This is a genomic window from Chloroflexota bacterium, from assembly GCA_026710945.1.
GTDB lineage: Bacteria > Chloroflexota > UBA11872 > VXOZ01 > VXOZ01 > VXOZ01.
Genome location: JAPOQA010000016.1, coordinates 1 through 57671, shown reverse-complemented (window position 1 = coordinate 57671; position 57671 = coordinate 1). Strand labels below are relative to the sequence as shown.

The 57671-nt window shown below is 56.4% G+C and carries 49 protein-coding genes and 1 tRNA gene (1 of these 50 running past the window's edge); 30 read left to right on the top strand and 20 right to left on the bottom strand.

What is annotated here, in order from left to right; translation table 11 throughout:
* On the bottom strand, positions 1-365 hold the 5' portion of the coding sequence (locus tag OXE05_02885) for an extracellular solute-binding protein (GenBank protein MCY4436263.1). It extends 871 nt beyond the left edge of the window; 365 of the gene's 1236 nt are visible here — the first part of the coding sequence; the start codon lies at positions 363-365; the stop codon falls past the left edge of the window.
* Positions 366-1425: 1060 nt separating this feature from the next.
* Between OXE05_02885 and OXE05_02880 the strand changes: the two genes are divergently transcribed.
* The 19 genes from OXE05_02880 to OXE05_02790 all read left to right on the top strand — a co-directional run bounded on the left by OXE05_02880 (position 1426) and on the right by OXE05_02790 (position 22779).
* Positions 1426-3249, top strand: a complete 1824-nt coding sequence (locus tag OXE05_02880) for a VanW family protein (GenBank protein ID MCY4436262.1) — start codon at positions 1426-1428, stop codon at positions 3247-3249.
* A gap of 582 nt (positions 3250-3831) precedes the next feature.
* Positions 3832-4509 carry a redox-sensing transcriptional repressor Rex gene (locus OXE05_02875; protein MCY4436261.1) on the top strand — a complete coding sequence of 226 codons (678 nt, stop codon included), beginning with the start codon at positions 3832-3834 and terminating at the stop codon, positions 4507-4509.
* A gap of 115 nt (positions 4510-4624) precedes the next feature.
* Positions 4625-5002 (top strand): NADH-quinone oxidoreductase subunit A, encoded by a 378-nt coding sequence (gene ndhC, locus OXE05_02870; GenBank protein MCY4436260.1) that lies wholly within the window; start codon positions 4625-4627, stop codon positions 5000-5002.
* A gap of 14 nt (positions 5003-5016) precedes the next feature.
* Positions 5017-5550 (top strand): NADH-quinone oxidoreductase subunit B, encoded by a 534-nt coding sequence (locus OXE05_02865; protein MCY4436259.1) that lies wholly within the window; start codon positions 5017-5019, stop codon positions 5548-5550.
* An 8-nt stretch (positions 5551-5558) separates the two neighbouring features.
* A complete protein-coding gene (locus OXE05_02860; GenBank protein ID MCY4436258.1) occupies positions 5559-6032 on the top strand; it encodes an NADH-quinone oxidoreductase subunit C in 474 nt (157 codons plus the stop codon).
* Positions 6033-6071: 39 nt separating this feature from the next.
* Positions 6072-7277, top strand: a complete 1206-nt coding sequence (nuoD, locus tag OXE05_02855; protein ID MCY4436257.1) for an NADH dehydrogenase (quinone) subunit D — start codon at positions 6072-6074, stop codon at positions 7275-7277.
* 61 nt (positions 7278-7338) lie between these two features.
* Positions 7339-9900, top strand: coding sequence for a molybdopterin-dependent oxidoreductase (locus tag OXE05_02850; protein ID MCY4436256.1), 2562 nt, complete (start codon positions 7339-7341; stop codon positions 9898-9900).
* A gap of 15 nt (positions 9901-9915) precedes the next feature.
* Positions 9916-10935: an NADH-quinone oxidoreductase subunit NuoH gene (nuoH, locus tag OXE05_02845; GenBank protein ID MCY4436255.1), complete on the top strand. Its 1020-nt coding sequence runs from the start codon at positions 9916-9918 to the stop codon at positions 10933-10935.
* A gap of 25 nt (positions 10936-10960) precedes the next feature.
* A complete protein-coding gene (locus tag OXE05_02840) occupies positions 10961-11419 on the top strand; it encodes an NADH-quinone oxidoreductase subunit I (protein ID MCY4436254.1) in 459 nt (152 codons plus the stop codon).
* Complete coding sequence (locus OXE05_02835) at positions 11412-12035, top strand: NADH-quinone oxidoreductase subunit J (GenBank protein MCY4436253.1); 624 nt, start codon at positions 11412-11414, stop codon at positions 12033-12035. The genes OXE05_02840 and OXE05_02835 overlap by 8 nt, the downstream gene beginning before the upstream one ends.
* A gap of 20 nt (positions 12036-12055) precedes the next feature.
* Positions 12056-12361, top strand: coding sequence for an NADH-quinone oxidoreductase subunit NuoK (nuoK, locus tag OXE05_02830; protein MCY4436252.1), 306 nt, complete (start codon positions 12056-12058; stop codon positions 12359-12361).
* 15 nt (positions 12362-12376) lie between these two features.
* Positions 12377-14284, top strand: coding sequence for an NADH-quinone oxidoreductase subunit L (nuoL, locus tag OXE05_02825; GenBank protein MCY4436251.1), 1908 nt, complete (start codon positions 12377-12379; stop codon positions 14282-14284).
* A 10-nt stretch (positions 14285-14294) separates the two neighbouring features.
* On the top strand, positions 14295-15797 hold the full coding sequence (locus tag OXE05_02820; protein ID MCY4436250.1) for an NADH-quinone oxidoreductase subunit M: 1503 nt from the start codon (positions 14295-14297) through the stop codon (positions 15795-15797).
* A 46-nt stretch (positions 15798-15843) separates the two neighbouring features.
* Positions 15844-17319, top strand: a complete 1476-nt coding sequence (locus OXE05_02815; GenBank protein ID MCY4436249.1) for an NADH-quinone oxidoreductase subunit N — start codon at positions 15844-15846, stop codon at positions 17317-17319.
* A 106-nt stretch (positions 17320-17425) separates the two neighbouring features.
* Positions 17426-17500 (top strand) — tRNA-Arg (locus OXE05_02810).
* A 97-nt stretch (positions 17501-17597) separates the two neighbouring features.
* On the top strand, positions 17598-18260 hold the full coding sequence (locus OXE05_02805; protein ID MCY4436248.1) for a chloramphenicol phosphotransferase: 663 nt from the start codon (positions 17598-17600) through the stop codon (positions 18258-18260).
* Between the two features lie 69 nt (positions 18261-18329).
* Complete coding sequence (locus OXE05_02800) at positions 18330-19040, top strand: ABC transporter ATP-binding protein (GenBank protein ID MCY4436247.1); 711 nt, start codon at positions 18330-18332, stop codon at positions 19038-19040.
* A 3-nt stretch (positions 19041-19043) separates the two neighbouring features.
* Complete coding sequence (locus OXE05_02795) at positions 19044-21611, top strand: FtsX-like permease family protein (protein MCY4436246.1); 2568 nt, start codon at positions 19044-19046, stop codon at positions 21609-21611.
* Complete coding sequence (locus tag OXE05_02790) at positions 21604-22779, top strand: carotenoid 1,2-hydratase (GenBank protein ID MCY4436245.1); 1176 nt, start codon at positions 21604-21606, stop codon at positions 22777-22779. Before OXE05_02795 ends, OXE05_02790 begins: the two co-directional genes overlap by 8 nt.
* A gap of 28 nt (positions 22780-22807) precedes the next feature.
* Here OXE05_02790 and OXE05_02785 read toward each other — a convergent pair whose 3' ends face one another.
* From OXE05_02785 to OXE05_02770, 4 genes are all read right to left on the bottom strand, one after another.
* The gene (locus tag OXE05_02785; GenBank protein ID MCY4436244.1) at positions 22808-24238 is read right to left on the bottom strand and encodes a replication-associated recombination protein A; all 1431 of its coding nucleotides are present in this window, start codon (positions 24236-24238) and stop codon (positions 22808-22810) included.
* A gap of 85 nt (positions 24239-24323) precedes the next feature.
* Complete coding sequence (locus OXE05_02780; GenBank protein MCY4436243.1) at positions 24324-24824, bottom strand: hypothetical protein; 501 nt, start codon at positions 24822-24824, stop codon at positions 24324-24326.
* Between the two features lie 99 nt (positions 24825-24923).
* Positions 24924-25145: a hypothetical protein gene (locus OXE05_02775; GenBank protein MCY4436242.1), complete on the bottom strand. Its 222-nt coding sequence runs from the start codon at positions 25143-25145 to the stop codon at positions 24924-24926.
* 414 nt (positions 25146-25559) lie between these two features.
* On the bottom strand, positions 25560-26321 hold the full coding sequence (locus tag OXE05_02770) for a TIM barrel protein (GenBank protein ID MCY4436241.1): 762 nt from the start codon (positions 26319-26321) through the stop codon (positions 25560-25562).
* Positions 26322-26693: 372 nt separating this feature from the next.
* Between OXE05_02770 and OXE05_02765 the strand changes: the two genes are divergently transcribed.
* The 9 genes from OXE05_02765 (at position 26694) to OXE05_02725 (ending at position 35775) form a co-directional block, all read left to right on the top strand.
* Positions 26694-27857, top strand: a complete 1164-nt coding sequence (locus tag OXE05_02765) for a glycosyltransferase family 1 protein (protein MCY4436240.1) — start codon at positions 26694-26696, stop codon at positions 27855-27857.
* Entirely contained in the window at positions 27854-29314 is a 1461-nt protein-coding gene (locus OXE05_02760) for a sugar transferase (protein ID MCY4436239.1), read from the top strand. Before OXE05_02765 ends, OXE05_02760 begins: the two co-directional genes overlap by 4 nt.
* A gap of 340 nt (positions 29315-29654) precedes the next feature.
* Positions 29655-30788 (top strand): glycosyltransferase, encoded by a 1134-nt coding sequence (locus tag OXE05_02755; GenBank protein ID MCY4436238.1) that lies wholly within the window; start codon positions 29655-29657, stop codon positions 30786-30788.
* 51 nt (positions 30789-30839) lie between these two features.
* The gene (locus OXE05_02750) at positions 30840-31595 is read left to right on the top strand and encodes a Wzz/FepE/Etk N-terminal domain-containing protein (GenBank protein ID MCY4436237.1); all 756 of its coding nucleotides are present in this window, start codon (positions 30840-30842) and stop codon (positions 31593-31595) included.
* Entirely contained in the window at positions 31596-32288 is a 693-nt protein-coding gene (locus tag OXE05_02745) for a Wzz/FepE/Etk N-terminal domain-containing protein (GenBank protein MCY4436236.1), read from the top strand.
* A gap of 52 nt (positions 32289-32340) precedes the next feature.
* Positions 32341-32997 carry a CpsD/CapB family tyrosine-protein kinase gene (locus OXE05_02740; GenBank protein MCY4436235.1) on the top strand — a complete coding sequence of 219 codons (657 nt, stop codon included), beginning with the start codon at positions 32341-32343 and terminating at the stop codon, positions 32995-32997.
* Positions 32972-34207: a hypothetical protein gene (locus OXE05_02735; protein MCY4436234.1), complete on the top strand. Its 1236-nt coding sequence runs from the start codon at positions 32972-32974 to the stop codon at positions 34205-34207. The genes OXE05_02740 and OXE05_02735 overlap by 26 nt, the downstream gene beginning before the upstream one ends.
* 13 nt (positions 34208-34220) lie before the next feature.
* On the top strand, positions 34221-35195 hold the full coding sequence (locus tag OXE05_02730) for a hypothetical protein (GenBank protein MCY4436233.1): 975 nt from the start codon (positions 34221-34223) through the stop codon (positions 35193-35195).
* 262 nt (positions 35196-35457) lie between these two features.
* Positions 35458-35775 carry a zinc ribbon domain-containing protein gene (locus OXE05_02725; GenBank protein MCY4436232.1) on the top strand — a complete coding sequence of 106 codons (318 nt, stop codon included), beginning with the start codon at positions 35458-35460 and terminating at the stop codon, positions 35773-35775.
* A gap of 191 nt (positions 35776-35966) precedes the next feature.
* Here the strand turns inward: OXE05_02725 and OXE05_02720 are convergent, their stop codons facing one another.
* Positions 35967-37118, bottom strand: coding sequence for an MFS transporter (locus tag OXE05_02720; GenBank protein MCY4436231.1), 1152 nt, complete (start codon positions 37116-37118; stop codon positions 35967-35969).
* A 129-nt stretch (positions 37119-37247) separates the two neighbouring features.
* Entirely contained in the window at positions 37248-38453 is a 1206-nt protein-coding gene (locus OXE05_02715; protein MCY4436230.1) for a 6-phosphofructokinase, read from the bottom strand.
* A 301-nt stretch (positions 38454-38754) separates the two neighbouring features.
* Here OXE05_02715 and OXE05_02710 point away from each other — a divergent pair, with 301 nt between their 5' ends.
* Entirely contained in the window at positions 38755-39525 is a 771-nt protein-coding gene (locus tag OXE05_02710; protein MCY4436229.1) for an SDR family oxidoreductase, read from the top strand.
* Between the two features lie 62 nt (positions 39526-39587).
* Here the strand turns inward: OXE05_02710 and OXE05_02705 are convergent, their stop codons facing one another.
* Together OXE05_02705 and OXE05_02700 are read right to left on the bottom strand one after the other, a co-directional pair.
* Positions 39588-40064, bottom strand: a complete 477-nt coding sequence (locus OXE05_02705) for an MOSC domain-containing protein (protein ID MCY4436228.1) — start codon at positions 40062-40064, stop codon at positions 39588-39590.
* A gap of 1 nt (position 40065) precedes the next feature.
* A complete protein-coding gene (locus tag OXE05_02700) occupies positions 40066-41064 on the bottom strand; it encodes a nucleoside hydrolase (GenBank protein ID MCY4436227.1) in 999 nt (332 codons plus the stop codon).
* Between the two features lie 200 nt (positions 41065-41264).
* Here OXE05_02700 and OXE05_02695 point away from each other — a divergent pair, with 200 nt between their 5' ends.
* Positions 41265-42377 carry an FAD-dependent oxidoreductase gene (locus tag OXE05_02695; protein MCY4436226.1) on the top strand — a complete coding sequence of 371 codons (1113 nt, stop codon included), beginning with the start codon at positions 41265-41267 and terminating at the stop codon, positions 42375-42377.
* A gap of 563 nt (positions 42378-42940) precedes the next feature.
* On the opposite strand, the gene OXE05_02690 is transcribed toward OXE05_02695, so the two are convergent.
* The 11 genes from OXE05_02690 to OXE05_02640 form a co-directional block, all read right to left on the bottom strand.
* Positions 42941-44167 carry a DUF3179 domain-containing protein gene (locus OXE05_02690; GenBank protein ID MCY4436225.1) on the bottom strand — a complete coding sequence of 409 codons (1227 nt, stop codon included), beginning with the start codon at positions 44165-44167 and terminating at the stop codon, positions 42941-42943.
* Between the two features lie 17 nt (positions 44168-44184).
* Positions 44185-44937 carry a Crp/Fnr family transcriptional regulator gene (locus OXE05_02685; protein ID MCY4436224.1) on the bottom strand — a complete coding sequence of 251 codons (753 nt, stop codon included), beginning with the start codon at positions 44935-44937 and terminating at the stop codon, positions 44185-44187.
* A 362-nt stretch (positions 44938-45299) separates the two neighbouring features.
* Positions 45300-46133, bottom strand: a complete 834-nt coding sequence (locus OXE05_02680; GenBank protein MCY4436223.1) for an MBL fold metallo-hydrolase — start codon at positions 46131-46133, stop codon at positions 45300-45302.
* A 124-nt stretch (positions 46134-46257) separates the two neighbouring features.
* Positions 46258-49404, bottom strand: a complete 3147-nt coding sequence (locus tag OXE05_02675) for an AAA family ATPase (GenBank protein ID MCY4436222.1) — start codon at positions 49402-49404, stop codon at positions 46258-46260.
* Positions 49401-50675, bottom strand: a complete 1275-nt coding sequence (locus OXE05_02670) for a DNA repair exonuclease (protein ID MCY4436221.1) — start codon at positions 50673-50675, stop codon at positions 49401-49403. Before OXE05_02670 ends, OXE05_02675 begins: the two co-directional genes overlap by 4 nt.
* Before the next feature lie 103 nt (positions 50676-50778).
* On the bottom strand, positions 50779-51153 hold the full coding sequence (locus OXE05_02665) for a cyclophilin-like fold protein (protein MCY4436220.1): 375 nt from the start codon (positions 51151-51153) through the stop codon (positions 50779-50781).
* Positions 51154-51288: 135 nt separating this feature from the next.
* Positions 51289-52788 (bottom strand): alpha-N-arabinofuranosidase, encoded by a 1500-nt coding sequence (locus OXE05_02660; GenBank protein MCY4436219.1) that lies wholly within the window; start codon positions 52786-52788, stop codon positions 51289-51291.
* A 111-nt stretch (positions 52789-52899) separates the two neighbouring features.
* The gene (locus tag OXE05_02655) at positions 52900-53679 is read right to left on the bottom strand and encodes a TdeIII family type II restriction endonuclease (GenBank protein MCY4436218.1); all 780 of its coding nucleotides are present in this window, start codon (positions 53677-53679) and stop codon (positions 52900-52902) included.
* Between the two features lie 5 nt (positions 53680-53684).
* Positions 53685-54911, bottom strand: coding sequence for a DNA methyltransferase (locus tag OXE05_02650; protein ID MCY4436217.1), 1227 nt, complete (start codon positions 54909-54911; stop codon positions 53685-53687).
* On the bottom strand, positions 54908-56068 hold the full coding sequence (locus tag OXE05_02645; GenBank protein ID MCY4436216.1) for an FAD-binding oxidoreductase: 1161 nt from the start codon (positions 56066-56068) through the stop codon (positions 54908-54910). Before OXE05_02645 ends, OXE05_02650 begins: the two co-directional genes overlap by 4 nt.
* Before the next feature lie 31 nt (positions 56069-56099).
* The coding region (locus OXE05_02640) for an FAD-dependent oxidoreductase (protein MCY4436215.1) at positions 56100-57671 on the bottom strand (1572 nt) is incomplete at its 5' end.

The following is a 57671-nucleotide window of genomic DNA, read 5'->3' as shown; positions in this document are numbered from 1 at the left end:
GAGAATCCGTCCAAGGGTAGCAAGAGGCCCCTGCTGACCAATTCATCTACGGCCCATGTATCCACGTTGACCAAGTCGGCTTCCATCTCCTTCACTATGGCGATTAGGTCAACGGTATCAAGGGTCTTGCCAACGTCTTTGCGCGCAAGAACGTAACCCCCGCGCTCGGGGCCGTTGGGATTCTCTTCATCCCTATTGAGCAATTGCTCGGCCAACCAGGGCAATTCCTCGTCGGATACCCGGGATACCGCCCAAATCAGCGGTCTTTCTTGCGGTACGCTCGGCGCGGAAAACCGAGATTCAAGAAAACCACATCCGGCAGTGAGTGCAGCAGATCCCGCGATCAAGGCACGACGCGTCAGCATAGCTCGCCTCCAAATTCCTGCTGGTTTAGATTGCCGTTCGACACTGCCGCAGAGAAACCAGAGCGCAGAGACCGCATAGAGTTGCAGGCGCAAATCAGAACGGGGATTGCACGCCAAAACCCATTTGATGCAAAGGTCGATTCTAGTGGCATTGCCCCCTGCGCTTCCGCAGTCGCCTACCTTGGTGAGAGGAGCGGTTACTTGGCTCCAGCGACTATCTCTTAGATAGAAACCCCCAGAATCTCCCTTCTGCCTTGACAGCCTTTCAATCTTCGCTACAGCCTCTTTGGCATACCTTGACACGATTACCTGAGAGGCAGCTTAACGCTAGTCATATCTGGCTAACACTTTTGTCACCTGCATTCATGAACTACTGGATAGCTCGGAGCGTAAGTGATTCCCCTGCCGTGTTCGACCCATGCAGGCACATTCGGATGATGTGCAAGGCATGGCTCATTCATTGCGTGAAGTCCTGCCTAAAGTTAAATGGAATGTCGGGTAAGACACTTCTTTTTGATGAGGTGCTATAATAGGTTGGAAAGTGAGGAATCCACGTAGCCTCAATGATGAGGAAAGTCAAAATGACGTGGCAGGTTCGGAATACCTTGCTTTCAATTACGAGCAGCCAGAGAGACCGCACCGCTGGTGATCCCAGCGTACCCCCAAGTCCGCTTGCAGCATTTCCTGCGCTGCAGTTCACCACGTGGCGGTTGATCTCTACGAATATCGCACTCGCGGATTCCCTGGTAAGAGACCAACTCTTCGATCAATTAGGCGCCGGTGGCCTTCTCTCGCCAACTTTCCCACAAACCCCCTTTTCGGTACCTATCAGCTCCAGAATGCTTGGAACTTCTGCACAGAAACTGATAGGTGGAAGACTCTCAGCACAGTCCTTCAGCGAAACACCTCACAATGCTCGGTACAGCGCACTTGAAGCAAATGTGAAGTCGATGCGATACATGCAGTCGGGTAATGTCATACAGTAGCGGTATCATTCACCTTAGTTGTGCATAGGTAGTCATGGACAAAGAGAACCTGAAATCCACTTTGGAGTCCTAGCATGCCGATGCAATCGCGTTACGCATGGAAAGCTAGTTCTCGCAGTATTTCCCGGCGGCTGGTCCTGAAAGTCGCTGCTGTACCCGTTGTGGGCATGGCAACCGGGTCGGCCTATGGCGTGATTCGCTCTCAATTAGGCAGATACGCGTTGCCGGGGACATTCATCGGTTCTGTGGACATTTCCGGAATGTCGGTTGATGAGGCAAGCGCGCAGGTCGAGGCTCAGTGGCAAGACTATCTGCGCAACCCAGTGGTTTTCGGCCATGAAGAAGCCACTTGGGCGCCCTCAGCAACGGAAATTGGACTCATCGTGCAGATCAAGAAGGCAATTCGCACCGCATTCGCATTAGAACGGCGGCGCATGTGGCTGTGGTTCTTGGGATTGAGCTCACGCAACCAGGTAGATCTGCCAATCTTCTTGGATTCTACGGTAGCCTTAGGATTCCTGGGTGCGGTTGCAAGTCATATCGACCGACCGCCCATCAATTCTCTGCTAGAACGCCAGGCCGATCGTGTCCGTGTTGTCCCCGGCGCCGAAGGCAAGCGGCTAGACCGTGAAGCTACGCTTGGCTTGATGAAGCTGCCCACAGACCCGCCGCAGCTCCAGGTAATAGAATTGCCTGTCGTATCACTAACACCACCGATCACCTTACAAATGGCAGAAAGAACAAAGTCAGTCTTTGAAAAGCTCGTTACCCAAGGTTTGCGATTTGAGCTTGACGGAGATGGTTGGGAAGTGCCGGGGAGCATGCTAAAGTCCTGGATACAAATCTATCAAGACCCGGAGCAGGGCCGTTTGGCGATCATGGGTGAGCAGGAGATGCTTCAGAATTGGTTAGCCCGAGTTGCCGTCGAGGCATCTCGGCCTCCCTTGAACGCCCGATTTACCGTCCGGGAGAAGAGTGTGCACCTGGATGTGCCTGCCAAGCAAGGCTATCAGACCGACTCAGATGTCCTCATTGCCACAGCACAGGCCGCCATCGAGCAAGGCGTAACGGCCCTCTACCTCCCCGCTGAGGTACGGGAACCGGCCTATACCGCGGACAACATGCACAATTGGGGCTTCGAGGAAGTCATTGCTGAGGGCACCTCATTGTTCGCCGGTTCGCCGCCTGAGCGCGCCCACAACATTGCCTTGGCAGCGTCGAAGCTTCATGGCTATGTTATCCCGCCTGGAGAAACGTTCTCGTTCCTGAGCGTACTCGGGCCGATCACGCGTGGGGACGGCTACCAGTCCAGCCTGATAATTTTTGGCGATCAGACAGTTCCGGGTGTCGGCGGAGGGGTGTGTCAGGTATCCACCACCATGTTCCGGGCGGCATTCTGGGCCGGACTGCCAATCACGGAACGCAATCAACACTCTTACAGAGTTGGATACTACGAGCGAGACGGGAGCCCGCCGGGCTTCGATGCCGCAGTCTATGACCCGGGTGTCGATCTCAAGTTTGTCAACGATTCGGAACACCCCATCCTCATCCAAACGCATGTTGACAAAGAAGCCATGGAGCTCAAGTTTGTTTTCCACGGTCGCAGTCCGGATCGGTGGGTGCGCATGCTTCCCGCTGTCGCCAAGAACTGGGTAAAACACGGTCCACCCCTGCCGGACAAAGTAGACCCTGATCTCCCGCTGGGCGAACGCTTGCAGGTGGAATGGGCGGTGGACGGCGTAGATGCCGAGATACATCGAGAAATTGTGGTAGCCGGAGATTCCCAGTACGATCAATTTCGCAGCCGCTACCGGCCATGGCGGGAGCGCTGGCTCGTCGGCACGAAGACTGTGCCGCCAGGGGAACAACCGGATTCTGCTCCACAACTGCCGGGATAAGCAAGCAGCCTCACCTCACCTGCGCCTGGATGCGCCACTCGATCCCCGCAGCCATTCACTAAACCAATGGTGAGTAGGTGCGGGGTTTTCCTTTCACCGCACCACAACGGCTATCTACGAGGTCAGCCCTTTTCATCCACACTGGGCTCAGCCAACTCTTCCTTGCAAAGTGCGACTCTCAGTTGCATTACGACTCTTCTAGGCGTAGACGGCCAGTATGAAATCTACTTTGACCTTCACGGCTCTTCCCCCGCCAAGTCGTTGACGTGGGGAGTTTGACGACTCTCCACGACTGGACTTGTAGTAACAGCTGCCGCATTGCCCGTGTGTACGAGCTTACAAAGGGGGCCTTGTATGGGCAAAGTCTTGGGCGCCAAGGTCCCTCATTCATGTACTATCTCGTCGCAGCAAGAGTGAAAGTGGTCGTCATTTGATTCTGACCGAATTGGCAGCACGCCTCATTCAATCAGTTGACGGATTAGTCGGGAGAACATTCGCCCAGGCGCGGCGTAATTTGGTTGCGTGTGCCAGAAGCTTGTGATATGTTTCACGTGGCAAAAGCTTCTGATATGAGGAGCGCCAATGTCTGGGTCGCCGAGGGGAAAAGCGCCGCAAATGGCGATTAGACGCCTCTCTATGTACTATCGTACATTGGCTGCGCTACGGGAACAGGAAGTTGAGAGCATATCCTCTGAACACCTCTCCAATCTGACTGGCTCCACTGCCGCCCAGGTCCGCCGCGATCTCGCCTACTTTGGAAACTTTGGGAGGCGCGGAGTAGGGTACGACGTACAATCGCTGCTCGTGCACATGCAGGAAATCTTGGGAATTGGCGAAGGATGGCCCATGGCGCTTGTCGGTGTCGGCAATCTGGGCTCCGCCCTGCTGGCGTATGATGGGTTTCCACGCCAGGGCTTCCGCATTGTAGAGGCCTTCGACTCTGATCCCCGCCGGGTCGGCACTGTGATCCGCGACATAGTCGTAAAGCCGATGGACGAGATCCGGGAGACCATTCAGGCGCGCAAGATCGTCATGGCGCTTTTAGCCGTGCCGGCAAAAGCCGCACAGTCAGTAACCCAGCAGCTCGTCGATGCCGGCGTGCGCTGCGTGCTCAATTTCGCCCCAATCTCGCTCAAGGTGCCTTCCGACGTTTACTTGGCCAGTGTGGACCTTTCAATCGAAGTAGAGTATCTCTCGTACCTGCTGAGGGAAAGTGTGGCGGAAGACCAAGCATCGGGCAGCACATGTTCAGACGATTAGACCGCGCAACCTGAATTGAGGCGCGCTGGAGTACGGTTGAAAATGGTGAACGATTCGTCCATTATAAGACCGGAGTGCGCTGGCAACAGTCATAGAGTAGGGTAGGGCGTTAGGCATGGAGTATTACGTTGGATACATCCCGTTCTTGGTGCTCTTCGTCGCTGCGTCTGCATTCGGCATCATCGCGCTGGCTCTTGCTTCCGTACTACGACCGAAATTCAAACCGGGACCACTGCGCACAATCCCTTACGAATCCGGGATTGGCCCCAGTGGCTTGGTGGGCGATACGCGCGGTCGTCACGGCGTGCACTTCTACTTGGTGGCAATTGTGTACGTTGTCTTCGACTTGGAGCTTGCGTTTCTCTTCCCATGGGCCGTCATCTTGGCGTCGCTCGGCCTGTTTGGTCTGATTGAAATGGCGATATTTATTGCTATCTTGCTCGTGGGATACGTTTACGCATGGAAGAAAGGAGCGTTCGATTGGGGGTTGTAGAAGATACACTTACCCTGCCGACTGCGCAGACCGCTGGGCAGAAAACCGGCGCTTCCGGCTTTGTACTCGCTTCCGCTGATCAAGTCTTGAACTGGGGACGGGCAAATGCATTGTGGCCTATGACGTTTGGCCTGGCGTGCTGCGCAATTGAGATGATGGCGCTGTTTGCCTCACACTATGATATGGACCGCTTCGGCATGGCACCGCGGGCAACGCCGAGACAGTCCGATGTGATGATTGTGGCAGGCACGGTGACCAAGAAGATGGCGCCCATCATTCGCAACCTTTGGGAACAAATGGCGCGTCCGTGTTGGGTGATTGCCCATGGCAATTGCGCGACGTGTGGAGGTCCGTACCGCTCCTATAGTGTGCTCCAAGGCGTAGACCTTGCGGTTCCTGTTGACATCTACGTGCCCGGTTGTCCGCCGCGGCCGGAGGCGCTGCTTGATGGTCTAATGTTATTGCAGCAAAAGATCAAGCAAGGCGAATGGGCAGGCTCTGAGGAAGCCCTGCTTACCGCCCGTGCCGCTGCGGCGGCCAAGGAGTGAGTGGAGTCGTGAGCATTCCGCCGCCGGTTGCCGCGGAAACTATTCAGGAACGTGTGCAAGCGGTCCTGGACGATAAGGTCATTGCTGCAAATACCCAACGCAATTTTCTGACGATAGAGATTGCGGCGGCGGACCTTCTGGCGGTCGCAACGGTATTGCGGGATGACTTGGAGCTTCGCTTCAATTACTTTGGTGACGTGACGGCGGTACACTGGCCGGGCGAGACGCAGGAATATGAAGTCGTCTACCACCTGCGCTCGATTCCGGACAATCGCAGCATTCGCGTCAAGACGCGCATTGCCGCGAGCGAGTCGATAGAATCTATGGCACAGGTCTGGCCCGGCGCCGACTGGCCGGAGCGTGAAGTCTACGATCTAATGGGCATAAAATTCGAAAACCATCCGGATCTCCGGCGCATCCTAATGGATGAAGACTACGAGTATCACCCACTGCGCAAAGACTTCCCCCGGGAAGGTCTCTGATTGATAGGGCGGCTCCGTAAGGTGTAGTGAGAGCGTCAGATGGCGACTGTCGAAGTTGAACGCATCGCAGGTGAAGGCGATTCAGGACTGATCCTGAATATGGGGCCACAGCATCCCAGTACGCATGGTGTGCTGCGGGTCATTTTGAAGATGGATGGTGAGTACATCGAGGAAGCCGTACCCATCATCGGCTACCTGCATCGCGGCACTGAGAAGATTGCCGAGAGTGAAACGTATACGCAGATTCTCGGCTACACGGACCGCATGGATTACACCGCAGCGGCGTCCAGTAACCTTGGCTGGTTGGTGGCCGTAGAAACGCTTGCGGGTATAGAAGTGCCGGAACGCGCGCAATGGCTGCGCTGCATTGTTGGCGAGTTGGGACGTCTGGCAGGACATCTGGTCTGGATCGGCACCCACGCGCTGGATATCGGCGCCATGTCGGTCTTTCTCTATGCCTTCCGTGCCCGTGAACGCGTGCTCGAACTCTTCGAAGAGCTTTGCGGCGCGCGGATGACCCACAGCGTCATGCGGCCCGGCGGCTTCCTGGAAGAGCCGAGCGAGACCTTCTACGAAAAGCTTGAAAGTTCTCTGGACTACTTCATCAAGGAAATCAATCAATTCGACACGCTGCTCAGCAAGAATGAGCTCTGGCTGGGACGTACTGTGGACGTGGGCGTCATTTCCGCCGATGACGCGATTGCGATGGGGCTTTCCGGCGCTTGCTTGCGCGGCTCGGGGGTGGAGTGGGACATCCGCAAAGCGGAACCCTATGCCGCCTACGATAAGGTGGAGTTTGACGTCCCAATCGGAACCGGCAAAGGCGATGTCTATAGCCGCTATCTGCTGCGCCTTGAGGAGATGCGCCAGAGCGTACGCATCATGCGGCAAGTAATCGATCACTTGCCACCAGGCCCGGTCATGACGGATGACGCGCGCGTCGCCCGACCCGACACGCCCCGCCTCTATACCGATATGGAAGCAATGATCAATCACTTCTGGATGTACATCCACGGCTTCCCGGTGCCACGCGGTGAAACGTACGCAGCTATCGAGGCGCCAAAGGGGGAACTGGCTTTCTATGTTGTCAGCGACGGCAGCGGCAAACCGTACCGTATGCACGTGCGCTCGCCGTCTTTTGCAAATCTGCAGTCGCTGCCGTATCTGGTTAAGGGACGGCTGCTGGCAGACGTGGTTGCGGTAATTGGAAGCATTGACATTGTGCTTGGAGAGATTGATCGTTAGCAACGATTTGCCTAGTGGACGAGTGGTCTCAAAAATTTGCGGTGGGTGAGAAGAGGGAAAGATGCCGGTAACACTGACAGTTGACGGTCAAGAGGTAACGGTACCTGACGGGTCGACGATCCTCGATGCCGCGCGCAAGTCTGGTATCTACATTCCTACTCTATGTTTTGATACCTTCCTCAAGCCGTACGGCGCCTGCCGCATGTGCGTGGTTGAGGTCGAACGGGCCCCTAAGCCGCTCTCTTCCTGCAATACCATGGCCATGGACGGCATGGTGGTGAGCACCAAGACCGACCCGGTGGTGCATGCGCAGCAGGGCATCATGGAGATGACCCTACAGCACCACCCGCTCGACTGCCCGTACTGCGACAAGTCCGGTGTCTGCGACTTGCAGCACACCGCTTATGAGGTGGGCGTATACCGCAGCAAGTTGGGCAGCGACAATCCAAACGAACCGGACCACGAATTCAGCCCGCTAATCGAGTGGGACCCAAACCGCTGCATCTATTGCGGCAAGTGCGTGCGAGTCTGCGATGAAAGAGTCGGAGATAGCGCCCTTACCTTTAATCTGCGCGGCTTCCACAGCTATATCGGCACGCAGTTCGATGAACCGCTGGACTGCGTCGAGTGCGGAGAGTGTATTGAAGTTTGCCCGGTAGGCGCTCTGCTGAGCCGGCCCTTCATGCACAGCGGCCGCGCATGGCAGGTGCACCAGAGCGAGTCTATCTGCAACCACTGCAGCGTCGGCTGCCAGATGCACGTTGAAACGCGCATGGGCGAGGTGCTGCGCACGAAAGCGAATCCGGCGCTCCGCGACCAAACTCCGGTAAACACGCGAGACAGGGGGCCTGGAGACGGCATGCTCTGCACGCGCGGACGCTTTGGCTACGACTACATTCATGATGACGCGCGCGTGACTCAACCGCTGGTGCGCAGAGACGGTCAACTTGAAGCCGCAAGCTGGGACGAAGCGCTCAGTTTGGTCGCGGCGCAAGTCACGGAAGCAAAAGCGCAGAGTGGGCCCGATTCCGTAGCGGCCATTACCTCCGGGCGGCTCTCAGATGAAGAAAACTATCTCGTGTCGCGTCTCATGCGGGACGTCATCGGTACCAACAACGTTGACAGCACTGAGCGCTGGACGTTCATACCCACCCTCAGCGCCTTAGGACCTGCCGCCTTCAACTTCAGTATCGATCAGATGCAGCAAATGGATGCTTTCTTGGTCGTCGGTGGCGACATTATGGAAAGCCATGATGTGCTTGGTATGCGCATGCGGCAGTGGGTACGTGACCAAGGAAAATCGCTTATCCAAGTCAGTAGTTTGCCGAGCAGACAGGACAGTCGCTTCGCAAGCCACGTGCTGCGCGTACGCCCGGGATCGGAAGAGCACCTGGTTCAAGGACTAGCCAGTGATATTTTGCGCCGATCAGAGAACGATAACGCGCCGGAGGAATTGCGTGGCTATACTCTGGAGAGCGCTGCCACAGATACCGGTATCGCTGCGGAGGAGATCGGCCAGGTTGCAGAATTACTCGCGCAGGCTGGCAACGTCGGCATAGTCTGGGCCCTCGGCAATTGGCTAATTGGCAGCGCCGAGAGCTTTGCTCAAGCGGCGGCCAATCTCAAGTTGGCCTTGCCAAGCGCGCATCTCTTCCCCTTGGCTAATAAGGCAAACTCCAGAGGTTTGGTGCAAATGGGCGCGGGAGCGGACATACTGCCGAATTTCCGCAGCGTTGACGACGCCCAGGCTCGCAGTGCGTTGGGCAGGCTGTGGGACGTGGTGCTGCCAGATTCTCAGGGATTAACAGTTGACGATCTCTTGGCCGGCGCCGATGTTGCTGTGCTCTTCGTAATTGGAGAGGATTTAGCGGCGAGCGCCCGCAACCGCAACCAAGCGCAAGCAACTCTTGAGCAAGCAGACTTTGTGGTGGTGCAAGACATCTTCGTAAGTAGCACGGCGGCGGAGCACGCCGACGTCGTTTTGCCTGCCGTCAGCTTTGCGGAAAAGACCGGGACGTACACCAATTTGGAGGGGCGGTCTCAACGAGCCCAAGCGGCAATCCCGCCCGTAGGCGAAGCGAAACCCGATTGGCAGATTTTGACTGAACTTGCGCTACAGCTTGGCGCGCAGTGGACATACCGGAATTCGGACTCGGTTGCGCAGGAAATTGCTGCAGTGTTGGCCGACATCCCCATTACGCACAGCACGCAGGGCTTCGGTTGGCAGGATCTCCCCACGCTCCCCAGCGTGAATGGAGACGGCAAGCTGCTCTTGGTAACCCAAGACCACCTCTTCGTGCCGGGAGTTACCGGACGCTACAGTAGCAACTTGCGCCGGATGGTCGCAGAGCCGATAGCTGAATTGCATCCGGCACAGTTAGACCGCATCGGCGTTCGAGACGGCGAAAAGGTAGACATTCAGGCGAACGGCGCCGATCTGGTAGTTACTGCGAAAGCCAATGACCGATTGGCGGAAGACATTGTCTATGTTCCCGTTGGCTTCCCGGATGCGCCGGTGGGCGCTTTGCTAGGAGCGGAAGCCGCGGTGGCGGTATCAGTGCGAGCCGCAGTTACGTCATCTACAGCGGAGTCGTCGGCATCGACGATGCCGGGGCAGAGGTGAATTAGGAACTGATTCATGACTGAGCTTGTCATTGCCGTAATCTTCAAGTCGATCATCGCGTTCTTGGTTCCGCTGCTGGCCGTGCCGCCCCTGATTTGGGCAGAACGTCGCATCCTGGGCCGCATCCAGTCGCGAGTTGGCCCCAACCGCGTCGGCCCCTTTGGCTTATTCCAAACGCTGGCCGATGCCGTCAAGCTCTTGGGCAAAGAAGACATGATTCCGGCAGGTGCAGATCGTGCGCTCTTCATTCTCGCGCCGTTTCTGCTCTTGGTTCCGTCGTTTATGGCTTGGTCTGTCGTGCCGATTGGCACCGAACTGCACATCTTTGGACGAGTCATCGGCCTCTATCCCACTGATCTTAACGTCGGCGTGCTCTACATCGTGGCGCTAACGTCCGTAGCGGTATACGGCATCGTTATGGCCGGCTGGGCGTCCAATAGCAAGTACGCCTTGTTGGGTAGCCTCCGGTCGAGCGCACAGATGATTAGCTATGAGATTATGCTTGGCTTGGCGCTCGTCGGTGTTGTGGTGCTCGCCGGGTCGCTCTCGTTGCCGGAGATTGTGCGGCAGCAGCAGGTGCCATACGCTATACCGCTGTTTATCGGCGCATTTGTCTTTGTTTGCGCCGCGTTGGCGGAAACCAACCGCGCCCCCTTTGACTTACCGGAAGCGGAAACCGAGCTTGTGTCCGGCTATCACGTAGAGTATTCCGGCGCGCGGTTCATGTTCTTCTTCCTGGCCGAGTACGCAAATATGGTGCTCGTCTCCTTCTTGGTGAGTGCGGTATTCTTGGGTGGAGGATGGCCGGCCCAGTTGCTGGAGCCATATATCGGCCATCTCTTCACAACCTTGCTTGCTGTTGGCATCATGATGAGCAAAGTCCTGCTCTTTCTTTTCTTTTACTTTTGGATCCGCGCCACGTTGCCGCGGTTTCGCTACGATCAAATGATGAACTTTTGCTGGAAAGTGCTTTTGCCGCTGGGACTGGTGAATCTTGCAGTCGCAACGGTGCTAAAACTGACTATTTACGCCTGAATCTAACTTCCGGAAAGGAGACGCAATGAGTTTTCGGATCGACTCGCTGCTGCCAATAGCGAGAGGGCTCAGTGTTACCCTCCGTGAGTTCTTCCGGCAGCCGGTAACAATCCGCTATCCGGAGGAGAAACGGCCCCTCTCTGCGATCTTTCGCGGTGCTGTTGGCATGCGGCGCAGGCCGGACGGTCGGCCGAAGTGCGTGGGCTGCGGCCTTTGCGAGACTGCGTGTCCGAATGAGTGCATTACCATCACGACGGAGTCGAATCCCGCGCAACCTACCGATAAAGTGGTAACGTCATATACGCTTGACGTCGGTCGCTGCCTCTTCTGTGGGCTGTGTGTCGAGGCCTGTCCGGTGGAGGCATTGGAAATGACGAACGCGTACAATTTCTCTACGGATGACCGCAGTACACTCATCTACGACGTTGATCGCCTGATGGACCTGGTGGACAAGCAAGGCAAGGAGGTAGCTACGCTTGAATAGCGAAACCTTGCTTACGTTGATTTTTGCGTACCTTGCAGTAGCGTGCGTGGCGCTTGCCGTGCTCGTGATCATGCTGCGCAATCCGGTCCAATGCGCGCTGGCGCTTGTTGGTGTTGTATTCCATCTTGCGGGAATCTTTATTCTGCTTCGCGCCGAATTTCTTGCCGTAGCACATATTATTATTTACGCGGGCGCCATAATCGTGCTCTTCCTTTTCACCATGATGCTGCTGAATCTCGGTGTGGTCGAGCGTGCGCGTCAGTTCCACGTCCAAGCGCCTCTCGCAATTGTGATTGGCGCAGTTCTTTTTCTGGAGTTCATCGTCCTCACCGGGGCTACTATTACGGTGGGAGCCTCGGGTCCCCACACGCCGGCCTGGGTGGTTGGACAGGGCGGCAACGTGCAAGCCTTGGGGCAAGTGCTCTTCCGCGACTACTTGCTTCCCTTTGAGGTAGCCTCGGTCTTGCTGACTGCTGCCGTAGTCGGCGCGATTGTCTTGGCAAGACAGAAGCCGAGACGACCCCGCTCATCCTCGCAGATGGGTGTGGGGGAGTGGATGGCAGAACGGTACGAGAAGGCAAAACAACGAGAACAAGATCCGGCCAAGCCGCGTTGAGGAGCTAGTCGACCTAAATGATCATCCCGGCCTTGGAGTACTACTTGGTGCTGGGTGCGGCACTCTTTATCATCGGTCTGCTCGGTGTGCTGGTGCGGCGCAATTTACTGATTGTATTTATGTCGATTGAACTCATTTTATTGGGAGCAAACGTCACGTTTGTTGGATTTGCCGTAGCTCTGAACAACATGCTGGGGCAAGCCTTCGTCATATTTTCCTTGACCGTAGCCGCTGCTGAAGCGGCGGTTGGGCTCGCCATAATCGTGGCGTTGTCGCGCCACAGGGATTCGCTCAATGTTGATGAAATTGACACTCTCAAGGGGTAAAGGCGCGCAGAAGCAATGACCGATGTTGCCTGGCTAATTCCGCTCCTGCCATTTGTCGCGTTTGCGATTAATGGCCTCTTTGGACGCACTTACCTAAAGAAACGCACCGGTCTCATAGCCAACGCGGGTGTGCTGGGGGCACTTGTCGTAACCGTGGCCCTCTTCATCACGCACTTGGACCATGCGGAACCGGCGACGGTTTCACTGTGGACGTGGGCCGTTTCCGGCGACTTTGCGTTGGACATCGCATTGCGCGTGGACGCCCTGACGCTCGTCATGCTCTTGGTGGTCACGAGCGTGTCGTTCATGGTTCACGTCTACTCGATTGGCTACATGGCCAGCGACCCCGGTTATTGGCGGTTCTTCACCTATCTGCCGCTATTCGTCTTTGCAATGATCATGCTCGTGATGGCGACAAACTTGCTCGTCCTGTTCGTTTTCTGGGAAGCCGTCGGCTTGTGCTCCTACTTGCTCATTGGCTTTTGGTTCGAACGACAGTCGGCTTCCGCGGCAGCCATCAAGGCCTTCCTAACGAACCGCATTGGCGATGTGGGCTTCCTGATCGGTCTCATTTTGGCATGGCATGTCTTTGGGACGCTGGACTATGACGAGATCTTCGCGCAAGCTCCGGCGATTGCGGCTGCGATGCCGGGCATGCTCACCCTCATATGTCTCTTGCTCTTCGTGGGCGCCATGGGCAAGTCGGCGCAATTTCCGCTGCACGTCTGGCTGCCCGACGCGATGGAAGGTCCGACACCGGTGAGCGCCTTGATCCACGCCGCCACAATGGTGACGGCAGGCGTCTATATGGTAGCCCGCTTCAATCCACTCTACGTGCTGACACCGAACGCAATGATGGTGGTAGCGCTTGTCGGCGCATTCACTGCACTCTTTGCGGCTACGATCGGCTTGGCCCAGAACGACATCAAACGAGTCCTTGCGTTTTCTACGGTTAGCCAGCTCGGACTCATGTTCATGGCTCTCGGCGTGGGGGCCTTCACCGCGGCGATTTTCCACCTGGCTACGCACGCCTTCTTCAAGGGTCTCCTCTTCCTTGGCTCAGGCTCCGTGATTCACGGTACCAATGAGGAACAGGACATGCAGCGTATGGGCGGCCTCTTTGGAAAGATGCCCGTCACTGGAACCACGTACATTATTGGCGGCCTGGCACTGTCCGGTATCATCCCGCTGGCGGGCTTCTGGAGTAAGGACGAATTGCTGGGAGCCACGCTACTTTCCGGTCAACTTGGCTATCTTCTCTTCTTCTTGGGGGCCTCGGCCTCATTCCTGACAGCCGTATACACGTTCCGTATGATCTTCCTTACCTTCTTTGGCAAGACCCGCATGGAGACGGAGCGTCATTCGCATGTTCACGAATCGCCCCGGGTGATGACGATTCCGCTCATCATCCTGGCAGTGGGCGCAATAGGAGCCGGTATTGTTGGCATTCCGCCGGAGCACGGGCTAATTCACAACTACCTCCACGACACGTTCTTGTCGGCTGAGCTTGCCGGATTGGTTCACAAGCCGTCAACGGCGTTTGTGGTTGCGTTGATGGGCGTATCTACACTCATAGCGGTGTTTGGAATCCTCATCGCCTACAGCATCCACATACGTAGATCTCCGTCGCCGGAGGCTGTCGCCGGCGCGACCCCGTTCATTCATGCCCTCCTGGTCAATAAGTACTACCTGGACGACTTCTACGACACGGTCCTGGCGGGCGGAACGAAGGGCGTAGGCTGGCTCTTCGCCTGGTTCGACTTGAACGTCGTGGACGGACTGGTAAATCTCATTGGCTTGATAGTCAACGGCGTTGGCGGCGGCCTCCGCCGCATGCAGACCGGCCGCTTGGAAAACTATGCCTTTAGCGTTGTCCTCGGTACTGCGCTTGTGCTCGCTTTCTACATCATAATGGTGCGCTGAGGAAATCCCTGTGGAGTCATTCCCCATTCTCTCCCTCATTCTCTGGTTGCCGCTCATTGCAGCCGTAATCGTGCTGTTCCTTTCCGATCGCCGCGCGATGTTTGCGGTGTCCCTAGCGGGGGCCCTGCTTTCGCTCGTGCTGAGCGTTTTGGTATGGGCGAGCTTTGCGCCAGGCGCAGGCATGCAATTCCGCGAGACGTTCGATTGGCTGCCTGCCCTTGGCATTCAGTATGCGCTTGGCGTAGACGGCATAAGCCTTCTGATGGTGCTCCTGAATACATTCCTGTTCTTCCTCTGCATCGTCTATGCATGGGCATCGGTTCACGATCGCGTGAAAGAATACCTCTTTACCATGCTCCTCTTGGAAGTGGGCATAACGGGAGTATTTCTGGCGCTGGACTTCGTGCTCTTCTATGTCTTCTGGGAAATCATGCTTATTCCCATGTACGTGCTGATTGGCGTGTGGGGCGGAGAACGCCGGGTCTATGCGACGGTTAAGTTCGTGCTATACACGCTCTTTGGCAGTCTGCTCATGTTGGTTGCTATTCTGGCGCTCTATTTCGTGCACGGTAATACGACAGGCGTATACACGTTCGACATTCTTGAACTCACGCAAGGCACCTATGGTGAACGCTTCCAACTTTGGGCGTTCCTGGCCTTCTTCCTCGCGTTTGCCATCAAGGTACCCATGGTGCCGTTCCACACATGGTTGCCGGATGCCCACGTGGAGGCGCCGACTACCGGCAGCGTCATTCTGGCCGGTATCCTGCTCAAGATGGGTGGCTACGGCTTCATTCGCTTTAGCCTGCCCCTTTTCCCCAGCGCAAGCCAGACAGCACAGACAGCCATCCTCGTGCTCTCCGTCATCGCGATTCTCTATGGCGCATTGGTCGCATTGATGCAGACGGACCTGAAAAAGCTCATTGCCTACTCCTCAGTCAGCCACATGGGTTTTGTGACGCTGGGCATTTTCTCCTTTACGCAGCAGGGCCTCGACGGGGCCATTATGCAGATGTTTAGCCACGGATTGGTGACGGGAGCGCTCTTCCTCTGTGTGGGGCAACTCTACGAGCGCACGCACGACCGGCTCATTGCCAACCTTGGCGGGCTTGCCCATCGGTGGCCGGTCTATGCCGTGCTCTTTCTCTTCTTCTCGCTCGCCTCAATCGGCTTACCGGGACTATCGGGGTTTGTCGGCGAGTTCATGGTGCTGCTCGGGGCCTTCGTGACCGGCACGCGCATCTTCGGTGTGCTGGCCGTGCTTGGCATCATTCTTTCCGCGGCTTACATGCTTTGGATGTATTGGCGGGTGATGCTGGGTTCATTGCAGGAAGCGCATCGCAAGCTGGAGGATCTTACACGACTTGAGACTGCGGTACTCGTCGCTCTTGCGTTGGTAATTGTGTGGGCAGGCGTGCAACCCCAGGGATTCATCGAGCTCTTCACTGCCGACACGAGCGGGATTGTAGAAGCAATTGCAGCATCCGGAGTTACGAGCGCTCTGACAAGATAGCTCCTATTGGCCCGGTCTATCCGGGGCACGAGTGAGGACATAGCTAGTGCAAATAGAAGACCTCATCAGCATCCTGCCCGAAATCATCATCACGGTGGTTGCCGCTTGCGTACTCATGGTGGACGCGTTCGGCGGCCGGCGGACTCATCGCGGCTTGTTGGGTTTGGTTGTGGTTGGGAGTGTAGTCGCGATCCTCGTCACAGTCTTCGTGCGCGCTGACGGTGCAACTGCGTTTAGTGGTACCGTGCTGACAGATGGCTACGCGGTCTTCTTCAAAGTGCTCTTTCTCGCCATTGCCGCTCTCAGCATCGTGCTGGCTTATGCGCAGTCGAAGGACGTTCCGTTTGCAGAGCTTGCGGCGCTCATTCTGTTTGCGACAGTCGGCATGCTTCTGCTGGGCGCAACGGGAGATCTGATCACGCTGTATCTCGGCATTGAGCTCACGTCTATTCCTGTCTACGTACTCGTTGCCATCAAGCGCGATCGTTTCCGCGCGACGGAAGGCGCACTCAAGTATTTCCTGCTCGGCGCATTTGCCTCCGGAGTTATGCTTTATGGTATTGCCTGGCTCTTTGGCCTGACGGGCACAACGAATCTGGCGAATATGGCATTGTACGTGCAGAGCCAAGGTGCGGACAATCCCTGGTTCATGCTAGGACTCGGCCTCCTGCTTGCCGGCTTAGCGTTCAAAGTTGCTGCCGTTCCGTTCCACATGTGGACGCCTGACGCCTACCAAGGGGCGCCCACCCCGTCCACGGCATTCCTGGCGGCCGGCGCCAAAATGGGCGCTATGGCGGGCCTTTTGCGGGTAGTCGTGCACGGACTCGGGCCCTGGCAGGACATGGTAGTGCCCATCGTGATCGCGCTAGCCGTCGCAAGTATGATCGTCGGCAACTTTGTGGCAATCTGGCAGCGCGACGTGAAGCGCTTGCTCGCGTACTCGTCGATTGCGCACACAGGATATATGCTTGTCGCCATCGCGGTAGTGCATGCACAGTCTGAAGCAGGCGGACTCATGCGAGACGCCGTGGCGGCGATTCTGTTCTACGCCGCGGTGTATGCCTTGATGACGCTTGGTGCATTTGCCGTCACTTTTGCTGTGGAACGGCGCACCGGCGGCACGGATATGGAGAACTTCCAAAACCTCGGTCGTTCTTCGCCTTTGCTAGCTGCTGCTATGGTGGTGTTCATGATCTCGCTTACCGGCATCCCACCGGCCGCGGGATTCTTTGGCAAGCTGTACTTGCTGCAAGTAGCCGTTAACGGCGGCTTGATTTGGGTGGCTGTCGTTCTTGTGCTGACAAGCACGGTCTCGGCATACTACTACCTGCGCGTTGTCGTTAACATGTACATGGTTGATGGGCAACCCCGCTTGCTTCCCGTTCCATCTTCCACTGCAATTGGCGCAGTGGTTGCCGTGGGCATTATCGGTACGCTCGTGCTCGGCATCTATCCCGCCGGAGCCATCGAGTGGGCGCAAGCCGCCTTTGAAGAGGTCGGCAAGCTGGCACTGTCGCGCTAGACGACGAGCCTCCTCACTCCCAGATGCCTCTGGTCTGGCCCACCACCGTTTGAGCCTCTTGGCACGTGGCAGCAGCGCATCGTCTGGTATCATAGAAGACACACGAGCCCCCATAGCTCAGTGGATAGAGCACTGGCCTCCGGAGCCAGGAGCGGGCGTTCGAGTCGCCCTGGGGGTACCAAGACATCAATCTAGAGTGCCAGGTACATGCCCGCATTTTCTCTTGACCTAGAAGGCTGACTACCTTCCAGTACCGAGGCGAAACTCGCCTTCTATGCGTGAAAGCGGGGTGCATCGTGAATGCCGCCGATCCAGGGCAAATCATCATCCTGAACGGCGCGCCGCGATCGGGCAAGTCGAGCATCGTCAAGGTGGTCCTGGACACATTCGATGGAGTGTGGATCAACCTTGGCGTAGATTGCTTCAAGCAGCAAACATCCCAGCGCTACAGTCCGGGCATTGGTCTTCGTCCCGGTGGAGAACTGTCAACAACGATCGAACCTCTCGTTCCGGTGCTGTATGCGGCCATGTACGAGTCTATCGCTGCCCACAGCCGGCTGGGCGTAAACGTCGTTGTGGACGTCGGCCATCACGACGCTTATGCGGAGCCACGCGGCATCCTCTTTGCCAGCGCCCGGCGTCTAAGCGGCTTGCCCGTCTTGTTTGTGGGAGTTCGTTGTCCTGTTGACGTGATCGTGGAGCGACGACAAAAGACGTGGGACCCAAGTCGGGGACTGGACGAGCACATTCAACGCTGGCAGCGTGAAGTCCACATTCCGGGTATCTATGACATTGAAGTCGATACTTCACGATGTTCTCCTCAGGAGTGTGCAGGTAAGATTCGACAGTTCCTTGAAGAGCGTCCACGACTCTCGGCATTGGCTCAACTTGCCGAGATGCAACCCGACAACGGCAATCCAGTGTGTGAAGCAGCGAAGTAATCGTCAGGTCAGTGGGCCCCTCCCAAGCTTCACCTTCGCTTCTCCTCCCTAGACGTTCTGTGATAGGAAATGAGCCAGAAACAGAAGAACATCGTCTCACTCCACGAAATCAGCAAGTCCTATTTCGACCAAGGCGAGCAGCGCGTTGTATTGAATAACGTGAGTTTGGAAGTCAGCGGCGGCGAATTCGTCGCCGTCCTGGGAAGCAGCGGCAGCGGCAAGACAACCCTTCTGCACCTCATCGGCGGGATTGATACACCCGATAGCGGTTCCATCACCATTGAAGGAAACGAGCTCACCGCTCTCAGCGATACCGCCCGCACGCGCTTTCGCCGGCGCCACGTTGGCATGGTATTCCAGCTCTTCAATCTGATCCCCACCCTCACCGTATGGGAGAACGTGCTCCTGCCGGCCGAGCTTGAAGGCGCAGTCGACGCCAAGCTCAAAGGCCAGGCAGGGGCATTGCTTGAGCGCGTGGGTCTCGCCGACCGCAAGAATACATTCCCGGACCGTTTGAGCGGCGGCGAGCAGCAACGCGTTGCCATTGTGCGCGCGCTGGCGCACCAGCCGCTCGTCGTGCTTGCCGATGAGCCAACTGGCAATCTCGACGCTGAGAACAGTGCGCGAGTGCTTTCACTCTTGCTCCAACTGACCCAAGAAGCCGGACGCACATTGCTGATGGCCACCCACGACCATGAGATTGCGCGTCAGGCCTCCCGTGTCTGCCGGCTTCACGCCGGTGCGCTCACTCTTCATTCCACCGTGACTTCCGCATTCTAAACCATGAATCTTGCGATGGTCTGCCGTCTCGCCTATCGAGCGATGGAGCGGCGCGTGCTGCAGAGTGCGTTGTTTGTCTTTAGTATTGTGGCCGGCGTCGCGTTGGTGGTGGGCGTTGACGTCGCCGCCGAGTCGTCGCGACGCGCGTTCTCGCTGAGCGTTGCCAGCCTCCAGGGCAGCGCAACCCACGAAATCGTGGGAGGTCCCAGCGGAGTTCCTTCCGCGCTCTATCGCGACTTGCGAGTCGATCTTGGCATACGCACTGCTGCGCCGGTTGTGCAGGGCACTGTTCGCGTGGGCGAGAATGACGCCGCGCTCACGCTGCTGGGCATCGATCCTTTCGCAGAATCTCATTTTCGTCAGTTCCTCGTCGGCGCGTCCACGTCGGACGCTGATAGCGTCGAGAGTCTGGCACTGCTTCGACTCTTGACCGAGGCAAACACCGTACTGGTCTCACAATCCGTAGCTGCACGGCTTGACATTGAACCTGGAGATCAGCTCGAGATCCACACGGCGCAGGGGTGGCGGAGTGTCACCCTTGTGGGCACCATTCGACCTTGGAATGCACTGAGCGAGCAGGCGCTCTCCCATTTAATTGTATCTGACATTGCCACTGCGCAAGACATCGTAGGCAGTCCGGGAGCGCTAACCCGTATCGATCTGATGCTCACCGACCCTCAAACGCTCTCCCGCATTCAAGATTCGTTGCCACCGGGAACTGTCGTGAGGACAGTAGCAAGCAACCGGAACAACCTAGAGCAGCTAAGCGGCAGTTTCACACTCAATCTACAGGCGCTCAGTCTGCTCGCACTCGTCGTCGGCATGTTTCTTGTCTATAACATTATGTCATTCAGCGTTGTACAGCGGCGCGTGCAAATCGGTATGCTGCGCGCGATTGGCGCCACGCGCCGACAGATCTTCGCCACCGTCCTCATCGAGGCGCTCGTCTTCGGCATGCTTGGCACGGTGCTCGGTCTGGCTGTTGGCTATCTGCTGGGTGGACTCTTAGTTGGAGCGGTTGCCCGCACCATCACCGACGTCTACTATCGAGTTGAGGTCCAGGTACTGACGCTCTCCTCGTTCACGGTCGCCAAAGGCGTGATAACGGGGCTAGTTGCGAGCCTGGGCGCGGCACTACTCCCCGCCCTAAATGCCACTCGCATCTCGGCCGCGAGCGCTCTCCGCAGCATCGACGCCGAGCAGGCGACGCGCTATCGCGTTGATATTGCCGCGGCTACCGGTCTTGTCGTATTGGCTGCCGGCTTCATTCTGACCAAGTTGCAGACGCAGAGTCTGTATTTTGGCTTTGGCGCGCTCTTCTTGGTCCTCATGGGCAGCATTCTCTTCACGCCGGCGGCTCTCTTCGTGTGCATGCGCGCTGTGCAGCCCTTATCAGGCCGTCTCTTCGGCACACTTGGGGCTATGGCGCCGCGATCCATCAACCGATCGCTGAGCCGGACCGGTGTTGCGGTGGCGGCATTGGCGTTGGCAGTGAGCGTGATCGTCGGCGTAAGTGTGATGATTACGAGTTTCAGAGGGACGGTAACGACCTGGCTCGACGGCGCATTGACCGCCGATGTCTTCATTTCCGCGCCAACGAGCGGCTTGCTCGAAACAATAAATCTCGATCCAGGGCTGGCGGAGCAACTCCAACGTGTGCCTGGCGTAGCCAGAGTCCTAACGGCGCGCGACGTACCGGTGCTCGCGCCGGACTACCCTGAGCTGCCGCCGGTGAATCTTGTCGCGGTAAGTGAGGACTTGGCCGACCGTTCGCGCCGGTATCTGTGGCTTACAATGCCAAGGGAAGAAGTCTGGGATGCCATGGAAGATGGGGCCATTGTCGTTACGGAGTCGTTCGCCTACCGCCGCGGCATTACACCTGAGAAGAGCACGCTCACGCTCCTCACCGACGCCGGTCCCCAAAGCTTCCCTGTAGTTGGCGTGTACCAGCACTATGGATCCGATCAAGGGATTGTGCTCATGGCAGCGTCCGTCTATCGCAAACTCTATGCCGACCCGTGGGTGTCAACCTTCGCGCTTTTTCTGACGCCCAATGCAGGCAGCGAGAACGTTGAGGAGAGCGTTCGCCTAGTGGTTGCTGAACAAGGTCTGACCGTTCAGAGCACGCGCGAGTTGCGGACTCAAGTCTTCGCGATCTTCGACCGTGCATTCAGCATCACTGCCGCCTTGCGCAGCCTGGCTGCTGTTGTTGCCTTCATCGGCATTCTGAGCGCCCTCATGGCCCTGCAAATGGACCAGAAGCGCACATTCGGCACAATGCGAGCCCTCGGCCTCACGGGGGGACAACTATGGAGGCTTACTCTGCTGGAAACAGGGTTGATGGGACTCGCTGCGGGTCTCTTTGCGCTTCCAATCGGCTTGCTGCTGGCAAAGATGCTCATCGACGTTATAAATGTGCGCGCGTTTGGTTGGACATTTGCATATCTTGTTCCGGCGGGTTCTCTGCTGCAAGCGGTATTCATTGCCATGACAGCGGCTTTGCTGGCGGGAGCATACCCGGCATGGCGCGTTGCCCGTCTCGCTCCGGCAGAGGCAATTCGCAATGATTAGACTTTATGTCAAGAACAAATTGGTTTGGTTTTTCCTTCTAACGGCTGTGCTCGCGCTGCTCGCAATCGTCATAGCGCGAGTTTCAACCAGGCCGGTAGACCCCATTGGCGCAGAGACCGTTTTGCTCCCGCCTAGTCTTGATGCCGACGGCTTCGCGCGTGCCGTGGGACCGTGGCAGTGGGACTTCCCCCGGGACCACGGGCCACATCCGACGTTCCAGACGGAATGGTGGTACTACACGGGAAATCTGACAACCGCCGAAGGTCGACGATTCGGGTACCAATTCACCATTTTCCGCCGAGCCCTGACCCCCACCCTGCGAGACTCGCGCTCTGAATGGAATACGAACCAGGTCTTCATGGCGCACTTTACGGTTAGTGATGTAGTAGACGGCACGTTTTACCAGGAAGAGCGGCTTAGCCGCGGGGCGATCGGCCTTGCCGGCGCAGAGTCACTACCGCGCTTCCACGTTTGGCTGGACGATTGGACGTTGACTGCCGCAGATGATTCTGCAGCGCAAATGACCATCCAAGCCAAGGCGAACGGCTTTGCTATCGACCTGCTGCTCACACCTGCAAAGTCGCCCGCCCTGCATGGCGACAATGGCCTGAGCCAAAAGGGGCCCGAGCCCGGTAATGCAAGCTACTACTATTCCCTGACGCGCATCGAAACGACCGGCACGGTGGCAATAGGCAACGAGGAGTTCGCGGTTAGCGGCATGAGCTGGATGGACCGCGAGTTTGGCACCAGCGCACTGAGCGAGGGGTCCGTAGGCTGGGACTGGTTTGCCGTGCACCTTAACGACGGCCGCGATATCATGGTGGGCCAAATTCGGCGGCAAGACGGCAGTGTTGAGCCCTTATTTGGCGGCTTGCTGGTCATGCCGAACGGGCAGACACGTTACTTGCCATCGGAAGCGTTCACCATCAGGCCGATCGGCAGTTGGCGGAGCAGTCGCAGTGGCGCAACGTATCCTGCTGGATGGGAAATTACGATAGACTTCGATAACAGGCCGTTGCAGCTCTTGCTGGAACCGCTACTCGCAGATCAGGAGGTCTTGAGCAGCGTGACGTACTGGGAAGGCGCCGTGCGCGTAAGCGGAGACGCTGAGGGCTACGGCTATGCAGAACTCACAGGGTATGCTCAGCCCTTGCGAGGCCTATTCTAGACCTCTCGCAATTCCGTGCGATCAAAGTTCAGCCCTCCGGGGTTTGCTCACTTTCCTCGGCATCAGGCATTGCCTGAGCGGTGCGTGCTTGGTGTTCCCGCATTCGGTCGCAAAGCTCTTGCTCAAAACCAACAGTGCCGGGCTCATAGTAGTGTTGGCCCTCTAAAGGCGTAGGCAGGTACACTTCCGCTACCCAATTCTCATCGTATGAGTGGGGGTACCTGTAGTCTTTACCCTGGCCAAAGGCAGCCATCAGCCCTGTTGGCGCATTGCGCAAATGGAGCGGCACGCTGAGGTTTCCTGTCTCCTGAACAGCCTCCCGCGCCGCAGCATACGCCCGCAACGCTGAATTGCTCTTGGGCGCCGTGGCGAGATAGAGCGTAGCCTGAGTGAGTGGGTAGATCCCTTCCGGCATTCCGATGAAGTGGACGGCTTGCTGAGCAGCCACAGCGACGCTGAGCGCATTGGGATCGGCGAGCCCAATGTCTTCCGATGCCAGGATCACTATCCGCCGCGCGACGAAAAGCGGTTCTTCACCACCCTCTAGCATGCGTGCGAGCCAGTAGACGGCTGCATGGGGATCGCTGCCGCGAACGCTCTTGATGTACGCTGAAATGAGATCGTAGTGAAAGTCCCCCTTCTTGTCATGGGGGAGCACCCGCCGCTGCAACGCGCTCGCAATGTCGCCTTCAGTAATAGTAAGCTGGCCGCCGTCGTCCGCCTTGGCAAGCGTAACGGCGAGTTCGAGGGTATCCAGAGCCACGCGGGCGTCGCCATTCGCCATGCGCACAAGATATGCGAGGGCTTCCGGTTGCGCAGCCGCTTGCTGCTTGCCAAGTCCACGGGTCGTGTCCTCTAAGCTCCGAGTCAACAGCGTCATTATCTCACCATCGGTGAGAGGCTCCAGTTTATAGACCCGTGCGCGCGAGAGGAGGGGAGCGTTGACCTCGAATGATGGGTTTTCCGTCGTCGCTCCAATCAGCGTAACCGTGCCGTCCTCTACGAAGGGCAGGATGGCATCCTGCTGGCTCTTGGAAAAGCGGTGAATCTCATCGATAAAGAGGATCGTGCGCTGGCCGGTGAGTTCAAGCCGCGCTTGGGCCTCCTCCACCACTTTGCGCAAGTCGGCGACTCCGGCGCTCACCGCACTGATGCCGGAGATCTTGGCCTTGGCGGTACGGCCGATGATAGCTGCCAAAGAGGTCTTGCCTGATCCCGGCGGCCCCCAAAGAATCATCGATGGGATACGGTCCACCGTGATCGCCTGCCTGAGCACGCCCTTCTCACCGAGGAGGTGAGCCTGCCCCACGTACTCGTCTAACGTCAACGGACGCATGCGCGTGGCCAGGGGCACGGTAGCAGAGCTTGAGCTTGTTCGAGGAGATGCCGTTTCTTTGCCGGTGTTCGCTTCCGCAAAGAGCGACGGGTGAAGATTCTCCTGGGGCGACCGTCGTTTCATTGCTCTTTGCGCCTTCCTCCACGACTCGCTTTTGTGCACAGGGTGGCGTTAGCGGTTAGATGGGAGTAAGGGACCGTTGGTTGGCCTAGCGAACAAATCGCTTCAAGACCGTGCGAAGCGCGTTTTCCTTTTCGGAAGGGATGTACAGCTTCTGCTTTAGGGGGCGCTCTCCCTTCCCTTCAAGGAGGACGGTGCCGTTCTCAAATTCGTAGCGGCGATAGTTTTCCCACTTGTGGGCCTGACCGTTGCTAAGCGAATACCCCTCGGTCGTAAAGATGTAGGCTATGGGCACGATAGCGGCAATTATGACTGCCAACATGATCATCAACTCAGTGCCCGGCAGCATGAATGAGAACTGAATCCCCGAAACGGGTATCTGGTTTACGAAGAGAAGCAAGAGAAGGGGGATTAGCGTGGGGCGAAAAACTAGCACTTTTTCGCGAATGCCAAGACGGATTTTCCCCAAGGGTTTTCCCGGTCGTTTTGGGGCAAATGGCAGGTAGATGCGCAGATATAGCAGCGCCAATAAGAAGCTGGCGAGAGACGTGCCAATAATCTGAGAGAGTGTGGTGCCTTGATCAAACATAATCTAATTGAAGAATTGCGCACCCTGTAATGGGTATCCCGCATGCAGTTGGGGTCTGGGCGGCAAGTCCACATTCCGCCGTGGGGAGAAGCACATCAGTCATCGCAGCACAATAGTCAGAGCTACCAAAATCACCACCATGCCCAAAGAGAGCAAGCCGATCCGCGCCAAGTCTCCTCGAATGTGATCAAGTTCCTGAACGGGCAGGTCGACAATTTGTGATCGCTTGCGGCGAGTAGGCCAAGCCGAACTCGCAGCAGCAGTGGATCCCGGCGATTGCGCGGAATCCAGCGCAACGTCATTCGCTTCAGATGGTCCCATAGAGGACTCTGCGGCCACAGCGGCGGCAGCTTCACTGCCCCTCGCTGCCAGTCCGTCCCCGTCTTGCGGGGGCCGAATGGCGTTTGGCGAACGCGGCTCCCTTGTTGCACTCCGGGAGCGTGCCGGTTTCCGCCGCTGGCTGTTAGATCTTCGTCGCTTTCGCGCCATATTCTCAGGGCTCTCTCTGCAATTAACCGATCTTCATCGACTACTCATGGTCTGCAGGATCTCAGGTATCAAACAAACCGTACGAGCGCGATACCCCGATCCGCATCGCCTCTCAAGCATCCGAGCAGCGACCGCCCACGATCTGAATGAAGCTGGCTGCCCTGCGGAACCAATCCCAATTATACAGGGTCTCAATGGTTTCGGCATGGGATGGGCCCAGAGAATTTACCATATCCGGGCGGATGCCTACCCACCTAGACTGTGGAACGCCGTGCGGTAGTACTGCAGAATTGTAATTGGATCCGAAGAGGCCTGGATTTCCGCACAGAGCCAGCCCTGGTAACCGTCCTCCTGCAAGAGCCCAAAGAGCTCACCGTACGGATAGTCGCTGTAGAGTCGATTGATATGGACGTGCCGTATTTCATCCCGGACGAGAGCATAGCTCTGCGCAATTGAGCCCGATTCCACGTCCTGCGGGTTTGAATTCCAACACAGGGACACGCCAGGGTGGCCTGCGCTATCCATTATGTGACGGATGTTTTTCGGTTCAGCGGTGTCGCGGCCGTGCATTTCCAGCCAGACTTCAACATTCACGTCCTGGGCCGCAGCGCCGACCTCATTGAGCGATTTGCCAATCTGCTCCAGCGTCTGCTCTCTAGGTACTCCGGCCGCCAACTGCAAGCCGTTTGGACGCACCTTTATCCCGGCTGCCCCCAGGTCATGGGCAAGCTGCGCGAATTCCTTGGCGGTCTCGATATTCTCGCGTACTGTCTCCTTATCGACGTCATGAAACTCACACGTGGTTCCCAGTCCGATAATGGTGACTGGTGAATCTGCGAACTGTGACTTAATTTCGCGGCGTTCTTGCACTGAGAGGGTGGGTTCAACGCCGTGGGCATGGGTTGTGCGGAGTTCTACTCCATAGATTTCAACCTCTTCGCAATTTGCAAGCATCGTGGGAATGTCCCAGTCTGCTGCAATGTTGTAGGTCACAATTCCAAGCCGCATAACGCTCTAGCTCCTCAAGACGTGGCGCAATTACCCTGTGCACTCATGCTAGCAGAATTCTTGGTGAAAGACAGTCACTGCCAGAGTTCGCGACGTGTTCAATCTGATTATGGGAATACACCTGGATTGCTTTTGCCATCTCATTACCCTTGGTGCATGACAATCGGTAAGACTTACTTCATGCATACCGCCAGTACTCGTTCGACATGAATCCCTCACTTCAAGTTGGGCGCGAGCCAGATTTCAGAGCTTGCAAATGCTTGAAAACGCTGCAAACGCATTGCAACTTGGAGTGGGCGGGTCGTACTTTCGCACGCTACAATAACACTTGGGCAGAGTGTTTAGCCGAGAACCTGTGAAGCAGTCCGAGGTGTGGCCGTGAAAATTGGGATAAATGCCCTGAAGCTCTACACTTCGCAGGACTATCGCAATGCCGGCATTAGTCACTACATTCGCCAGTTGACCACGCACCTGCTTGATCACGACGGCAAGAATGACTACACCCTCTTTACGAACAATCTCATGCCACAATGGCAGGAGCAAACGCGATATGCCCCCAGAATTGTCACGAGTTGGCTTCCTACCGCTCGGCCGGTGCCGCGGATCCTATGGGAACAAACGCTATTGGCTTGGCACACAACGCGTGGTAAACTAGACTTATTACACTGTCCGCTGAACGTAATCCCAATGGCGGCAGCCTGTCCCACCGTATTGACTATCCACGATCTTGCTTTCTTACGCTATCCCCGGCTCTTTCCTCGGTTCAAACAACGCTATCTGCAGCTGTTCACTCGTATGTCTGCGCGCAATGCGAATGCCGTTATGACGGTCTCTGCAAGCACCCGGGATGATGTGGTGGAGATGCTTGGAGTGCCGAGAGACCGGGTGCATGTGGTGTATCATGCCGCGGACGCCGACTTCTGTTTGCGCTCACAGGATGAGTGCAATACTTTCCGTGCATCAAGAGGGCTAACGTCACGGTATATCCTCTATGTAGGGACATTGGAGCCCCGCAAGAACGTTGACGTGTTGATCCGAGCGTTCGGGAAAGTTCTACGCGAAGAGGGGCTACAACATAAGCTGGTGTTGATAGGTGGAAAAGGCTGGATGACGCAGGCGATTCAGCAAGCGATAGAGGACGCCGGTGTCGGTGATCGTGTGCTCATGCCGGGGTACGTGGCACGGGAGGAATTGCCCCTTTGGTATAGTAGTGCTGATCTCTTTGTCTATCCTTCAACATACGAAGGATTTGGCTATCCCGCGTTGGAAGCGATGGCGTCAGGTACGCCAGTGATAGTTTCAAACACTTCGTCACTGCCTGAGGTCGTAGGTGATGCCGGCGAACTAGTGCCGCCCCGGGACGTAAGCCAACTCGCCGCTGCCATGGCTGGCATTCTTGCTGATAGCGAATTAGCAGGCAAATTGCGATCGCGCGGCCTCGAGCAAGCTACCAAATTCAACTGGGTAGACTCGGTGCATACGTGCTTGGACATTTACCAGTCTCTCGGCTCTCTCGCGCCACCTGGGAGGTCATGATGATTGCCTCAATGGTTTCGCCGCCAAAAGTCAAGCGCAGAAAGCACGTTACCGGAAAGGTGCTCCTTGGATTGCTTGACCTGGCTCTTGCCGCTCTCGCCTTCTACGCCTCCTGGTGGCTACGCTACGAGTTGGAGGTAGGACCGGATCTGAACGAATTTCAATACTTGCCGATTGAATTCTATCTGCCTGTCTTTGGTAGCTACCTAGCCCTCATATTTGTCGCCTTTCAGGTTACGCGTGTCTACCGGCTGCGGCGTTCAACCGGCCTGCTGGGTGAATTAGGGCGGATCATCCTGGGCTCTGCACTGGCCGTCTTTTTCCTCATAGTGATATTTTCCATGTATCAACCCACGGTTTACTCACGGCTTGTCTTTACGTACGTCGGGTTGAGCACCCCGTTGATTATAGGCGTCAGCCGCCTGCTGCTGCGCATAGGGGTCGATATGCTGAGACGTCGCGGCCGCCTGCTCGAGCAGTTAGTCGTCGTTGGCGGAGGCATGCATGGCAAGATGATCATGCAACAAGTGGTTACGCAGCCCAATTTGGGCTACCGGCTCGTTGGTTTCTTGGACGACGGCCACCACTCTCGGGGGGCGCACTTTGGCCGCATCAAGGTATTGGGGCCGGTTGATCGTCTGGCAGACGCGGTGCAGGCCCATGGGGTGGAACGTGTGATTATTGCGTTGCCGGCCACCGAGCATCGACGTATCGCAGACTTAATCGATCAGTGCAAGGTTCAAGGTGTTGGCTTTCACCTCATACCGGACCTCTTTGAGATCCAACTCAACACGGTAGACATAGACTCAATAGGAGGCATCCCCATCATCGGCCTGAAAGATGGTGGGATCGCTGGTTGGGACCTCTTCTTGAAGCGCCTGCTTGATATCGTCGTCTCCACTGCCGTGCTCGTCCTGGGTAGCCCCGTATTCTTCATCATTGCGCTCGCCATAAAACTGGAGTCGTCAGGCCCGGTGATTTACGCGGCAGACCGCGTTGGTCAAGAAGGCAAGCCCTTTAGAATGTACAAGTTTCGCTCGATGCGCGAGGACGCGGACAAGCTGCTCGCTTCACTCGCCGGCCACAATCAGGCCGACGGTCCGCTCTTCAAGATGGCAAATGATCCCCGGCGCACGCGAATAGGCGCTTGGCTGCGCAAACTCTCGCTGGATGAGCTGCCGCAATTCTGGAACATATTGCGAGGCGACATGAGCCTGGTCGGCCCACGTGCTCCGCTAGCCGATGAGGTGGACCAATACGAGGAATGGCAGAAAAAGCGGCTCAGTGTCAGACCCGGTCTTACGGGGCTGTGGCAGGTGAATGGAAGAAGCAACGTCCCTTTCGAAGAGATGGTGATGATGGATATCTACTACATAGAAAACTGGACGATTGGACTGGACATCAATCTGGCAATTCGCACAGTTCCAGCGGTCCTGCGTCGTGACGGCGCCTATTGACTGTCTCTTGCGGCGACGAACGGTTCTGCCAGCACTCCGCAATGGCATACGGTGCCAACGACGTTGGCGCAACATATCCTCTGCAACGTCGAGCACAAAATGCACTTCTCATTGAAGAGGAATTGATGGGTTGGTTGTGTGCAGACCTGTACAGTTGGTTCATTTCAGCAGGCAAGTTGACGTCCTACAATCGCTTTCGTTCAAGCATTGTGCCAAGACTCGATGGGTCCATAAAGAAAAGCTCTTGCTATCAGTTGCCGGCAGCCATTGGCCGCCGCCACTTTAGCCACTAAGCACAGCCCGATTACTCTCTCAGCAGCGAAGAATGCCTCCTACTACAATGCGAATTGCCATTATCCATGACTATCTCAACCAAATGGGGGGAGCTGAAAACGTACTGCTCACGCTTCACGAGATCTTTCCTGAGGCGCCCATTTACACGTCACTCTATCGTCCCGAAGCCATGCCGGCAGCGTTCCGCTCACTCGATATTCGTACGACCTTCTTGCAGAGACTAGGACCACTTACCCGCTATCCCCGTCATCAGAAGCTGCTACCGCTCTATCCGGTCGCCTTTGAGCAACTGGACCTCCGCGAGTACGACATAGTCATCAGTAACAGCAGTGCTTGGTGCAAGGGCGTCATTACTCGTGAAGACACCCGGCACATTTGTTACTGCCTCTCTCCCATGAGGTTTGCCTGGAACACACACGAATACCTCGCCGGAGAGCGATTTGGCTGGTTTGCGCGCAGGATCCTTCCAATGACGCTCACCTGGATTCGCGCCTGGGACGTGGCTGCGAGCGCGCGCGTAGACGACTTTATCGCAATTTCCCGCGTGGTTGCTGCCAGGGTCCAGAAACTCTACAGGCGCGAGTCTACAATTCTCTTTCCTCCCGTCGATACAACGCTCTTTACTCCTTCCGATCAGATTGACGACTACTTTCTGGTGGTTTCACGCTTGGTGCCATACAAAAGGGTGGACCTTGCAGTAAGGGCCTTCAATCGCCTTGGACTACCACTACGAATCATTGGCGATGGACGTGACCGCGGTCGCTTAGAAGCAATGGCACAAGCTAACGTCCAATTCCTTGGCTATGTAGATGATGCGGAGCGAATGCGCCACCTCTCCCGGTGCCGAGCGCTGATCTTCCCCGGCGAAGAGGACTTCGGTCTCGTACCAGTTGAAACCCAAGCTTCCGGTCGTCCGGTCATCGCCTACGCTGCCGGAGGAGCGCTCGACACGGTAATTGAAGGCGAAACAGGTCTTTTCTTTCACACGCAAGAGGTGGGCGCTCTCTGCGATGCCGTGGAGCGTTTCGCGACTATGGATTTCATCGTGGAGCGAATTACCGCTCATGCCACGACCTTCGACAAAAGCGTTTTCAAGGAGAGAATTGAGGCGCTTGTTGAGAGTACACCAGGGCGCCCACATCTTCCTCACGACCCTGGCACTCAGTCTTCGCTGACGTAGCCAAGGAATCTGCTATGATGGGGTGGTATCCAGCAATCACCAACACACCATATGAGCATCCAATCCTATCTCAGAATTCTCGGGGCCAGAAAGAAGCTCATTTTCGCCGTTACGCTCGTGGCCTTCCTCGGCAGTGTGCTCTTAGCCCTGCTCTGGCCAAACGCATATGAGTCTACGGTTCGGGTGCATGTCCAGCCAGTGCCACCACCAGCAGAACAAGGGGCTGGCTTCTATTACTCGCAAGAGTACTATCGTCAGATTATTGCCCAGTACAACATTGAAGACTTTTCTGAGATTGTCCGCGGACGCGCGTTTGCCACAAGCATTTCTGAAGTCGTTGCTGAAAGGTACGGGCTGCAGCTTGCCCCAAAGGTGATCGAAGAATCGCTCACCAGCGATCACAGTCATCGAATTCTGGAGATCACCCTTGTAAGTGGTGAGGCAAGGGTTGCCCAAGCTCTCGCAGATGCCGCCCAGACTGTATTTGAAACAAAATCAGGAGAGTATTCTCCTAGCGTGCAGCAAGGACTTGTGAGAGTAAAGATTGTCGATCCCGCCAGCGATCCGGAGGCAACCTCACTGCTGCGTCTCGGTCTTGATGTTTTCGCTCGCACACTGGTTGCGATTCTCCTCATTACCGGAATCGCATTTGTCTTAGAGGTGGTTGCGAGTGTGTGTCGTTCGCGGGAAGACATTGAGGAAGTGCTTCGCGTTCCGATACTCACAACTATCCCGCCGATCGCCGGGCAGGAAGTGGCGCCTGCGGAGAATTCAGATGGAGAGTCGGTCGAAAACAAGGCACGCTGAATGCTTGAGTTCGCATCGCTACGGCTACAGGACTATACTGGCGTCATTCGACGCCGGTTCTGGATCGTGCTCGTTCTTGCTCTGGTCGCCGTTTTATTCGCCTATCTTTACAGCAGCCGTCAACAGCCGGTGTACCAAGCGGGGGTGAGTGTCTTAGTAACACCAAATGTCATTGACTACTGGACGATTCAAGCCGTAGAGCGGTTGCTCAACACGTATGTAGAGCGTGTGCGCACTTGGGAGGTGGCACAAAGCGTGGTCGATCGCAAAGAACTAGATGACTCGCCTGGCAATGTGCTTGGTGGCCTGCGCATGGTAGTCGTCCCAGCCAGCTACAAGGTGTTCATTCAGGCGGAGAGTTCCTCTGCGCAACAAGCGGTTCATGTCGCAAATGGCTTTGCTGAGGAGCTTGAGCAACTAGCTCAGTCGGAGCAAAGCAGCGGCCCAGGCGGTGACATCTTCTTGCGGGCAAAAGTCCTTGACAGAGCGAGTAGCGCGGCCCAGATAAGCCCGCGTCTGAGATTCAATGTGGCGGTTGCCCTTGTCCTTGGTGCAATTGCCGGCATTGTATTGGCACTGGCGGCTGAATTTCTCGACGCGCGCGTCCGTTTGCGGCAGGAGGCCCAGCAACTGCTCGGTGCGCCCACTCTTGTCTGCATCCCACCTGTATCCGGGTCCGATGCTGAGAGTTAGCAAGCTGCGTAGACGCTTCACCGGCATTTGACTAAATGAGGCAATGATTACAATGGCATTACCCTCAGTGCAACTCCCGACAATTCACCAGGCGAATAGTCCTGCTTCCGAGGCGTTTCGCGCCCTCCGCACGACGATACGTTTTCAAGCAGACGAGCATGCTCAGAAGACACTTTTAGTGACGAGCGCCGGGCCGCAGGAAGGCAAGAGTCTGGTGGCAGCAAACCTCGCGTCATCTTTGGCGCAATTGGGTCTCCGAGTTGTGCTCATCGATGCGAATTTGCGCACGCCCGCCTTGCACACCGCTTTTGGCGTATCTCAAGAACCGGGGCTCGCAGACTACCTTAGTGGCATGGAGAACGCAGCGTACCACCAAGACTGCGGGACAGAAGGGCTGAATTTGCTGCCAGCAGGCGCAGTTCCAGATAATGCCCCTGAACTGCTCGCTTCACAACGCATGGCGGAATTCATTGCGGACCTTGCACGACAGTGCGACCACGTTATTCTAGACACGCCACCGCTTCTCATGGCGGCCGACGCCGCCGCACTGGCTCGTTGCGTTGACGGTGTGCTCCTCGTTGTGCGCGCCAATCAAACGCGGCGCGACCAGGTGCAAAGGGCCAAGACCATGCTGACACAGATCGATGCACACGTCCTGGGTGTAGTGTTTAACGATGACCCCAATGCCAAGAATTCGCTTGTCGGGTAGCTGGCGGCATCGCGCTTTCAGCCTGCTACTTGCGCTTTGGCTGTGCCACATCGGCATTACGCCGGCACTAGCAAGCGTAAACGCTGACCAAAGTGCCACCACTGATCCGCCAAATCAGGCGTTCTTTAGTGAGGTGTCCGGATACGGTGAAGGGTTCGGGTATGTCATTCAGGATGTTCCCGACGGCCCAGAATTCTTCACCCTGTTTCAAGCCCTTGGCGGCGCAGACTCTCTCGGCTATCCCGTGGCCTCTCACTTCACAGACACAACTACGGGAGACATGTATCTGGTTCTGCAACGTGCGGTATTGGTTTGGCATAGCGCTACCGGCCAAACTTCGGTTGCCAACACCTTTGAACTCCTCGACAACGTCGGGCTCGAGTTATGGCTCTTCCACCGTGGCATTCCCCGGGCGATCAAGGACGACGGTGGATCCACATTTGAGGAGTCCCGGGCTATTCGGCTCTCCTGGCTGACCGATCAAGGGATCGCCGATCTCTTTCTGCAAAACCCGCTGGACCCGGGCAATCTTGAAGCCTCTATCGTGCTGTATGGCCTGCCAATGTCACGACCTGAAAAAATCGGCCCATTCGTCGTGCAGCGATTTCAAAGGGCGGCATTCCAACGCTGGGTTGAATCAGTGCCCGGCCAGCCGGTACCTGGCTCCGTGACACGGGTCTTTGCCGGAGACCTCTACAAAGATGCCAATCTCATTCCGATTGAAGCGTTTCGACCGGAGCCAAACCCATTCGATAGGCCGAGCGATGCCTTGCTGGCCCAAATACGTACCCTCCTCGCCGAACAACCGGCTACGGCGCATCTCGTGCCCTATTTGGAACACGTCATAGTCGGATATGCGCCTGATCTGCTGGACACTGCGGCGTTGCGCGTCGGAAACTGGGTCTTGATATACTTGCATCCCGCGCTAAAGGATGCACGTTATGAAGCAGTCGCAGCGGTGCTCGCCCACCTCGCTACCTATCTGGAAGCCCAAACACTCTCTTCAGTTCCCTTTGAACAATCCCGTGATACGTGTCGAGAACTGGTTTCGAACGGCCTGCGTGTTGAGGCAGCGCTTTGGCAGGCGCTCTGGGGCTCTGAGGGCACATATAATGCGAAGTCGTATGAAGAGATATTGAATGGTTACGTGGTGGAGTCTCAACGATCGGCAAGCTGGGCGGACTTTCTTGCAGAGATCCACTGCACGTAGGACATAACTGCGGATGTGGCGAACAGTAGGTCATGGTCGGGTGTTGCGTTTCCTGCAGCGCGCGATCGCCCAAAACTCTCTAGGTCATGCAATTCTGTTTGCCGGCCCACAGTCGGTCGGCAAGCGGACTCTCGCCATCGACCTGACTGCCGCCCTACTCTGCAACGTCCAGCCAAGCGATCCGTGCTGGGAGTGCGTTCAGTGCAAAGGGGTTCTGCGTCAAGAGCACGCCGACCTTCACATGGTGGAGTTGGAAGAAGGCCGCAAATCTATCCGTATGGAGCAAGTTGCGGAACTGCAGCGAGCGGTCGCATTGCGTCCCTTCCAAGCAGCGCAGCGCGTCTCCCTGATCCTCGATGCGCACCTTCTCCAACCTGAAGCAAGTCAGCGCCTGCTCAAGACGCTTGAGGAGCCACCCGCACACAACACCCTTATCCTCACTGCAACATCCACGCAACTCCTGCCACAGACCCTTCTGTCGCGTTGCCAGGTGTGGCGTCTCGCGGGACTCCCTCGTCGAGTTGTGCAGGCTGAATTAGAACAGCGCGGGGTGCCGGAGGAAGACGCCGCATTCCTTGCGGCGGCGAGCATGGGGCGTATGGGGTGGGCAATCCGTGCTAGCGCGCAGCCGGATTTACGTGAGCAAGAGAATCTCATCGTACAATCCCTTGTGCAGACCCTCCAAGCCGACCGGGCATCGAGAACAGAGATCGTGGACCAGCTCATTGATCAAGTATCAGACCTTGAACGCCTGTTCGACCTGTGGTGTGAGTGGTGGCGTTCATTCCTCCTGCTCCAAGTGGGAGACCCGGATGGCACCGCTACTGACAGCCAAGCTCTCGGCAATGTTGCCGACCTCAGCATCTCTTCCCAGGAAATTGTGAGCGCGATCAAGCGGATCGACGAAGCGCGCGAGTGGGTGAGAGCAAACGTAAACGCACGTCTCGCCCTAGAGACGCTCGTGCTGCACCTGCCAGAAGCGCTGTGAGATGCATTACTACGTTCAGCCGTGAGTGGTATACTTGGAACTTGGTAGTTACGTACACTCTTAAGGCTCGGACTGCAATTGCTTCACTGCAATAAGAGGGACGAAAAAGAGAGAGAATTGCCGTAGACTCAAAGTTATGCAGTGTGCAAGTAGTGTGAGACACGAGTGTTCCACCTTTGATTAGACTAGATGGCAGGGGTTCGCCAAAGACTCTCGACTAACAATTGACCTGCCAGAATAATTGTGGAGGGATGTGGTTTCAATGCCGTTGTACGAATATGAATGTGGTGATTGCAGCCATCGCTTTGAACGGCAGCAGCGGTTCAGTGATCCTCCGGTGACAAATTGCCCTGAGTGCGATGGTGCAGTGCGTAAGGTATTCCATCCTGCGAGTGTGATCTTCAAGGGAAGTGGATGGTACGTCACCGATAACCGCACGAACAATGGCAAGAGTGAGAAGAACGGCAGTCCAAAACCCAAGGATGCCCCGGCAAAGGATACTGCCGAGTCGAAAGCAGCGGGCACGGCCAAATCGGATTCTGGTGGAGAATCGAAGTCTGCGCCGGCTAAGAAGGATTGACGCCTTCGTGTCCGTCGTGGACACACTGCTCACAGTTTAGCAAAGCTATAGCGGTTGACTGGAAGGACAGCGTGGCATACAAATGCCACCCTGTCCTTCTTCTATTGCCCTCATGGTTGCAAAGCTGCTGCGCTTGTCGAGTAGCCCACCTACACGTGCAACTGCGTAAATTCATGGGCATTGGAGTTAATTTATGTCATCTTAACAATCGGCTGTCCTTTGAGCCAGTAGGCGAACCCGGCTGAAAACAGGAATGCCACGCCAAAGATCCCAAAGATCAACTGTTCACTACCTAAAAGGGCAATGATGGCTGCTCCCGCAAGGATTGCTATGCCGACGCCTAGGTCGCGCCACACAAAGAGCGACGCGATTGCAAGGTGACGATTGCTGAAAGTGGTGAGGTCGCCGATCATGGCGTTGGTCGCCACCGGCACGGTGCTGTTCAGCAGGCCCATGGCAAGCGCGGCAATTCCCATGGTCAGAACCCCACCGACAAATGTCGGTATGAGCAGACCAAAGCCCGCTACGCCAAAGGAGAGAATGAGAATGTGCTCACGGCCAAGCCAATCGGCAACGAACCCGCCAAGGTAGCTGCCAAAGACGCGCGTGACCCAGTAGCCCGCGGTGATAAGCGCCAGCGCGCCGTGACCTTGGTCGCCGCCAATAATCTGGCTGAAGCTGCCCAGAATGAGGCCGAAAGCGAGTGACGAAAGAAAGAGAAAGAGCGCAGCCAGACCGGTGCGCGGAACGGTTAGCACCTGGAAAATCGGCGCCAGGCGCGGCTTCACGCGTTTTGTGTGCTGGTAGGGCAAGAAGAGGAATGTCGCGACGCCAATTGCCGTAATAGCGGCCGCCACCAGCGGGCCAAACTCAACGTTGGTAACACTCATGAGCGCCCCGAGCAGAAGCACGCCAATCGCTTGCCCGCCGGTTGTCGCCGTGTAAAGCAAACCGCTGGCGCGTCCGTAATGCGTGTCAGCGGTCGCATCCAGGAGTTGCGTTGTGCTTGATATCCACATGGCCGCGGCGCCCCATCCCCACATCCCTGCGGCAATGAGCAAGAGCTCAAAGCGATTCAGGGCGAATGCGGCCACGGCAAAAAGCGAGTACGTCGCCGCTCCCAGCACGGTGCTCCAATACTCTCCCAAGTAGTAGAGGGTATACGCCACCACTGCGCGCCAGACGAGAAACGAGATGTATACCACCGCAAGTACGGTAGAAGCCTGGAAGGCGTTCGTAGCCCCCTTGTCGGTGAGAAAGGGAATCAAGAACTGCTGAAATGCGCTCGCGCCCATGAAGACAAAGAAGAAGCCCGTACTTAGGACAATGACGGTGCGCGGCATTCCCGCCGCCGGCCTCGCTAGAACTCTCAATGCCTTCACGCAGTGGTAACTTTCTTGTTATCGAGATTCGCAAGTTGGCAACACAAAGTGCCATGTAACCAGAGGAGACTTGCGAGGCGTACCCAAAGCCTACGTCTGCTTGGGTACGGTGGGTGCACGCAGCCGCACGTACTCAGGCAACGGCTCACCAATCAATGGGCGGACATATTCTAGGAACTCAGGAGTTACAAAATTGCCTTCATTATTGAGAAAGGCATCAGGGAGCGGTCGCTCTTTGCCCGCAACTTCATCCACGCTAATGAGACCGGTGTTCACTGCGTAGTCCTTGCCGGGCTTGCGCTCCAACGTAACCATCTTGCCGGTCTCACCCCCCACTGCCGCTGCCACTGCCGCTTTGCCGACGCGGAAAGACTCTTCGAGGTCTACAGATGAAGCGAGGGATATGCAAGCGCGCTGCATCGTGCCAGGCTTGTCTGTGCGGCTCTTCAGCCCCAACTCACTCGCCACCAGTTCCGCGAGTAACGTGCTCACGCCGCCGAGTTGTCCTCTGCCGAAGGCATCTCGGTCAACAGCGCGGTCCGAAGCAAAGAGCAAGGCTCCATCCGGTCGACGCAACCCCTCGCACACGGCGACGTGTACATACCCGTATTGGTCGTAAGCGTCTTGCACAGCCTGCAAGAATCGTTCCCGGGTAAGCGGGCGTTCTGGAACGAATAGAAGATGCGGCGGATCTGCTTCCTCCCGCTTTGCCAGCGCAGTGGCGGCTGTTACCCAGCCGGTATTTCTGCCAAATGTCTCCAGGACTTTCACCTGGTCGTGCGTGCGCAGCGCCCAGGAATCGGAACCCCCATCCATGGCGGCCAGCGCCGCAAACCGTGCCACGCTCCCGTAGCCCGGCGTATGGTCAGTGCCCCACAGATCATTGTCGATTGTCTTCGGCACGGCAATTGCATTGATGTCGTAGCCGCTCGTCTCGGCCCACCGGTTGACCGACTGCACCGTGAGCGCCGAGCCATTGCCGCCAATGTAAATGAAGTACCGGACTCCATGTGCCTTCAGCACACCCAGTGCCCTTGCGGCGTCCGACTCCAGCAGGCCGTAGCGACACGAACCCAGGGCAGCCGACGGTGTTTGCCTGATCGCGCTGAGGAGCTTTGTTGAGGCATCGTTCAGGTCTATGAACCGTTCTTGCAGCAAGCCTTCTACGCCGTTACACATGCCGTAAACTCGGTCCACGGCATCACTCTGCAGCGCGGCTTCGAGCACGCCCGCAAGCGTGGTGCTCAGCGTGGCGGTTGATCCGCCTGATTGTCCGACAACTAGGGTTCCACTCATAGTGCTTATGGCAATCGTAGGTTGCAGGATCGAAGCGAGCCTTGATGATGAACGGTTGCCAGGAGTGCGCGCCTACGCCAATGATTTCCATCACAGCGCAGGCCGTCCCGGCAATTTCGCAGCGGTTCGCAGTGTGTGAAGCTTGCTGCTCTCAGTGCATGCTACTGTCTACCGAATCAACCGTCAATTTGGGCTGGCGTCACATCAATCTTGGCAACCTCGTTTCTGACCGGTAGTCGGTATAATTGCATGAGAGCTTTTGCGAAGATTACTGATTTACAGGTAAATAGGGGGTTTTGGCATGAGGTTGCAGGGCAAAGTCGCGCTCATTACGGGGGGCGGGAGCGGTATAGGGGAAGCCATGGCATTGCGCTTTGCCGCCGAGGGCGCAGCCACCGCAATTGTGGACCTAAATCAGAAGGGCGCGGAACGAGTAGTATCCGCCATACAAAAAACGGGAGGGCGGGCGCATGCCATCGCGGCCGATGTTGCAAGCGAGAACGACGTGCGTGCCATGCTCGCTGAAACCCAAGACCGATTCGGCCCGTTGGACATTCTTGTGAACAATGCCGGTATCTACGTGGACAAGGACATCGAAGGCACAACGGAGGACGAATGGGACCGCATCATGAATGTCAACGTCAAGAGCCTCCTTTGGACCTGTAAGTACGCCCTGCCATCCCTGAAAGAAACAAAAGGAGTAATTCTCAACATTGCCTCAATGGTAGGCGTGCACGCGCAACCGCATTCGATTGCCTACTGTGCTTCGAAAGGGGCGGTAATCACATTTACTCGTGCGCTCGCCCTGGATTGTGCCCAATATGGCGTACGGGCGAACTCGCTCTGCCCGTCAAGCGTTGCCACCCCGCTCTTCGAAAGCTTCCTAAATGTGCAGCCCGACCCGGACGAAGCGCGTGCCGGCGTTGCGGCGCGGGCTCCACTGGGCTATATTTCTTCACCGGAGCAAATGGCCGACGCCGCGCTCTTTCTCGTCTCGGATGAATCGTCATACTTTACGGGAACTGAACTCTACGCCGATGGCGGCGGCACCCTCGGATACAAGACAGGGTAGCAACGCTTGTTATTGGGAGGACTATGCTGCCCGTGGGCGGAGCATTTCGTTCCCCGTAGGCGCTATTCGTCGCCACTGGGCAAGATCTCAGCACCAACGCTGATCGTCCCCTCGGTCAATATCTCCGCGCGCAGGCCGCCGCGGTGCATTAGGTGGTTGACAATGTGGGAGTGTCCGCTGGTTTCTGCGAGGATCGCACACGGCTCGCAGAGCAGCAACCCCCGCAGACGCACGTCGCCAACAGTGAACTCCCTGTCGATGAGATGATTGAGCGGCACCCCGGAAACCAACACGTTCCGGCGGGACTTTTCCGGTTCGAGGCGGTACCCATATTCCCGCTCCAGCGCATCGAGGCTTTCGCTCTCGATCAGTGTTAACTCCCGGTGCGGTCCCGCTCTATCCGAATACGTAGCGTTACCAATGAAGTAGCGGTCGCCTTCAATTCCCTTACCGGGCACCACACGCACTTCCTGCTGTGAGACCATTGGTTCCCGGCGGGCCGGGGCGGTATAGATGCTGAGGACTTTCCCTTGGAACATGCTACTCTCCTTGCTCGAAAACTGAGAAATAGTGTGCGAAGAACCGATCGGCGTCGACCGTTTCTGCCACCTGATGGCAACCAGCGGCGTCATCTTTCTGCCAGTGCGTGAAGCCTGCGAGTGGCTGGCTCTCGAGCTCCACTCGTACGTTGCCGAAGGCAAAGGAACAGATTCGGTCGTCGAAGACTGTCGTGGCAGCGAGAGGATCATGGAAGGTGATTTCGTCTCGCCGCTGAAAGAACACCTCGGCAAATGCAGCCACCGGCTGGAGCAACGGTAACTGAAAACGATCGCGCACGTCTGTGGCGGACATGGTGACCTGCCGTGTAACGTCGAGACCGTGCGAACGATGGTTGGCGGCTGAACTCTGGTAGACTATCGCCGCTGCGTGAGGATCGCACGAGGCGTTCCACTCCACCGGCGCTCGTCCCGCCGCGCGTCCAAAGAACTGTCCGCACATGAGCGCAAGGCCTTTTAGCATTCCGGGTATCTCTGGGTCTGCGCGGAAGAGCAGTCCGACATTGGTCAGTGGGCCGACGGCAAGCAATGTGACTTCACCCGGGTGCGCTCGCACAGTTTGGCGCAGGAACTCGATTGCAGCGCCTTGTGGGAAGTCCTTGTCATGCGGCCAATCGCCCAACACATCCGCCTGCTGCGCCTTGGGCTGCCTCTGCTCGATCAGCAAGGGACTCTCTGCTCCAGGATAGATGGGAACATCCTTGCCTGCTGTCCGGCACAGGGCGCTGGCCAACATGGCGCGCCTGGTTGATTCACCGCTTACGGTGGTGATGCCAAGTAACTCGCACGTAGGCTGAGCCAGCAGGTAGGCCAGACACACTGCGTCGTCTATGTCGGTGCCGATGTCGGTATCGAACAGCACTTTTTCCGGCATATATGGGACCTCTGGGTAGGCTCCGTCGCGCTCAGACCGCCGTGCCTGCTGCATCGCGGCATGTTCGATTATGCCACAGTCGAACTTCAGGGATAGGACCACATTCATGCCGAGGGGTACAGTTCGCCAAGGCCGCGAGAGTCCCAAGTCTCGTGCCGGGCCGCACACTGCCCAATCTTGGGCCAGGGGCTACACAACAGACGCGGAAGGTTGGCTTCACGTGAGTAACACGATAGTACGGGTAGAGTAGAATGAAAGGCCAGAGAGCGCATCATGTTTTGAGAATTGCTTAGGGGAAGGGCAACAAGATGAGAGCATACGACGTCGCCGTCATCGGCGCCGGCATTATCGGGCTCATGATTGCGCGCGAATTGCGCGCTGCCGGGCTGACAGTGGCGCTCCTAGAGCGGAGCGAGGTCGGCAAAGAGGCGTCGTGGGCGTCTGCTGGCGTGCTCATGAGCAGACCCTATCCCTACGAGAGCATTGCCGACTTTAGGCTGCGGGTGGAAGGCAGCGAGATGCTGCTGGCTTTGGGTCCCGTGCTTGCAGATGAGACTGGCATCGATATCGAGGCCGTGCGTCACCCTGCTCTCCATCTTGCCCATACTGCGGAAGATGAAGCCAACATGCGGGCGCTACAACCGCAGTTAGAAGGGGCACGCCTTGGCTGTGAGTACATCAGCTCGGAGGAGGTTCAGGCACGCCAGCCAGAGATCACGCTGCCGGTGGCCCTCGGCATGTTGACGTCGTGCGCGAACATCGAGAACCGTCGCTTGCTGCGTGCCTTGGAAGTCGGCGCGCGCAAGGCGGGAGTCAATGTTCTTACCGGCTGCGACGTCCGGGCACTCCAAGTTGAAGGCGGCAAGGTCACTGGCGTGCGCACGGCAAACCAAGCCTTCCATGCCGGAGCGGTCGTCAATGCGGCGGGCAGTTGGGGCGGCACGCTGCAAGGAGCACCTGAGCACATTCCTGTGCAGCCGGAACGTGGGCAAATGCTCTCCCTCCACGCGGATGCCGTTGCGCTCAGACACCTCATCAACCTGCCGCAATTCATAGTCATCCCGCGCAGGAGCGGACGTATCGTCCTTGGTGCGACAACGGAGAAGGTGGGCTACGACAGGCGCAACACGGCGGGAGCGATCCAAGGCATGCTTCACGCCGCCATCGAGGCCATCCCGGCCCTGGCGGCAGGGACAATCGAGGAGCTGTGGTCGGGATTCCGTCCCTTCAGTCCCGACGGCTATCCCTTGGTCGGACCTTCCGCGCTCCCTGGCTATTACTACGCCGTCGGCCACCACAAGCTAGGCATTCAACAAGCGCCCATCACCGCTGAGATTGTCAAGGATCTCGTGACTACCGGCAAGACCAGCCGCCCCATTGACCATTGGATCCCCACCCGCTTTGGAACATCGGCGAGATGATCGCAAGCGACAATCTAGACCGTCGGCAGTTGCCTTCTTGCGAAACACTACGGTCAGTCAACGGTCGGCTTCATGGCAGCAGCCACTCCCTAATTTTAGACCCGTGCATAACCCTCGCCGCAGCGAGAATGTCCCTTCTCCCGTCGAGGGAGAGGGCGAGAGCCTGCCCCGTACTCGATACGCTGGATCGAGTACGGGGGTGAGGGTGAATCTCCTGAATTCTCTACTTAGCATAGCGTTTCCTGCGCTGCTTCATATTGACACTGCACAGCACAAACGGCAATTGTAGCAAGAACACCCCTCACCCCGACCCAATCCCCAAGAGGCTGTCTCATAGGTCGACTCGATTGGCTAAATCGTGCTTCGACAAGGGCTTAGCGCAGCAGGCTTCGCGTAGCCCTCAGCACGAACGGATTGTTGCCTGTTACGTTCGCCCTGAGCCTGCCTGTCCTGAGCCTTTCGAAGGGTCGAAGGGCAAGTCTACACGGAGCGATGCGTTTATGAGACGGCCTCCCAAGGAGACGGAGGTTTTCTCATCTGCAGGTGAGTTGCGCAACGGTCTCCTAATTAGACAAACCGAATACACGGGTGTCGGGCTTGAAGACGGCCCAAGCAAACCAGAAGTGGTTGCCATTCACGATGGACTGCAGTTGCTTGCCGGTCAATGGTCCTGCAATCGCGCGGCCAAGGACATTCCACTGCGATTGAGTTTCCGTATCCACAATTTTCCCGTCGTCATTCACTTGAAACTTCAGCGTGGCACCGTCGACTACCGGCGCGAAAACACCGGCGGCGCCAATGTCTGCACCAGAGAATGGAGATATCGCGCCGGGTTGGTGAAATACCACTATCGGCTCGCCGCCGACGGAATCTTCCACTACCCGCTGCTCCGCCAGCACGTTGAAGGGATAGGCGGCATCTTCGCCATTCAGCGACACCGTGACCACTCGTTCCATGGCGGGCAGGCGACCGTCTACCTCCTCATAGAAGAGGAAGGGCGATCGAGAAATGTCGTCATAGCCGAGATACGGGTTTCTGCCATACGATCGGGGATTGCCGGTTTCGCGCGAGAGCACCGGACCTTCAGGATGCGTGCTGCGGAAGTCTGCGAAAGAAACTATCGACGCCGGCACCGTGGTTAGTTTCTTGCCGGTAAGTTCGCCTACGATGGCCGTTCCCGTAATCTGCTGCCACCAACTCTCCGTCTGACGGTCGTACATGATCAAGTCGCTGTAGCGCAAATTGCCGCTAACACCAAAGTCATACGTGGTGCCATCCAGGCGCCGGTCGAAAGCAATCGCGGTATTGCAGAGCGGGCAGAATGTCACCGTGACCGGCACTCCGCCGATGGTGTCGTTCACAATCTCGTGCCAAACCAGAATTTCAATCGGATAGGCCTTCGCCTCTCCGTTGACTTCAACCACTACAACGGGTTTGCGATCATCAAGGTATGCTGCGGCTTCATCGGACGTGATGAAGGCCGGGTCGTCAATTGGGGGGATGCCATCTTTGCCGGGACCGCCTGAGCTGATTTCGCTCAGCGGCACGCTATGCTTGGAAAAGTCAGTCTTCCACCCAAATGTGGAGAACTGGAGATTAGCGGGAAGCTCCGGTGAGGGAGAGGGTTGCACAGCCTCTGCTTCAGGAGTAACGGCGGGCTCGACTTCCTCTACGGTCGTGTCCTCCCGCGTCTGTCCGCAGGCCACTGCGGCTACGATAGCGACCGATGCGGTGCCGGCCGCTAGCAGAATGTTGCGTCGACTCAAGAGGTTGCGCGGGGTCCTGTTCACTGGCTGACTTCTCCTTTTCACGTGTCCTGTTGCGCGCCATGGACGACATTCTCTAGCGCAGAACGGTCTGTCAGAGTAATCCGTTTCCGTCCGATTTCGAGATAATTCTCATGCTTCAGCTTGTCCAACGTCGCCGTAACGGTCTCGCGATAGACGCCGAGCATGTCCGCCAAGTCCTGATGCGTAAGCCCCTGAATCTCATCGGAATCCTCTGCGAGCCGCAAAAGCAAAGCCGCTGTGCGGGCCGGCATGGTCAAGAATGCGCTCTCGTGTAGGCGCTCTTCGGCTTCCTGAAGTCGCTCGTTGAGCACTTGAATGAGGCGTAAGCCGATCCTGGGATAGGTGACGAGGATGCGTTCCACCTCAGTGCGGCCCAGTGTGCACAATGTTACGTCATCCACTGCTTGGGCCACCGAATCTCCCATCGCCTGCCCAAAGAGCGGCATTTCTCCGAAGAATGTATCCGGCCCCAGCATTGCCAGCACGAGCTTGCGGCCTTCAAATGATATGCGGTAGAGCTGAACGCGGCCCTCTTTGATAAGAAAGAGCATCTCTCGGTTATCTTCGGGCGTGTGAATTACCCCTCCCTTGTTTATGTGCACCGTCGCGCTGGAATGGTCTATCTTACTAATTTCATGCGGCAGAAGGTCGGCGAAGATTTCAATCTTGGAAATACAGGAAAGCGTATGGTTGTAAAGTCCCAATCGACCGTTCTGCCGTTGGCTTGTCCGCAGTTCCTTTGATCGAGAGGATACTCGGTAGTTTCTCATGCGGCTAATTCCATTTGCAGGGCGGCAGCGAATTGCACTGACCTGGAGCCGATCTCTGTCCCTAATTGAGAGCATATCATGCTCACGAGCAGCGTTTTGTACGCGAGACTACATTACGGCAGCGATGAGGGTTTTCGCACTCGCACCTCGTGCGCAGACTTGCCGATTCCGGATGTCAGCGGCGTCAGCCGGGCAATGGGGAAGACTCGAAAGGTGATTCTTCAGATCCCAAAGTTGACGGTCTGCCGGCACGTTGCGCCACAGAAAAGATGTCCAATGCAGGAGCCCGGGCGCCAACTTAACGGACCGAAGAGGGGTCCTTCAACGCGGGAATTGGCCTCGCCTGAAAGTCTCGCAGTTGCCTAGCTGAAGAACGGGTTGTGGTCTCGCTCTTCCTGCACGGTCGTGGCCGGACCGTGCCCTGGCAAAAGACTTGTCGCGGGCGGCAACGTGAGAACGTGCTCTCGAATAGTCTGCAGCATCTTGGGGAAAGCTAGACTGCATCTTCCCATCGAGCCGGCAAACAACGTGTCTCCGGTGAAGGCGGCATCCTCGACCACGTAGGTGACGCTCCCCGCGGTATGGCCCGGAGTAGGGACGACCAGGACGGAAAAACCATCAAACTCCACCGTCTCGTTGTCTTTCAGTATCCGTATGCCTCCACTAAAAGCTCCTCTTGCAAGATTTTCGTCGGCAGTGTGGACATGGACGGCTGCGCCGGTCTGCTGCTGAATCGTGTCCGCCGATTCCGTGTGGTCGCCGTGTCCGTGCGTGAAGAGAATTGCGAGCAAGCGGAGTCCAGCCTGATTGACGCGCTGCACAACCTCATTCGCCAGCCCACCAGCATCGATGAGCAAGGCGGTCTTTGTCTTGTTATTGACCAGCAGGTAGACGTTTGCGTTGTACTCTGCGACGAGAAAGTGCTCGATATCTATATTGTCACCGGCCGTGAAGCCGCATGGTGCGGGTTCCCATTCTTCACGTGCAATTGCCCCAAGACGCTCCTCTTGCAGCCCAAGTGCGGCGGCAAGTCGGCCCACAACGGCCTGATCGGGCGTGAGTGTGTAAGCCTCCATCTTCTCAACATCGCCTGCGCTGACACCCACTTGCTCCGCCACTGCGTCAACGGTCAATCCCAACCCTCGCCGTGCCTTGCCGATGATGTCACCAAACTCGTCTTCCAATGCGTATGCCATAGCTCAAACTCCTCGTACTGCTGATACATCGTCACGGATGTTCTCATTCATTAGCTAGCACCCCTCGCACTAGCGGTTACAATTCGCATCCTAAGGACAAAGAGCATGCAGAGTAGAATCCCGATCAACTCACAGCCCGCTCTATCGGAATCAACGTGGGGTCAGGAGAATTCATCTCTTTCGCAGCCGTTTGGAAATGCTTGACGACTATCGGATGGCAGGTAAAGACGAGAACTTGATTGGTTCTTGATAGTTGCACAAAGGCCATTGCGGCCCGCAGAGCCCGCTCAGGATCAAAATTCACAAGCACCTCATCGACAATCACAGGCAGCGGCTCCGTCCGTTGGCTGAGTTCTTGCACCAAGCCAAAACGTAGTGCGAGGAACAACTGTTCACGCGTGCCGCGGCTCAATTGCAACGGCTCTCTTTTGACTTCGTCTTTACCACTGACTCTGATAGTCTTTTCACCTAGAGGGGCTGTAACCTGGTCATAGCATCCGCCCGTAATTTCGCCAAAAAAAGCCCTAGCGTTACGGACAACACCAGGCTGCCGTTCACGTTCAAACGTGCTACGCGCTTCTTCCAGGAGTCCCTCCGCAAGCCGGTGCTTTATCCATTCTCGGGCATATTCACCGAGTTGTGCCCGCAAAACGCCGCGCTCTGCCCTTAGTGCCGAGGACTCCTCTTCGCCCGTGAGCGCCTGCAACGCATTATTTATCGAACCACGCTCGGAAGCCAATTCTGTCAAGCGACTTTGTTTCTCTGCCAGTTCTTCTTCAAGCCGGCTAGTCTCATCGTTGATAGCCTGGATATTCGTCTCTTGGAGGGACGTCTTCAGCGCCTCAAGCCGCTCGCCGGGTCCGCTGACTTTCTGTAGCCGACCGCTCAATTCGCTCCGCTTTTCCTCTAGATTGTGTCTTAGCCGGTACGCGGCTTCCCGTTCTCGAAATTGCTCGACGTTCGCGGCGCCCCCGGAAGCAAGCAGATCCGATTTCTCTCGCTCTACTGCCTCGAGATCACTCTTGCGTTCTTCAATTCGGCGCCTGGCCTTCACCAGTTCTGTGGCCGCCGTCTCTCGCTCTCCAACTCTCTTCTCAATCTCTTTTCGCAACGCAACAAGCTCATCGACGGCAACTACAACGCTATTTGCATCGCTTTCATCAATTGCAATCCCACATTTTGACGCTAACGGTTCTGTGACTCTGCGATAATCGCAAATGCTCTGCCGGATGGTAAGAGCACGCTGCTGCGATTCGCGAACAACCCGCAGCCGATCTCGCCCAAGTTCTACTCCTGCCCGAATCTCCTCTATCGCCTGAGCGTTCCAGGAATCGTGCAGACCTCGTGCTCTTAGCCAGTCCTGCCACTCTAGTTTAGTTGCCCCAAGCAGCGCAGTTGCCGTCTTGCGGCCTTTTTCAGACTGCTCCAGTTTGCTTTTCCGGTTCTTGACCACTTCCCTGGCAGCGCGGAGCTTCTCAACAGCACTTTCCCACTTGCGGATTTCTTCCTGCTGCCGATCCAAGTCTTCTAGGTAGGACATGAGTGTCGCTTCATCAATCGCTGCAAGATCAAGAGTAGCACCGCTTTGTGCCAACGCCGACTGATGCTCTTCCAACTCAGTTTCCGAACGCTTCAGGGATTTTCGGATTTGGTCCGCCAGCGGGGACTCAGCAACCGTTTTAATTCTAGTGTTAGACACAAGGACATACGCCACAACACAAACTATCGCCAGAGCAACGAGGCCATTCCATGTAAAAGAGGATTCCCCAAGCAGCGCGCTTGCTAGCAGAAGTCCAAGTATGACTGCGGCGACAAAGAGAACAATTCCAATTTGCTTAAATCCAAAAGCTGATCGTGAGGCAGGACTGCCCAGGGCGTTGATCTGATCTTGAAGACCGTTGATCCTATTGCGAACCTCATTCACTTTGCTCAACAGCAATTGCGCTTCGCGAACGCTCGCTCGGCGCCGGCTAAGCTGTTCCTGATCGAAACTTGGTTTTGTAGCTTGCGCAAGCTCTTCGTCAATAGCCTTTTCTGCTTCCGTAGCTTCCTGAAGCACTTCTCTGCTCTGAGCAACTTGAGCATTGCGTTCATCCACTGCCTTTGTAGCTTCTCGCAACCCATCCCCGAACGCTGCAATCTCATCTCGCACCGCAATTGAAAAGTCGAATTGCTCAAGCCGGGCTTCGTCCCAATCTACGCCAAGGTCACTCAAGACTTTGCTTAACTCTTCTTGACGTTCGCCGGTTTCGGTCTCCCGCTTTGGCAAGTCTCGCAAGGCACTTATTATGCGCTCTCGTCCCTGCGAGAGCTTATCTATGGCTGTAGAGTGCTCAAGAATCGACTCTCGGTCGATGTCCACACTTGCCGCAGACTCAGCAGCTTTTGCCTGCGAGAGTGCACCATGAAATTCCCGCCGGGCACTCCTAAACCGTTCTACCAAAGCTTCTAGGCGAATCAAGCCATCTTCCGGGAAAGTGATAATGGATTTTGCATCTGCAAGCGCCGCCTCGATACCAACGAGGTCATTCCAATCATCCCAGCTCACTGCCAATTGGCCCTGCCATGCAAGTCGTAACGAAATTTGTTTGTGCTCAATCCGGATTAGTTTACCTTCCTCCTCTAATCTTTCGAGTCTCGCTGATAGCTCGCTGAATTCCGCTGCATTTCCCGCAATACGCCGCAACTTAATCTCAATTTCCTTTAGTTCTGCAGCGACTCTTGCGCATTCTTGCTTGCTTCCGCCCTTTAGGAAAAGCTTGTTTTGCCTTTCGTTGACCGCCTTCAAGGCAGCGGGGAGTTTAGTTACGCCCATGCCAGCGCTGTAGATTTGACTATTGACATTTTCGTCCTTCAACAGATCGTCGCTATACAATTCATCGAGGGCAAAAGCAAAAATACTCTTAAACACATCACCGGTTTGGTGGCCCACGAGCCGGGCAAGCGTGGCCTCATCTTGGATAACTCCAGAATCGTTGGTGATCGTCATCGGCACGCCACCAGGCTCTTCTATACGGTGGACTGTGTAGTATTGTCCGTTACAATCCTCAATGTCAATGCTCCCGCCGTGTCTGCCGCCGGCTAATGCGGGATAATGCTGGGCACGATTCCGCTTCGGAAACCCAAACAAGACACAGCGCACAAATGCGAGCAGTGTGCTCTTCCCCGCTTCGTTTAGTCCGTAGAGAATAGTAACGGGGGACTCGATTGGACCAAAACTGCAATCTGCAAAGTGACCAAAGCCTTCGATGTGAAATCGTTGTATTCTCACGTTTCGTCAACCTCAGTCAGTAAGTCTATGGCTATAGACTCGGCTTCATCGATCAGATCGGATAGCTCTATTTTCTCATGCAACTCGTCCGGCAAGTCACGGCGAAATCTGTGATGACGCAAGAGTTCATCAAGATTGGCTCTCAGCCGATCCTGCAATTCATGGTCATTCTTCGCCCGATTGCACACGCGCAAGAACTCGGCAACAAAGTCGCTCCCTACCACTCTCTCCGCTCGATTAAACGGCGACGCGCTCTGATTCTCAATGCGTTCGCACCAAGTAAACGGTGAATAATCACTCCAATATTTGTTTATTTCGTCCCGCAATTCCTCGACAAAATTGTCTCTGCGCAGCACGGCGCTCAAAGATCCTCTGCCCGTGAGCGTGAGTCGCACGACCACAGATCGCCCATCAGCTTTAGAAAGGGTTTCCCGCAAGAGCTCGCCAAGATCGTCAAGTAATTCCTGCTCTGTCTGCGAATCGGAGATATCAAACCTGAGACTTGCCCAGCGCACCACATCGGTGCAGTGAAAAGCGTGTTGTATGCTTCTGTCGTCGGCTACTTCGACCAGATAAACACCCTTGGCCCCAGTCTCGGTTGGATTCTTACCTTGCGGGTTGCCGGGATAAGCGACCGTTGGTGTACCGTCTCGTAGTATTTGTCGTGCGTGAACGTGGCCAAGGGCCCAATAATCTACCCCAGTCTGCTCTAAGTCACTCAATGTGCAAGAAGCGTAAGCATCGTGGTTCGGATTACCACCCACATTGGCATGCAACAGGCCGATAGAAAAACGATCCGGGTCTACTCTCCCAAGTTGGTATACAAGATTCTCCCTAACCTCACGAACGGGGTAGCTTATGCCATAGACAACCGCAGAATCGGGGCTCGAATCAAAGAATGGCACACACTCAAATGCTCGGCCAAAACGATGGCAACTTGACGGGTAAGTCAACTGCGCCTCCCAGCCCTCCAATGGATCATGGTTGCCGTGACAAATGAATGAGCGTATTCCCGCTTCATGTAGTCGTTCTAATCCACTTACAAACGCCCGTTGAGCGCGAAGACTACGGTCAGCACTGTCAAAGATGTCTCCTGCTACCAGCAGGGCGTCCACCTGCTCATCTATGCACAAGTCAATTAAGTTCTTGTACGCTTCAAAAGTAGCATTGTGCAGAGCTTTCGCCACACTTGGTGGGGCGACGGCCCTTAAGCCCGAGAAGGGACTATCCAAGTGCAGATCGGCGGCGTGGACAAACCTAAGTTTACTCATTCTTGTTTATGCCTTTGTGGCTAGACTACGTCCATCTTTCGATGTGTATGTCATGCCCTATAACCCTCAAACTATCTGCCTCAAATGAAGTGAGCCTGTACGTTTAGTCCATCCGCTCAATCAGTATCGGTGAATCGCCGGACACGTTCTTGAGAGCAAATAGATTGCATTCCACCCGTCCAAAGACGTTTACGGGTGAGGCGGGTCTAATCTCGTCGCCGTGGCTCATGGGAGTCGGCCCAAAGAAAATACAAAAAGCGCTGCCGGGCGGCCAGTAGCCGAGATCGCCCAGCTCTACTACTTCCTGAGCGTTGTCTTCCGTTAGCGCCACCGGGATGCGAAAGTAAATCTCGTCACCCCACACGTTGGCGCTGCCTTTGATAGGCAGCGCTTCCCAGATCGCTTGGGCAGTGTCTGTCTCATTCAGCGTCGCTGCTGCTTCCAATTCGCCGCAGCGGATGCGAATACGTTTTGTCATAGGGCACTCACCTGGCCGGGTCTCCATCCACTCGCTCTCATTCTGTAACACGTGCAAGAGCCAATTGGCAAGTAAGTAGATTCTCTCAACTTGCCTAAACCTGACTTCAATCTTGGTGGCGAATGACCCATAGAGTTAGTTCTTCTCTTCAAGCCGCACGCGCACGACGGTCAGCCCAAGTGACGGTGCAACCACGTCTATCTGTCCGCTGGCATCCACGGTGGAAGAACCGCAATTCGGCCTGACTACATTTGGCTCTTCCCATGTGTTGTGTGCCTTGGGGTCGCCGCCGGTGAGCACCGCAGTCTTCAGGGCGGCGGTTGCGCGGCGATCTCCGAATGAAACCTGGACTTCAACATCGTCTGTCAAGCTTCTGTTGACGAGAAAGACACAGACGGAATTGCTTTCTGCGTGATAGCTTGCCGTCACGTCCAGCACCGGGACTTCCCCTCTGGACCCAGCCGTATACGTCGGACCATCCACAATCGGCGTGAGCGAAAGTCCCTGTGCATGCTGCGAGAATAGTTGCAACGGATAGTAGATGCTCTGAATGAGCATGCCGTCAGGCTTTGTGAGAATGGGTGCGATGACATTGACGACTTGGGCGAGGCAGGCGATCTTCACGATATCGGCGTGCCGCAAGAAGCTGTTCAAGAATTGAGCGCAGACCAGCGCATCCTCCAGGTTATAGACCTCCTCGATCAAGTGCGGAGCGGGAGACCAGGCGCCATCAATCTTGCGGTCCTTGTACCAGACATTCCACTCATCAAAGGCAACGTAGACCTGTCTATCGCTTCTCTTGACGCCACGCACATAGGCCAGAAGACCGGCGTAGTCGTTCAAGACCCGGTCTATCTCCACGCCCTCCGCCAGGAACCACGCGCTGTCATCCTGAGAATTGCGGCTGTAGCGGTGGGCGGAGATATATGCGACTTCCTCCCAGCAGGACTCCAGCACGACGCGGTCCCACTCCAAGTAGGATTCCATATAGCGACCGGAGGAGCCGCACGCCACGAGTTCTATGGCAGGGTCGATCCCACGCATGAGACGAGCAGCCTGCTGCGCCTTTCCCGCGTACGCTTCTGCCGAGCAATGGCCCGCCTGCCACGGGCCGTCCATCTCGTTGCCTAGGCACCAGAGGTCGATGCCGTAGGGTTCGGAGTTGCCGTTCTGCCGACGTGCATCGGACCAATGGGTGCCGCCCGGAAAGTTGCAGTACTCGACGAGTTCTGCCGCTTCGCGCGGTCCCAGCGTGCCTAAATTGACCGCCATCATGGGCTCAATATCCATCCAGCGGCACCAGTCCACAAATTCGTCTACGCCAAACGTGTTCGGCTCGATGCTCCGCCACGCGAAGTCCGGCCGCACAGGACGCCGGTCTTGCGGCCCCACGCCGTCACGCCAATCGTAGTTGCTGACAAAGTTGCCGCCGGGATACCGCATGTACGGCATTCCCAGCCGCCGCAACGCCTCACCCACGTCCGTGCGAAAGCCATTGGCATCGCTCAACGGACTACCCGGATCGTAGATTCCCTTGTAGATGGCTCTCCCCATGTGCTCGAGGAATCCGCTGAAGATGCGCCGGTCTATCTCGCCGACGTGGCGAGCGGTATCCAAGCGGATAGATGCTTCCACCCAAGACTCCGTTAGGAAACGTGACATCCGAAAGTGCAATCGGCCTGTTTAGCAATCCCTCAAATGTGTAGCAATGTTCAATTGCTCGAGGGAAAACTCAATTGAAATGACCTAAAGGCTAACAGTATTGGGGAGTTCCATTCGAACCTTCTCGATAAGCAAAAGCAATTCCGAATAGGTGTTGGGACCGCCAATAAAGTCCCATAGCTCGCTGCCAATCAAAACCTGCTTTTCCATGTCCATTATTTGTTTTGTGAATGAGTGCCCATAGCGATCTCGCGTCACGTAAGGATTGTAGGTCAGGCCCAAATACGCCCTGGATCCATCGATTCCTCGTCTGTTCATTATGGTCAAGTAATATAGCAGCTTTCTCTTCGACTCTGCAGCAACATCCAGATTTGGAAGAGGAGTCTTCAACTCGACAAACAAGGGCCTTTGTTCAAAGTCATCTATGTATAGGTCGGCAGTTACCGATCTGCTTGACTGTCCACCGCCACGCGAATAAAGGATGTCTCTCATCTCGCCCTCATGGTCAGGTCTTCTTGGAGACTCCCGTTGAGATTGAGGCGTCCGGAGTTCGGTCACAATCTGCTCGATCATATTTATAGCTGCATCGTTTACAGTGCCTTCAACAACGTGCTCGGTGTGTACACTTTTGTATTGACCAAGCGCAACGGCTTTGGCCAAAGTTGGGTAAAGCCTCGTGCCCATCGATGTCACAACGCTCCGCTCAACCCTGGCCGCCAAAATTGCTTCTTCAGGAAAGAAAATCTGGTGGAACGGATACCCGAGTCTTATGTCTTTGAGCGTCCACTTGCTCAGTTTGGGAATCTGACTTGCGGCAAATTCCTTTAGGACACCAAAGACAGCGTCTCTTGTCGTGGTATTCAACCCTACTATCCTTTTGCCGCCCAAATCAAAACGCTCTCGAAGAAATCTCCAGCCCTTCTTCCCGTCCTTCTGTTTACGTGTCTTTCAAGTCTAGTCTCAAGAGTCACTCCGATCTGCTTTTGGATTTTCTCGTAAAGACCGTACTTATCGTTGACGATAACCACCATGCGACCGCCCTTGGAGAGGCGCTTCTTGACGTTCTCGAACGAATCGATCATCTTCTTGACGTACTCAGCTTGCGCTCTCTGCGAGCTTCCTTTCGTGGCTGGACCTATCTCCTCCTCAGCCTTCCACTCTAAACCCAGCAACTCGTATGCATACCTATGTTGTTCATGATAGTCAATAAGCCCCACATATGGTGGCGAGGTGACTACAAGGTCGTATTTTGGGAACTGGGCCCTTCTCGTGTCGTCAGTAGTTACAAGTACGGCCACATTTTTGCGAACGTCAGCAAACTCACGAATTCGTTTGAGTGTATCGTTGCTATACCGCTTCAAGAACTGTGCAGAATTCTTTGTTGGTCTGCAGGTTCGGCTATGCTTATAGCAGTAATAAGGCTCAGTTTGAGGCTGCTTTGGAAAGTCGAGGTCAAAATGGGTTGTAAGGCGCGCCGACCTAGCTGCCCGTGACAAGATCACCCTGAGGACGTCACTGTAAGTGTAATCTTCAATGTGCTTCCGGTATGCTAGCAACGAATCTAGTGCTTGAGGCGCAAACCACGACTGTAGGTAGTCGCTCACGTTATACTCGGCTTTCTGTTCAAGCAACGAGAGTTGGTTAGTGCCAAGCGCCCTCTCCAACGCATCGTTTATCTCATACTTGAGTAGACTTAGGTCGTACTTGCCCGTCTTTACTCGGGTCATTAGGGTGTTGAATTCGGAAATATCACACCCTATCGCATTTATCCCTAGCGATGCCGCTTCAACCAAGGTTGTGCCCGAACCGCAAAATGGATCACAGACCGTTGTAGGCGCAAATTTACGTAGGAAAATCTCGACCAACTGTGGAACGAATTTTCCAAGATAGGGATGAAGACGATGGACATGCTTTGTCCGAATTCGCTCCGGCAAGTCGCTTTCGCGCCAGTTGAGATTGAGGACTTCTAGCTTCGTATTTGAATTAACTGAATCGAATGCGGTGAACGGGTCCGTTTGATAATCAGGATCGTACCCATGTGACCTATCGGCACCAAGAGATGATGTAGATGGGAGATTGGTCTTGGTCTGCTTCATAAAGAAACAGTAACCCATCCGAGTTCTTCCCGCCAATTCGGCGCGACGTCGCCAAACCTGTCCATGCGCAGTCCGCTTATGTCAACGCTGGACTCGCCGTGGAGCACCAATTCGCCCACAACCTTACCCGTGGCGGCTGCGATGGCGAAGCCATGCGCCGACGCGGAAACAAACACAAAGTTGCTCGGGTGGTCCAGGATGTCAAAGATCGGCAGGGAGTCCGGGGCCTGTTCAATCACACCGGCCCAACTCCGAATCACCGGTACATCCGCCGCTACTGGAAACAGGTCCGCAAGTCGTCTGGCAATATTCCGTATGAGGGGAGTGTTCGGTTTGCTGGGATCGGAGATCAGATCCACATCAATCCATTCGTGGGGACCGCCACCGTAGAGCAGATTACCCTTCTTGGCCTGGCGCCCGTAGAGTCCGTTGCCCACCAGGGCGCACTGAAAGAGTGGTTCTAAGGGGGCAGTGGCAATAATCTCCGCCCGTGCCGTCGCTAGCGGAACGCGCACGCCCACCATCTCTAGGAACAATGCCGTCTGTGGCCCGGCAGCGCAAACCACTGTGTCTGCTTCGATGTCGCCGGCAGACGTCTCAACCGCCGAAACCCTCCCGCCGGTGAGCTTGAAGCCGGTGGCAGCGGTGTGCTGGTAGAGCCTGCCACCCCTATCTTGAAATGCCCAGGCGAATGCCTGGACCGACCGCTGTGGGTTGGCGTGAGCACCCTTGGGAAAAAAGATTCCGCCGAGGGACCTATCGGTGACACAGGGTGCCATGTCCTGTATGTCGGATGGGTCCAACACGTCCACCTGCACGCCGAACCGCTCCCCGACTTCGCGCTCGGTCAAGTAGCGGCCCATTTCCGCTTCCGATACGGCGACTTGGAGCCTGCCCTTTTGCACGAATTCGGTAGGATACCCCAACTCATCATCCAGTGTCGGCCACAGTCGCACAGACTCCACCGCCAATGGCACCAAGTCCGGCTCGTCTGTGCGCTCGCTAATCATCCCGCCGTTGCGCCCGGAAGCCTCGGCTCCCACGACCCCTTTTTCAACAACGACGACGTCCTTGCCCGCCTTGGCCAGATGGTAGGCTGTGCTGAGGCCCGAAATGCCGCCCCCTATGATGACGACGTCTGCTCTGTTACTAGGCATATTGCCTCTCCGCTGATCTATAGATCACTGCCTACCCCAACACTCTACTCACGGGAATGAACCACTTCACCCAGTTTTCGCGCATCTCCTCGGTCTCATCGTGGGGCCACATCACATTCAGCGGCAGCGGTCGCACGGGTGGCCGGTAAGACATATAAGGTACATCTGAAATATTGGTACCCGACTCCGCAGCCAGCAGCAGCGCAGCCTGCTCGCGGCAGCGCCTGCCCTGACATTGGCCCATGCCCACCCGCGTGAGGCGCCTGACTTGGTCTGGATCGACCGGACCATCCTGCAATTGGGTTTGCAGGCTCCGACTGTTCATCTGCTCCGACCGCCAATCTAAGTAACGGGGCGGGTCCAAGTCTATGAGTTCCGCGCGGGTAACTTCCTCGCACTCGCAGACAAGCACATCCAGCCCGCCTACATTGACAAGTGACTGCAGCCATTGATGCCAAACTGAATGAACGGCGGCCGGGCTGGCAGCGACTGCCTCAGCCTGAATCTCGGCGCGCCGGGCGCGCGCCTGCGCGCTATCGATAGCGCCGAGCGACTCGGCAGCGGCGATGCCGGCGAGGCGACCTTGATTGCGGGCGACATTGTCGTCCAGGATCATGCCATCGTGGAATCCTGCAACGTCACCCGCGACAAACACATTTTCGACGCTGGTTCGCATACACTCATCATGGTTCGGCACGTATCCACCAAGCTCAGACTTGAAGGTTACGTCGCAGTCCAGAAGACTGAGGAGCTCTATATTGGGCACGAGCCCGATCGCTTGGCACACCGTATCGGCGGCGATCGTCTTCTCTGAACCGCTGACCGGCTCGTTGTGTTCGTCTACTGCCACGAGCACGACGGACTCGATACCGTCTTCGCCGCCGACGGCTTCCTTTAAGGTATGTGAGGTGTAAAGGTCAACGCCGTCTTGCTGCAGATCTCTTGCGAGGGACTCGTCGCCACGCACGGATGAGGACACGTCAACAATGGCGACTACCTCAATGTCATTTGCGAGTGCCATTCTGGCAGTGTGGAGTCCCACGTTGCCAGAGCCCATGATCACCATACGCCGCGCCGTCAATGCCTGGTAGCGACTTAGCAGCGCGTGAGCGCCGTTGGCTCCCATCGCTCCCGCCAGGTCTGAACCGGCAAACGAGAAGTTCAAGTCCCGGGCGCCGGCCGCCACGATGAGCCGGTCGTACTTTATGACCCACGATTGCTTGTCGTCGGCCAAGCCGAGTTGCGGACCATCGAGTCTCCGGCTGGTTTCCGTATTGCAGAAAACGCCCCAGACGCACGTGCCAAGCTGAACCTCGACACCGGCTGACTCCAACTCACTGAGCGCAGGGCTTGCCGCGGTCACCCTCTCCAACATTGCATTTCTATTCGCGAGTGAGGATGTGGTCCGCTTGCCGAAGAAAAGTGGTACGTCTAAGTCCATCATGGACTTGCCGATGGGATTCTCGTCAATGAGTGTGACCGGCACGCCGGCACGGGCGGGTTCAATGGCAGCAGTCGTGCCGGCCGGACCCGCCCCCACAACTACCAGCGGGTTTGTTTTCCTTCTTGCCCCCCCTTCCCCACTGGGGGCGTAGGTCCAGAT

What these genes read in the sequence shown, in the direction of transcription:
- OXE05_02795 (MCY4436246.1), top strand. Translation starts at nt 19,044, where the DNA reads ATGAATCTTGCGATGGTCTGCCGTCTCGCCTATCGAGCGATGGAGCGG.
- OXE05_02875 (MCY4436261.1), top strand. Translation starts at nt 3,832, where the DNA reads ATGTCTGGGTCGCCGAGGGGAAAAGCGCCGCAAATGGCGATTAGACGC.
- OXE05_02840 (MCY4436254.1), top strand. Translation starts at nt 10,961, where the DNA reads ATGAGTTTTCGGATCGACTCGCTGCTGCCAATAGCGAGAGGGCTCAGT.
- OXE05_02785 (MCY4436244.1), bottom strand. Translation starts at nt 24,238, where the DNA reads ATGAAACGACGGTCGCCCCAGGAGAATCTTCACCCGTCGCTCTTTGCG.
- OXE05_02650 (MCY4436217.1), bottom strand. Translation starts at nt 54,911, where the DNA reads ATGAAGCAGACCAAGACCAATCTCCCATCTACATCATCTCTTGGTGCC.
- nuoL (MCY4436251.1), top strand. Translation starts at nt 12,377, where the DNA reads ATGACCGATGTTGCCTGGCTAATTCCGCTCCTGCCATTTGTCGCGTTT.
- nuoD (MCY4436257.1), top strand. Translation starts at nt 6,072, where the DNA reads ATGGCGACTGTCGAAGTTGAACGCATCGCAGGTGAAGGCGATTCAGGA.
- OXE05_02880 (MCY4436262.1), top strand. Translation starts at nt 1,426, where the DNA reads ATGCCGATGCAATCGCGTTACGCATGGAAAGCTAGTTCTCGCAGTATT.
- OXE05_02770 (MCY4436241.1), bottom strand. Translation starts at nt 26,321, where the DNA reads ATGCGGCTTGGAATTGTGACCTACAACATTGCAGCAGACTGGGACATT.
- OXE05_02750 (MCY4436237.1), top strand. Translation starts at nt 30,840, where the DNA reads ATGAGCATCCAATCCTATCTCAGAATTCTCGGGGCCAGAAAGAAGCTC.
- OXE05_02715 (MCY4436230.1), bottom strand. Translation starts at nt 38,453, where the DNA reads ATGAGTGGAACCCTAGTTGTCGGACAATCAGGCGGATCAACCGCCACG.
- OXE05_02850 (MCY4436256.1), top strand. Translation starts at nt 7,339, where the DNA reads ATGCCGGTAACACTGACAGTTGACGGTCAAGAGGTAACGGTACCTGAC.
- OXE05_02680 (MCY4436223.1), bottom strand. Translation starts at nt 46,133, where the DNA reads ATGGCATACGCATTGGAAGACGAGTTTGGTGACATCATCGGCAAGGCA.
- OXE05_02735 (MCY4436234.1), top strand. Translation starts at nt 32,972, where the DNA reads ATGCCAAGAATTCGCTTGTCGGGTAGCTGGCGGCATCGCGCTTTCAGC.
- OXE05_02670 (MCY4436221.1), bottom strand. Translation starts at nt 50,675, where the DNA reads ATGAGTAAACTTAGGTTTGTCCACGCCGCCGATCTGCACTTGGATAGT.
- OXE05_02760 (MCY4436239.1), top strand. Translation starts at nt 27,854, where the DNA reads ATGATGATTGCCTCAATGGTTTCGCCGCCAAAAGTCAAGCGCAGAAAG.
- OXE05_02720 (MCY4436231.1), bottom strand. Translation starts at nt 37,118, where the DNA reads ATGCCGCGCACCGTCATTGTCCTAAGTACGGGCTTCTTCTTTGTCTTC.
- OXE05_02755 (MCY4436238.1), top strand. Translation starts at nt 29,655, where the DNA reads ATGCGAATTGCCATTATCCATGACTATCTCAACCAAATGGGGGGAGCT.
- OXE05_02700 (MCY4436227.1), bottom strand. Translation starts at nt 41,064, where the DNA reads ATGAATGTGGTCCTATCCCTGAAGTTCGACTGTGGCATAATCGAACAT.
- OXE05_02730 (MCY4436233.1), top strand. Translation starts at nt 34,221, where the DNA reads ATGTGGCGAACAGTAGGTCATGGTCGGGTGTTGCGTTTCCTGCAGCGC.
- OXE05_02800 (MCY4436247.1), top strand. Translation starts at nt 18,330, where the DNA reads ATGAGCCAGAAACAGAAGAACATCGTCTCACTCCACGAAATCAGCAAG.
- OXE05_02705 (MCY4436228.1), bottom strand. Translation starts at nt 40,064, where the DNA reads ATGTTCCAAGGGAAAGTCCTCAGCATCTATACCGCCCCGGCCCGCCGG.
- OXE05_02695 (MCY4436226.1), top strand. Translation starts at nt 41,265, where the DNA reads ATGAGAGCATACGACGTCGCCGTCATCGGCGCCGGCATTATCGGGCTC.
- OXE05_02685 (MCY4436224.1), bottom strand. Translation starts at nt 44,937, where the DNA reads ATGAGAAACTACCGAGTATCCTCTCGATCAAAGGAACTGCGGACAAGC.
- OXE05_02740 (MCY4436235.1), top strand. Translation starts at nt 32,341, where the DNA reads ATGGCATTACCCTCAGTGCAACTCCCGACAATTCACCAGGCGAATAGT.
- OXE05_02775 (MCY4436242.1), bottom strand. Translation starts at nt 25,145, where the DNA reads ATGGGACCATCTGAAGCGAATGACGTTGCGCTGGATTCCGCGCAATCG.
- nuoH (MCY4436255.1), top strand. Translation starts at nt 9,916, where the DNA reads ATGACTGAGCTTGTCATTGCCGTAATCTTCAAGTCGATCATCGCGTTC.
- OXE05_02790 (MCY4436245.1), top strand. Translation starts at nt 21,604, where the DNA reads ATGATTAGACTTTATGTCAAGAACAAATTGGTTTGGTTTTTCCTTCTA.
- OXE05_02725 (MCY4436232.1), top strand. Translation starts at nt 35,458, where the DNA reads ATGCCGTTGTACGAATATGAATGTGGTGATTGCAGCCATCGCTTTGAA.
- OXE05_02745 (MCY4436236.1), top strand. Translation starts at nt 31,596, where the DNA reads ATGCTTGAGTTCGCATCGCTACGGCTACAGGACTATACTGGCGTCATT.
- OXE05_02645 (MCY4436216.1), bottom strand. Translation starts at nt 56,068, where the DNA reads ATGCCTAGTAACAGAGCAGACGTCGTCATCATAGGGGGCGGCATTTCG.
- OXE05_02710 (MCY4436229.1), top strand. Translation starts at nt 38,755, where the DNA reads ATGAGGTTGCAGGGCAAAGTCGCGCTCATTACGGGGGGCGGGAGCGGT.
- OXE05_02780 (MCY4436243.1), bottom strand. Translation starts at nt 24,824, where the DNA reads ATGTTTGATCAAGGCACCACACTCTCTCAGATTATTGGCACGTCTCTC.
- ndhC (MCY4436260.1), top strand. Translation starts at nt 4,625, where the DNA reads ATGGAGTATTACGTTGGATACATCCCGTTCTTGGTGCTCTTCGTCGCT.
- OXE05_02665 (MCY4436220.1), bottom strand. Translation starts at nt 51,153, where the DNA reads ATGACAAAACGTATTCGCATCCGCTGCGGCGAATTGGAAGCAGCAGCG.